This is a genomic window from Saccharospirillum alexandrii, assembly GCF_004000275.1.
Lineage (GTDB): Bacteria > Pseudomonadota > Gammaproteobacteria > Pseudomonadales > Natronospirillaceae > Saccharospirillum > Saccharospirillum alexandrii.
The window spans coordinates 461,372-519,042 of the sequence record NZ_RCIP01000001.1 but is presented as its reverse complement, the minus strand read 5'-3'; the positions used below and the strand labels follow the sequence as shown (position 1 = coordinate 519,042).

Annotated in this window: 52 protein-coding genes and 3 tRNA genes (2 of these 55 running past the window's edge); 20 read left to right on the top strand and 35 right to left on the bottom strand. The window is 56.9% G+C overall.

Going from position 1 to position 57,671, the window contains the following annotated elements; genetic code table 11:
* From fliF to pyrB, 9 genes are all read right to left on the bottom strand, one after another.
* On the bottom strand, window positions 1-688 hold the start of the coding sequence (fliF, locus tag EP166_RS02440) for a flagellar basal-body MS-ring/collar protein FliF (RefSeq protein WP_246026200.1). The gene continues 1,088 nt to the left of window position 1, outside the view; 688 of the gene's 1,776 nt are visible here — the first part of the coding sequence; its start codon is at window positions 686-688; its stop codon lies beyond the left edge, outside the window.
* A gap of 71 nt (window positions 689-759) precedes the next feature.
* A complete protein-coding gene (fliE, locus tag EP166_RS02435; RefSeq protein WP_127555216.1) occupies window positions 760-1,206 on the bottom strand; it encodes a flagellar hook-basal body complex protein FliE in 447 nt (148 codons plus the stop codon).
* Between the two features lie 750 nt (window positions 1,207-1,956).
* Window positions 1,957-2,033 (bottom strand) — tRNA-Pro (locus EP166_RS02430).
* Between the two features lie 53 nt (window positions 2,034-2,086).
* Window positions 2,087-2,449, bottom strand: a complete 363-nt coding sequence (locus EP166_RS02425; RefSeq protein ID WP_127555215.1) for a MerR family transcriptional regulator — start codon at window positions 2,447-2,449, stop codon at window positions 2,087-2,089.
* Entirely contained in the window at window positions 2,427-2,729 is a 303-nt protein-coding gene (gene ihfA / locus EP166_RS02420; protein WP_028671389.1) for an integration host factor subunit alpha, read from the bottom strand. Before ihfA ends, EP166_RS02425 begins: the two co-directional genes overlap by 23 nt.
* Before the next feature lie 2 nt (window positions 2,730-2,731).
* Window positions 2,732-5,107, bottom strand: coding sequence for a phenylalanine--tRNA ligase subunit beta (pheT, locus tag EP166_RS02415; protein ID WP_127555214.1), 2,376 nt, complete (start codon window positions 5,105-5,107; stop codon window positions 2,732-2,734).
* A 41-nt stretch (window positions 5,108-5,148) separates the two neighbouring features.
* Window positions 5,149-6,165: a phenylalanine--tRNA ligase subunit alpha gene (gene pheS, locus EP166_RS02410; RefSeq protein ID WP_127555213.1), complete on the bottom strand. Its 1,017-nt coding sequence runs from the start codon at window positions 6,163-6,165 to the stop codon at window positions 5,149-5,151.
* 145 nt (window positions 6,166-6,310) lie between these two features.
* On the bottom strand, window positions 6,311-6,787 hold the full coding sequence (pyrI, locus tag EP166_RS02405; protein ID WP_246026199.1) for an aspartate carbamoyltransferase regulatory subunit: 477 nt from the start codon (window positions 6,785-6,787) through the stop codon (window positions 6,311-6,313).
* 1 nt (window position 6,788) lies between these two features.
* Window positions 6,789-7,733: an aspartate carbamoyltransferase gene (gene pyrB / locus EP166_RS02400; RefSeq protein ID WP_127555212.1), complete on the bottom strand. Its 945-nt coding sequence runs from the start codon at window positions 7,731-7,733 to the stop codon at window positions 6,789-6,791.
* 290 nt (window positions 7,734-8,023) lie between these two features.
* Between pyrB and EP166_RS02395 the strand changes: the two genes are divergently transcribed.
* Window positions 8,024-8,341 carry a ComEA family DNA-binding protein gene (locus EP166_RS02395; protein WP_127555211.1) on the top strand — a complete coding sequence of 106 codons (318 nt, stop codon included), beginning with the start codon at window positions 8,024-8,026 and terminating at the stop codon, window positions 8,339-8,341.
* Between the two features lie 951 nt (window positions 8,342-9,292).
* Here EP166_RS02395 and EP166_RS02390 read toward each other — a convergent pair.
* The 11 genes from EP166_RS02390 to gyrA form a co-directional block, all read right to left on the bottom strand.
* Window positions 9,293-9,367 (bottom strand) — tRNA-Gly (locus EP166_RS02390).
* A 46-nt stretch (window positions 9,368-9,413) separates the two neighbouring features.
* Window positions 9,414-9,489, bottom strand: a tRNA-Glu gene (locus tag EP166_RS02385).
* Between the two features lie 99 nt (window positions 9,490-9,588).
* Window positions 9,589-10,704, bottom strand: coding sequence for a tetratricopeptide repeat protein (locus tag EP166_RS02380; protein WP_127555210.1), 1,116 nt, complete (start codon window positions 10,702-10,704; stop codon window positions 9,589-9,591).
* A gap of 3 nt (window positions 10,705-10,707) precedes the next feature.
* A complete protein-coding gene (locus EP166_RS02375; protein ID WP_127555209.1) occupies window positions 10,708-10,926 on the bottom strand; it encodes a lipopolysaccharide assembly protein LapA domain-containing protein in 219 nt (72 codons plus the stop codon).
* Between the two features lie 47 nt (window positions 10,927-10,973).
* Complete coding sequence (gene ihfB / locus EP166_RS02370) at window positions 10,974-11,267, bottom strand: integration host factor subunit beta (RefSeq protein WP_127555208.1); 294 nt, start codon at window positions 11,265-11,267, stop codon at window positions 10,974-10,976.
* Window positions 11,268-11,496: 229 nt separating this feature from the next.
* A complete protein-coding gene (rpsA, locus tag EP166_RS02365) occupies window positions 11,497-13,176 on the bottom strand; it encodes a 30S ribosomal protein S1 (RefSeq protein ID WP_127555207.1) in 1,680 nt (559 codons plus the stop codon).
* A gap of 319 nt (window positions 13,177-13,495) precedes the next feature.
* Window positions 13,496-14,185, bottom strand: a complete 690-nt coding sequence (cmk, locus tag EP166_RS02360; protein ID WP_127555206.1) for a (d)CMP kinase — start codon at window positions 14,183-14,185, stop codon at window positions 13,496-13,498.
* A gap of 2 nt (window positions 14,186-14,187) precedes the next feature.
* A complete protein-coding gene (gene aroA / locus EP166_RS02355) occupies window positions 14,188-16,404 on the bottom strand; it encodes a 3-phosphoshikimate 1-carboxyvinyltransferase (RefSeq protein WP_127555205.1) in 2,217 nt (738 codons plus the stop codon).
* Between the two features lie 111 nt (window positions 16,405-16,515).
* Complete coding sequence (pheA, locus tag EP166_RS02350; protein ID WP_127555204.1) at window positions 16,516-17,637, bottom strand: prephenate dehydratase; 1,122 nt, start codon at window positions 17,635-17,637, stop codon at window positions 16,516-16,518.
* Window positions 17,630-18,712, bottom strand: coding sequence for a 3-phosphoserine/phosphohydroxythreonine transaminase (gene serC, locus EP166_RS02345; RefSeq protein WP_127555203.1), 1,083 nt, complete (start codon window positions 18,710-18,712; stop codon window positions 17,630-17,632). The genes pheA and serC overlap by 8 nt, the downstream gene beginning before the upstream one ends.
* Window positions 18,713-18,768: 56 nt before the next feature.
* The gene (gene gyrA / locus EP166_RS02340; RefSeq protein ID WP_127555202.1) at window positions 18,769-21,435 is read right to left on the bottom strand and encodes a DNA gyrase subunit A; all 2,667 of its coding nucleotides are present in this window, start codon (window positions 21,433-21,435) and stop codon (window positions 18,769-18,771) included.
* Window positions 21,436-21,767: 332 nt separating this feature from the next.
* Between gyrA and EP166_RS02335 the strand changes: the two genes are divergently transcribed.
* The 5 genes from EP166_RS02335 (at window position 21,768) to EP166_RS02315 (ending at window position 26,531) form a co-directional block, all read left to right on the top strand.
* On the top strand, window positions 21,768-23,087 hold the full coding sequence (locus EP166_RS02335; protein ID WP_127555201.1) for a TRZ/ATZ family hydrolase: 1,320 nt from the start codon (window positions 21,768-21,770) through the stop codon (window positions 23,085-23,087).
* Between the two features lie 109 nt (window positions 23,088-23,196).
* Window positions 23,197-23,907: a bifunctional 2-polyprenyl-6-hydroxyphenol methylase/3-demethylubiquinol 3-O-methyltransferase UbiG gene (ubiG, locus tag EP166_RS02330; RefSeq protein ID WP_127555200.1), complete on the top strand. Its 711-nt coding sequence runs from the start codon at window positions 23,197-23,199 to the stop codon at window positions 23,905-23,907.
* Complete coding sequence (locus EP166_RS02325; protein ID WP_127555199.1) at window positions 23,904-24,572, top strand: HAD family hydrolase; 669 nt, start codon at window positions 23,904-23,906, stop codon at window positions 24,570-24,572. The genes ubiG and EP166_RS02325 overlap by 4 nt, the downstream gene beginning before the upstream one ends.
* Complete coding sequence (locus EP166_RS02320; protein WP_127555198.1) at window positions 24,569-25,378, top strand: YciK family oxidoreductase; 810 nt, start codon at window positions 24,569-24,571, stop codon at window positions 25,376-25,378. Before EP166_RS02325 ends, EP166_RS02320 begins: the two co-directional genes overlap by 4 nt.
* Window positions 25,379-25,580: 202 nt before the next feature.
* The gene (locus EP166_RS02315; protein ID WP_127555197.1) at window positions 25,581-26,531 is read left to right on the top strand and encodes a GGDEF domain-containing protein; all 951 of its coding nucleotides are present in this window, start codon (window positions 25,581-25,583) and stop codon (window positions 26,529-26,531) included.
* 19 nt (window positions 26,532-26,550) lie between these two features.
* Here the strand turns inward: EP166_RS02315 and rluB are convergent, their stop codons facing one another.
* The 5 genes from rluB to EP166_RS02290 all read right to left on the bottom strand — a co-directional run bounded on the left by rluB (window position 26,551) and on the right by EP166_RS02290 (window position 31,319).
* Window positions 26,551-27,414 (bottom strand): 23S rRNA pseudouridine(2605) synthase RluB, encoded by an 864-nt coding sequence (gene rluB, locus EP166_RS02310; RefSeq protein WP_127555196.1) that lies wholly within the window; start codon window positions 27,412-27,414, stop codon window positions 26,551-26,553.
* Entirely contained in the window at window positions 27,398-28,732 is a 1,335-nt protein-coding gene (gene scpB, locus EP166_RS02305; protein WP_127555195.1) for an SMC-Scp complex subunit ScpB, read from the bottom strand. The genes rluB and scpB overlap by 17 nt, the downstream gene beginning before the upstream one ends.
* The gene (locus tag EP166_RS02300; RefSeq protein ID WP_127555194.1) at window positions 28,729-29,685 is read right to left on the bottom strand and encodes a segregation/condensation protein A; all 957 of its coding nucleotides are present in this window, start codon (window positions 29,683-29,685) and stop codon (window positions 28,729-28,731) included. The genes scpB and EP166_RS02300 overlap by 4 nt, the downstream gene beginning before the upstream one ends.
* A gap of 45 nt (window positions 29,686-29,730) precedes the next feature.
* Window positions 29,731-30,354: an L-threonylcarbamoyladenylate synthase gene (locus EP166_RS02295; RefSeq protein WP_127555193.1), complete on the bottom strand. Its 624-nt coding sequence runs from the start codon at window positions 30,352-30,354 to the stop codon at window positions 29,731-29,733.
* A gap of 113 nt (window positions 30,355-30,467) precedes the next feature.
* Window positions 30,468-31,319, bottom strand: a complete 852-nt coding sequence (locus EP166_RS02290; protein WP_127555192.1) for a PHP domain-containing protein — start codon at window positions 31,317-31,319, stop codon at window positions 30,468-30,470.
* 92 nt (window positions 31,320-31,411) lie between these two features.
* Here EP166_RS02290 and EP166_RS02285 point away from each other — a divergent pair, with 92 nt between their 5' ends.
* The 5 genes from EP166_RS02285 to greB all read left to right on the top strand — a co-directional run bounded on the left by EP166_RS02285 (window position 31,412) and on the right by greB (window position 35,677).
* On the top strand, window positions 31,412-31,711 hold the full coding sequence (locus tag EP166_RS02285; protein WP_127555191.1) for a YciI family protein: 300 nt from the start codon (window positions 31,412-31,414) through the stop codon (window positions 31,709-31,711).
* 118 nt (window positions 31,712-31,829) lie between these two features.
* Entirely contained in the window at window positions 31,830-32,507 is a 678-nt protein-coding gene (locus EP166_RS02280; RefSeq protein WP_164743779.1) for a TIGR04211 family SH3 domain-containing protein, read from the top strand.
* A 255-nt stretch (window positions 32,508-32,762) separates the two neighbouring features.
* Window positions 32,763-33,113, top strand: coding sequence for a hypothetical protein (locus tag EP166_RS02275; RefSeq protein ID WP_127555189.1), 351 nt, complete (start codon window positions 32,763-32,765; stop codon window positions 33,111-33,113).
* Window positions 33,114-33,131: 18 nt separating this feature from the next.
* The gene (gene mnmC, locus EP166_RS02270; RefSeq protein WP_127555188.1) at window positions 33,132-35,162 is read left to right on the top strand and encodes a bifunctional tRNA (5-methylaminomethyl-2-thiouridine)(34)-methyltransferase MnmC2/FAD-dependent 5-carboxymethylaminomethyl-2-thiouridine(34) oxidoreductase MnmC1; all 2,031 of its coding nucleotides are present in this window, start codon (window positions 33,132-33,134) and stop codon (window positions 35,160-35,162) included.
* Entirely contained in the window at window positions 35,159-35,677 is a 519-nt protein-coding gene (gene greB, locus EP166_RS02265) for a transcription elongation factor GreB (protein WP_127555187.1), read from the top strand. Before mnmC ends, greB begins: the two co-directional genes overlap by 4 nt.
* Here the strand turns inward: greB and EP166_RS02260 are convergent.
* Window positions 35,643-35,831 carry a hypothetical protein gene (locus tag EP166_RS02260; protein WP_127555186.1) on the bottom strand — a complete coding sequence of 63 codons (189 nt, stop codon included), beginning with the start codon at window positions 35,829-35,831 and terminating at the stop codon, window positions 35,643-35,645. The two genes, greB and EP166_RS02260, sit on opposite strands and share 35 nt — an antisense overlap.
* 165 nt (window positions 35,832-35,996) lie before the next feature.
* Between EP166_RS02260 and EP166_RS02255 the strand changes: the two genes are divergently transcribed.
* The 4 genes from EP166_RS02255 (at window position 35,997) to EP166_RS02240 (ending at window position 38,866) form a co-directional block, all read left to right on the top strand.
* On the top strand, window positions 35,997-36,860 hold the full coding sequence (locus EP166_RS02255) for a 6-carboxytetrahydropterin synthase (protein ID WP_127555185.1): 864 nt from the start codon (window positions 35,997-35,999) through the stop codon (window positions 36,858-36,860).
* 78 nt (window positions 36,861-36,938) lie between these two features.
* Window positions 36,939-38,324: a cysteine--tRNA ligase gene (gene cysS / locus EP166_RS02250; RefSeq protein WP_127555184.1), complete on the top strand. Its 1,386-nt coding sequence runs from the start codon at window positions 36,939-36,941 to the stop codon at window positions 38,322-38,324.
* A gap of 22 nt (window positions 38,325-38,346) precedes the next feature.
* Entirely contained in the window at window positions 38,347-38,664 is a 318-nt protein-coding gene (gene yidD, locus EP166_RS02245; protein ID WP_127556220.1) for a membrane protein insertion efficiency factor YidD, read from the top strand.
* A complete protein-coding gene (locus tag EP166_RS02240) occupies window positions 38,654-38,866 on the top strand; it encodes a Trm112 family protein (RefSeq protein WP_425470007.1) in 213 nt (70 codons plus the stop codon). Before yidD ends, EP166_RS02240 begins: the two co-directional genes overlap by 11 nt.
* 200 nt (window positions 38,867-39,066) lie before the next feature.
* Here the strand turns inward: EP166_RS02240 and EP166_RS02235 are convergent, their stop codons facing one another.
* The 5 genes from EP166_RS02235 to fliS all read right to left on the bottom strand — a co-directional run bounded on the left by EP166_RS02235 (window position 39,067) and on the right by fliS (window position 44,426).
* The gene (locus EP166_RS02235) at window positions 39,067-40,488 is read right to left on the bottom strand and encodes a sigma-54-dependent transcriptional regulator (protein WP_127555183.1); all 1,422 of its coding nucleotides are present in this window, start codon (window positions 40,486-40,488) and stop codon (window positions 39,067-39,069) included.
* Between the two features lie 54 nt (window positions 40,489-40,542).
* On the bottom strand, window positions 40,543-41,745 hold the full coding sequence (locus EP166_RS02230; RefSeq protein ID WP_127555182.1) for a sensor histidine kinase: 1,203 nt from the start codon (window positions 41,743-41,745) through the stop codon (window positions 40,543-40,545).
* Window positions 41,746-41,869: 124 nt separating this feature from the next.
* The gene (locus EP166_RS02225) at window positions 41,870-43,318 is read right to left on the bottom strand and encodes a sigma-54 dependent transcriptional regulator (protein WP_127555181.1); all 1,449 of its coding nucleotides are present in this window, start codon (window positions 43,316-43,318) and stop codon (window positions 41,870-41,872) included.
* Between the two features lie 354 nt (window positions 43,319-43,672).
* On the bottom strand, window positions 43,673-44,020 hold the full coding sequence (locus EP166_RS02220; protein WP_127555180.1) for a hypothetical protein: 348 nt from the start codon (window positions 44,018-44,020) through the stop codon (window positions 43,673-43,675).
* Window position 44,021: 1 nt separating this feature from the next.
* On the bottom strand, window positions 44,022-44,426 hold the full coding sequence (fliS, locus tag EP166_RS02215; protein WP_127555179.1) for a flagellar export chaperone FliS: 405 nt from the start codon (window positions 44,424-44,426) through the stop codon (window positions 44,022-44,024).
* 384 nt (window positions 44,427-44,810) lie between these two features.
* Here fliS and EP166_RS02210 point away from each other — a divergent pair, with 384 nt between their 5' ends.
* Window positions 44,811-46,886 (top strand): class I SAM-dependent methyltransferase, encoded by a 2,076-nt coding sequence (locus tag EP166_RS02210; protein ID WP_127555178.1) that lies wholly within the window; start codon window positions 44,811-44,813, stop codon window positions 46,884-46,886.
* Between the two features lie 42 nt (window positions 46,887-46,928).
* Here the strand turns inward: EP166_RS02210 and EP166_RS02205 are convergent, their stop codons facing one another.
* Together EP166_RS02205 and EP166_RS02200 are read right to left on the bottom strand one after the other, a co-directional pair.
* On the bottom strand, window positions 46,929-48,050 hold the full coding sequence (locus EP166_RS02205) for a mechanosensitive ion channel family protein (protein WP_127555177.1): 1,122 nt from the start codon (window positions 48,048-48,050) through the stop codon (window positions 46,929-46,931).
* Window positions 48,051-48,191: 141 nt separating this feature from the next.
* Entirely contained in the window at window positions 48,192-48,476 is a 285-nt protein-coding gene (locus EP166_RS02200; protein WP_127555176.1) for a hypothetical protein, read from the bottom strand.
* 283 nt (window positions 48,477-48,759) lie between these two features.
* On the opposite strand from EP166_RS02200, the gene EP166_RS02195 reads away from it, so the two are divergent.
* Together EP166_RS02195 and EP166_RS02190 are read left to right on the top strand one after the other, a co-directional pair.
* The gene (locus tag EP166_RS02195) at window positions 48,760-50,181 is read left to right on the top strand and encodes an adenylate/guanylate cyclase domain-containing protein (RefSeq protein ID WP_127555175.1); all 1,422 of its coding nucleotides are present in this window, start codon (window positions 48,760-48,762) and stop codon (window positions 50,179-50,181) included.
* Window positions 50,178-51,215 (top strand): tetratricopeptide repeat protein, encoded by a 1,038-nt coding sequence (locus tag EP166_RS02190; protein ID WP_127555174.1) that lies wholly within the window; start codon window positions 50,178-50,180, stop codon window positions 51,213-51,215. The genes EP166_RS02195 and EP166_RS02190 overlap by 4 nt, the downstream gene beginning before the upstream one ends.
* A gap of 4 nt (window positions 51,216-51,219) precedes the next feature.
* Here the strand turns inward: EP166_RS02190 and EP166_RS02185 are convergent, their stop codons facing one another.
* Window positions 51,220-51,414: a hypothetical protein gene (locus EP166_RS02185; RefSeq protein ID WP_127555173.1), complete on the bottom strand. Its 195-nt coding sequence runs from the start codon at window positions 51,412-51,414 to the stop codon at window positions 51,220-51,222.
* Between the two features lie 101 nt (window positions 51,415-51,515).
* On the opposite strand from EP166_RS02185, the gene EP166_RS02180 reads away from it, so the two are divergent.
* Together EP166_RS02180 and acnB are read left to right on the top strand one after the other, a co-directional pair.
* Complete coding sequence (locus EP166_RS02180; protein ID WP_164743778.1) at window positions 51,516-53,462, top strand: ribonuclease R family protein; 1,947 nt, start codon at window positions 51,516-51,518, stop codon at window positions 53,460-53,462.
* Between the two features lie 330 nt (window positions 53,463-53,792).
* The gene (acnB, locus tag EP166_RS02175) at window positions 53,793-56,384 is read left to right on the top strand and encodes a bifunctional aconitate hydratase 2/2-methylisocitrate dehydratase (protein ID WP_127555171.1); all 2,592 of its coding nucleotides are present in this window, start codon (window positions 53,793-53,795) and stop codon (window positions 56,382-56,384) included.
* A 135-nt stretch (window positions 56,385-56,519) separates the two neighbouring features.
* On the opposite strand, the gene fliD is transcribed toward acnB, so the two are convergent.
* On the bottom strand, window positions 56,520-57,671 hold the 3' end of the coding sequence (gene fliD, locus EP166_RS02170) for a flagellar filament capping protein FliD (RefSeq protein ID WP_127555170.1). It continues 2,751 nt past the right edge of the window; 1,152 of the gene's 3,903 nt are visible here — the last part of the coding sequence; its start codon lies off the right edge, out of view; its stop codon occupies window positions 56,520-56,522.

The following is a 57,671-nucleotide window of genomic DNA, read 5'->3' as shown; positions in this document are numbered from 1 at the left end:
CAGCGCCGGCATAGAGGTCGGCAAAGACTGACGCGGTTGGTTGTCGCTGGTCGCGAACAAAGACAGAACGCTCTGGAATTGCCAGGTGAACCCGGGCGGTGCGAACCTGATTGATCGAGGAAATGGTGCGCGCCAGCTCGCCTTCCAGACTGCGCAGATAGCGAGTGTTTTCCATGAACTGACTGGTGCCGAGTGGCTGATCCTGATCGAGCAGCTCATACCCGACCGTCTGATCATCCGACAGCCCAGCCCCGGCTATTGCCAGGCGGGCCTGGTGCAAATCGCCCTGCCGAACCAGAATAACGCCGCTGGCCGGGTCGATGTCAAAATCCACTGCATTGGCCTGCAATACTTCAATCACATCGGCCGCGGCATAACTGTTGGTGCTGTTCATCAACGGTCGGTAGGTTTCTTTCTGCGACCAAAGCACGACGGCCAGACCCAAGGCAATGCTGGCCGCCAGCCCGATCAGCAAACCGAACTGACGCATCATGCCCAACTTATTGAAACCCTGCACCAGTGGATGCAACCGGCTGGTTGCTGAAGTGTCCGTTTCAACCATGTCCGAGCGTTCGGTCGCTGTCATACCGCGACCTTCGCCACGCGAGCGACTTGGCAAAGCACTGTCATCCTGTTGCGATTGGCCGCCCATGGCCGTTCCAGTGGCAGCGGGTACGTTTTCAGTCATGCTCTATCCTGTTGGTTAGCCTGACTCCAGTAACCGGAGTCCGTCATCATGCGTCCAGACAACAACGCGATTCAGATCGGCATGTTCATGATTTCTTTGTAGGCTTCGACCATCTTGTTACGTACTTCGGTCATCGCCTGAAAGGAAACACTGGATTTCTGTAAGGCGATCATCACCTCGGGCAGGTCGACCGACGGATCACCCATTTCGTATCGGGTTACAATGCCACTGGCCGCTTGCTGATTACCATTTACCGTATCAATAGCCGATTTGAACATGTCGCCAAAGGACGGCACATCCTCGGCTGGCGGTGTACTTTGCAACGCATTGATGCCTTGTGGTGCCAGGCTATCCTGCACCTGAGCGGTCGGGTTCGCCTGCTCACGAGCCTGCTGTAACTGGCTGGCAAAGCCCGGCCCGTCTGGCCGGTTGGCGGTATTGGCAGGCGGGTTCATCTGCTCGCGAATGGACCGCATCTGGCCCAGTACGTTCTGAATATCGAGACGATGATCGGACATCTGTATTCCCCTCAAACACTCCGGCCATCAGGAGCGTCAAAAAAACCGGTGATTCGGGTCGATTCGGGCTGGGGGCGACAAAATACAGTCGCTTTACGCTCGAAATGACCACTGACAAGGGAGACAGAGCAAAGGATGGGCCAATCTTTGCCGCTTGGGGCAGAAGACCGACAACACGTAACGATTACTCAGGTTTCGGAACTTACTAAGTGGCCCTGGCCCGCATCGGCCACCGGAGTTGCCCCTGCGGGGTCGGGCGGAATGCCACCCACTCAATCCGTCCATGGAGCCTCGACCGCATGTTATGAATCCCATCCATGGGATTCACCCTTTGGGCTCGCTGCGCTCAGCTAAAACGCTCCTGGCGTTTTAGTCCATGTTGCGGACTTCCCCGCGGAGGCAACACCGGCAGCCGACGCTCACAGCGTAACCCTCCCGAGAATTGAGTTTTTTAACCATCAGACACAAAAAAGCCGGCTTCTCAGCCGGCTCTTTTGTGGTGATTTTTGTCGGGCATGCAGGATTGGATCCGGCCGGCGTTCCGGCTACGGCTCGAGCCACCCCACGATTTTCCTTACCTGTAGGCACAAAAAAGCCGACTTCACAGCCGGCTCTTTTGTGGTGTTTTTGGTCGGATATGCAGGATTGGATCCGGCCGGCGTTCCGGCTACGGCTCGAGCCACCCCACGATTTTCCTTAACTGTAGGCACAAAAAAGCCGACTTCTCAGCCGGCTCTTTTGTGGTGTTTTTGGTCGGGCATGCAGGATTTGAACCTGCGACCCTCGCCACCCCATGACGATGCGCTACCAGACTGCGCTAATGCCCGAAAACGTCGCGAATAATACGCTAAGCAGTTGAAAAATCAAACCTTTTTGACGATTAATCGTCAGAAAGCAACTTTAATACAGCTTCGAGTTCGCGAATCATATCCTGTATCAGGGCTTGATGCTGATGCTGCATGACTTCGCCCTCTTCCGGATCGGACAGTTTTTGCCGGGCGCCACCAATGGTAAAGCCATCTTCATAGAGAAGGTGGCGAATCTGGCGGATCAGCACGACATCGTCTCGTTGGTAATAACGACGATTACCCCGACGCTTTACCGGACTGAGCTGCGGAAACTCCTGTTCCCAATAACGCAGGACATGTGGTTTGACGGCACACAGTTCACTGACCTCACCGATGGTGAAGTATCGCTTCCCTGGGATAGGAGGCAATTCATTATTCTGGCTCGGTTCCAGCATATGCCTCGACTTTTACCTTAAGCTTCTGACCGGGACGGAATGTCACAACCCTGCGCGCTGAAATCGGGATTTCCTCTCCCGTCTTCGGATTCCTGCCAGGGCGCTGACGCTTGTCTCGGAGATCAAAATTACCGAACCCCGAGAGCTTAACCTGTTCGTTATGCACTAACGAGTCGCGAATCTCCTCGAAGAAGATTTCGACCATTTCCTTTGCTTCACGTTTGTTAAGGCCAAGCTCTTCGTACAAGCGCTCTGCCATCTCAGCCTTGGTCAGGGCCATTCTCAGTTCCTCAGCGCAGCATCGAACCTCGTCTGCAAGGTGTTGATGATCGAATCCATCAAACTGTTTACTTCTTCATCAGTAAGAGTGCGCGAAGGATTCTGCCAGGTCAAGCCCAGAGCCACGCTTTTTCGTTGCGAATCAATGCCTTTGCCACGATAGATATCAAAGAGGGTCAAGCTTTCCAGGTCCTCTCCGGCCATTTCGCGAACACTGTTCATCAGGTCTGCAACCGGCGTTTCTTCATCAACAACGACGGCCAGGTCACGGGTACTGCCGGGGTAACGTGACAGGGCTGTAAAAGCAGGCAGTTGCGTTTTGACAATCCGGTCGAGCCGCAGCTCAAACAAAAAAGTCGGTTGCTTGATATCCAGTTGCCGGGCCAGGCTCGGGTGCAGGGCGCCAATGTAGCCGACCAGCTTGCCATTTCGCTCAATACGAGCGCTTTGGCCCGGGTGCAATGCCGTGTGGCGGCCTGGCAGAAAATCGAATTCTACCCCTTTCACCAGCGACAACACCTGCTCGACATCGCCTTTGACATCAAAAAAGTCGAGGGCTTCACCGTTTTCATACCAGGCTTCAGGCAACCGGCTGCCAGTCGCAATGCCAGATACCATCGCGATCTGCTCTGTCCCCTTCGAGGTTTCCCGGAACCGCAAGCCCGTTTCAAACAGGCGAACCCGGTCTTGCTGGCGTTTCAGGTTATGCGTCAGAGCGCGGGCCAGGCCGGGCCAAAGAGATACCCGCATCACAGCCATGTCGGCCGAAATGGGGTTGGCCAGTTCAATGGCCGCTTCTTTGGGAAACATGGCTTGCTGTAATGCTGGCTCGACAAAACTGTAGGTAATGGCCTCCTGGTAGCCCAACGCGGCCAACCGATCAGCGATCGCGGCGGTCGTAACGCGCTGTTCTGGCTTGCCCCGGGGTCCCAAAGCGGCTTTGGGCTGAGTTACCGGCAAGCGGTTGTAGCCGTATATTCGGGCAATTTCCTCGACCAGATCGGCCTCGATAGCCATATCAAAACGCCAGCTCGGCGCCACCACCTGCCATTCACCGGCGGCGGTTTCCTGAACGGCAAAGCCCAGCCCAGCCAATATGCGGCGAATCTCTTCACCGGCTATTTCCAGCCCCAGCGCTGATTTGACATAGTCAGCACGTAACGCAATGGTGGCGGGCACCGGAACATTGGCCTTTACTTCATGAATCTGAGTCGGGCCGGGTTCTGCGCCGCAGATGTCCACCAGCAAACGAGTGGCTCGCTCAACGGCGATCTCCTGTAAGGCCGGGTCTACGCCACGCTCGAAGCGGTGACTGGCATCCGTGTGCAGGCCAAAACCACGAGCCTTGCCGGCTATTTCAATGGGCGCAAAGAAGGCACTTTCCAAAAAGACCCGGCGGGTTTCCCGGGAGACACCGCTCTGCTCGCCGCCCATAACACCGGCCATTGCCAGGGGGCCCGCAGCATCCGCAATCATCAAAACATCATTACCAAGCGTCAGAGTCTGGCCATCCAGCAGCTCCAGGGTTTCCTGGTCCTGTGCCCGGCGCACCGTGATACCCTCTTTCAGCCGATCGAGGTCGAAACCATGCATTGGCTGACCCAATTCAAGCATCACGTAGTTAGTGACATCGACCACCGGGTCAATCGAGCGAATGCCCGAGCGGCGCAATCGCTCTACCATCCACAGTGGCGACGGGGCTGCGACGTTGACGTTATTCAGTACACGCCCAACGTACCGCGGACAACCTACCGGGTCTTCAAGGCTGACCGGGAAGGTATCCTGATGCGTGGCCGCGATCGGTTCAATCGCCGGGGCGGTTTGGGTCAGGTCATTCAATACCGCCACTTCGCGGGCCAGGCCCGCAATGCTCAGGCAGTCTGCCCGGTTCGGGGTCAGGTCGATTTCGATGCTCAGGTCATCCAGATTCAGCAGTTTGCGCACATCCTGCCCGACCGGAGCCGAATCAGCCAACTCAAGAATGCCGTCGTGGTCGTCTGACAAGCCAAGCTCTTTCTCGCTGCACAACATGCCCTGGCTTTCGACATCCCGAAGTTTGGCTTTTTTGATCTTGAAGTTGCCTGGCAACACAGCGCCGACTTGCGCCAGTGCGACCTTGATACCGGCGCGGGCATTGGGAGCCCCACAGACGATCTGTACCGATTCGGTGCCGGTATCAACGCGGCACACCTGCAGTTTATCGGCATTGGGGTGCGGCTCGCAGGCCGTAATATGGGCGACAATCACGCCGGAAAACGCTTCGGCGACTGGCTCAGCACCGTCGACTTCCAGACCGGCCATGGTGATTTGATCCATCAGTGCCTGTGCACTGAGATCGGGGTTCACCCATTCCCGTAACCACTGTTCGCTGATTTTCATAAACTGTTAACCATCCTGACTTTTTGACGGGCCACCGGGGTTCAGTTGAACTGGCGCAGAAATTTAAGGTCGTTCTCAAAGAACAGTCGCAGGTCGTTGACGCCGTAGCGCAACATCGCCAACCGCTCGACCCCCATGCCAAATGCAAACCCCTTGTAGGTGGTGCTGTCGATGTTCGAGGCGGCCAGCACATTCGGGTGTACCATGCCGCAGCCCATCACTTCCAGCCAACCGGTGTGGCTGCACACGCGGCAGCCCTGGCCCCGGCACATCACGCACTCGATATCGACTTCGGCCGATGGCTCTGTGAATGGGAAATAGGAGGGACGAAAACGAACCGCCAGTTCCTTTTCAAAAAATACCCGCAAAAACTCCTCCACCGTGCCTTTCAGATCGGCAAAGCTGACGTCGGTATCGATCATCAGCCCTTCCATCTGGTGGAACATGGGGGTGTGGGTCAAATCCGAGTCACAGCGGTAGACTCTGCCCGGGCATATCACCCGAAAAGGCGGCTCACCGGCTTCCATGGTCCGCACCTGCACCGGTGACGTGTGAGTACGCAGCAAGGTGGTGGCGTCGAAATAGAAGGTATCGTGCATGGCACGCGCCGGGTGGTGCGATGGAATATTGAGCGCTTCGAAATTGTGATAATCGTCTTCAATTTCCGGGCCGACGGCAACATCGTATCCAATGGCGGTGAAGAAGGACTCCATGCGACGCAGCGTCTGGGTGACTGGGTGCAATCCACCCTTGCCCTGGCGACGACCCGGCTGGGTTACATCCACCTTCTCTTCAGCCAGGCGCTGGCTCAGTGCAGCCTCTTCCAGTTCGGCCTTGCGCGCGGCAATGGCGTCTGCCACGGCCGTCTTGACCTCGTTGATTTTGGCACCGGCGGCCGGGCGCTCCTCGGCGGACAGGGCTCCCAAGCCTTTCAACTGGGCAGTAATTTCGCCTTTCTTACCCAAAAACCGGACCCTGAGGTCATCCAGTTCCTGAGTTTCCTTGGCATGGCGAACCGCGTCGAGCGCGCGGTCATGCAGTTGAGCTAGGGTTTCCATGGACTGTCTAGACTCCCGTCGGAAATAGGCTGTAAAAAGCCTTTACTATAAAGATGAGATTAAAATAAGCAACTGAAAAACAAGGCTTTTTAGACCTGAAGCTCAGATGTACCGGGGTATCTGAAGGCCGCCTCACGACCCCGATTCAGAGGCTGCCTTGCTCAATAAACAGGCTGTCAGCAAAGGCGCGCTCACAGTAGTGACACTTCAGTTTGACGGCATCATCGGCAACCAATACCCGGAAACGGCTATCGACCGGCTCATTATGGGTAATGCAATTGGTGTTGGGGCACGCAAAGACACCGACAAAGCGCTCTGGCAGGCCAATCGGAAATTTACGAACGACCCGATAATCCTCAATGATGTTAACCGTCGCCCGGGGGGCGAATAGAGCCATCTCGGCAGCATCGCTCTCGGTAAAGCGCCACTCATCGATCTTGATCAGGTCTTTCAGGCCACCCCCGTGGCTGGGCAGGTTCAGACCGACGGTCAGCCGAACCTCAGCGTTCTTCAGCTGCAGACGCCCAATAATCGTCAGCCCCTTTCCGGCCGGAATGTGATCGATCACCGTGCCGGACTGAATGGCCTCAACCAGCATTTTATCCCGGTTCATCGCAGACATCTCATCGACCTCCCGGAAATGGCAATTCAATGGCTTCGTTCATGACACCGGACAGCAGCGCCTGACGTGCATAGACGCCGTTTTCGGCTTGCTGGAAATAGTAGGCAAAGGGTGTCCGGTCGACACTCGGGTGTATTTCATCAACTCTGGGCAGAGGGTGCATGACCCGCAAGTTGGACCGTGCGTGGCTCAGCATATCGGCCTTGAGAATAAACTGAGAGGCAATATGAGTGTACTCGGTTGGATCCAGCCGTTCTTTTTGCACCCGAGTCATGTACAGCACATCCACCATGGGAATCACTTCTTCCAAAGATTCTACGCGGCTGAAGTGAATACCCATCGCGGTCAAATTGTCTTCAATGTACGCCGGCATCGCGAGCGCATCGGGAGATACGAAATAAAAGGTGGGGTTGAAATGCCCCAGCGCCTGAGCCAGTGAATGCACCGTTCGGCCGTACTTGAGGTCACCTACCAGGGCCACCGAGAGGCCATCGAGACGGCCCTGGCATTCTGCGATCGAGACCAGATCGAGCAAGGTTTGGGTTGGGTGCTGGTTTGCGCCGTCGCCCCCGTTGATGACCGGCACACCAGCCACTTCAGCCGCTAACCTGGCCGACCCTTCCTGAGGGTGCCGCATGATGATGGCATCGGCATAGGAAGCAATCATTTGAATGCTGTCGGAGAGGGTTTCGCCTTTTTTGGCTGAGGTATTGCCGCTGTCGGAAAAACCGATCAACGTGCCGCCCAAGCGCTGCACCGCCGTTTCAAATGACAGACGGGTACGGGTAGAGGCTTCAAAAAAACAGCTGGCGATCAGTCGGTCTTTCAACAGGGGCAACGGCCCGGAGTGTTTGAGCTCGGCCGAACGATTAACGATGAATTCAAGGTCGGTGCGCGACAGATCTCCAATGGAAATCACGTCTCGACGATACAGAGGGTTACTCATGAACCTGCCCAAGCAAGATTTGGCGCATTATAAAGCAAGGAAGCCTCTGAACAACTCCCGCACGCATGTTATTCAACATAACCCCTCCCCGAAACTCCTTGAAAACAGCCTGAGAAACCTTGTGATCGACTTCACAACAGCGTTCGAAAGGTGTTACCAGACGCCACCCGGGGTATACCCTAGATATACTTGAACGATGGTTGTTTTTTCCGATCGGATAGCTTGCTACTTTTTGTCTTGCCCGCTGTAACGGCACCACAAAAACGACCAACAACCGATAAGGAAAGACGATGTTGAAAAAAGGAATCATCACACTGGGACTGGCCTTTAGTTGCCTGCTGCCACTGGCACACGCCGAGGAAGCCCCCACCGAAACAGCAGCCGCAGAATCCGTAGTACTGTACGTTGACATCAACAATGACTCTGCCGAAAAACTGGCTGATCTGCTGGACGGTGTCGGCCTGGTAAGAGCCGAAGCCATTGTTGCCTACCGCGATGAGTTCGGCCCCTTTATTGCCCCTGAAGATCTGATGAACGTTCAGGGCATTGGACCGGCCACCCTCGAGAAAAACCGGGATCGCATTCAAGTAGGCATGACCGACGAATAACCACCGAATCAGGGATGGCAACACCGCCAGGGAACCGGCACAGACAGGCGTAGGGCCCGCAACACGCGGAACACAGGGAAGGCGGCAGGAAGCCGACACAGAGCAAGGAGGCAACGAACAGGGAGGTTCACAGGGAAGATTCTATCTGCACAGGGAACCAGGCTAAGTAAGATAAGCTGGCAAGGAAGCGAGCTCAGGGACGGCATGAGCCAGGGACGGATGAAGCAGGGAAGAAACGGTCAGGGACGGCATTATCAGGGAGGATCAGCAAGGATGGCCAAAACCGGTTACGGGAAGCGGTCGTCGTTATAGGACGGGAAACCTGAGGGAGCGAGGTTCACTTTGCCAGGGAATAGGTACACCAGGAAGGTGTGACCTGAGCGGCATTCCACAACAACCGGAACATCTGATCAATGTTCCGGTTTTTTTGTGCCTGGAAGTATGTATTTGATTGCCAGGAGGTGAAACCTCGGTTCCCCATAAACTGAAAAAGCAGCCCGTAGGCTGCTTTCGCTTTGAGTTGGGGCGGGAATAAACGCCGGGAGCGTTTAACGACGAGCTAGCGCCTTAAGGGGCCAACACAAGGATGTGATGGATCGCAACGAGATGGAATCTCGGTTCCCATAAACAGAAAAAGCAGCCATTAGGCTGCTTTAACAATAATTGGAGCGGGATTAAACGCCGGGAGCGTTTAACGACGCGCTAGCGCCTTAAGGGGCCAACACAAGGATGTGATGGATCGCAACGAGATGGAATCTCGGTTCCCATAAACAGAAAAAGCAGCCATTAGGCTGCTTTAACAATAATTGGAGCGGGATTAAACGCCGGGAGCGTTTAACGACGCGCTAGCGCCCGAAGGGGCCATCACAGGGACGTGATGGATCGCAACGAGATGGAATCTCGGTTCCCATAAACAGAAAAAGCAGCCTTTAGGCTGCTTTCGCTTTGATTTGGAGCGGGAAACGAGATTCGAACTCGCGACCCCAACCTTGGCAAGGTTGTGCTCTACCACTGAGCTATTCCCGCGCTTTTTTGTCTTAAGAACACCTATGCTCTCAAAACAGAAAATAGATGGTATCCCGTAGGGGACTCGAACCCCTGTTACCGCCGTGAAAGGGCGGTGTCCTAGGCCACTAGACGAACGGGACACAGGCACTCAGCTGGTTGCTGAAAGCGGGGCAAATAATACCAACTCATCATTTGAAATCAAGGATTTTCGGTTATAAATCAACGCCCTACCCCTGTGCTTAAGTATTACTTGCCTCAAACGTCTTCTGTTCATGACGCGAATACAGCGTCTCCCAGCGCTCGCATTGCGGGCAATACCACAACAGGGTGGTTGACTGGAAACCGCAGTGGGTACACTGGTATTGATCCGAGAGCCGCAGCTTGATCCGCTTCAGAGATTCAATCAGTACTGAGCGGGCGCGATCGCCGATGTCCTGACGTTGCTCGATCCAGCGCTGCATCAATTCAAAGGAGGCACCGGAGTGCACAATTTGCTCGAATTCGTTTTGCCATTGCAGGGCCCTGGGATCGTTCGGCCCAACCAGATCGAGCAATTCACTTAGAATGCGATGACTGGGGTGGCGCTGATACAGCGTTTCCAGATACTTGCGAAAATTCGCCTCGCCGCCGGTTAAACGGCTAAGTCGTTTTAACGCCGGGAGGATCACATCGATGCGTCGCACATCCCGGTCGAGACCATCACGCAACCACCGGATCGCCCGGTGATAGTTACCCTGAGTGGTATCCAGTTCGGCACTGACCAGGTAGGTTCTGGCACTGTCGGAAACCCGGCGAGCTTCTTTCAACGCCTGACGTGCCTCGGCCGTCTGACCTTCGTGGCTTAACTTGATCGCCAGTTCGCAATAGAAGTTTGCCAACCGGATGCTGCCGGACCCTGCCTGGCCGTATTTCTGCACCAGTTCGATCGCGCGCTCCCACTCCTGCTCGCGCTCCAGCACTGCAAGCCACAGGCGAAATGCCCGGGCTGAATCGAGCATACCATCGCCCACGATCATCGATTCGAGTATGGATTCAGCGTGACCGAGAAAGCCACCGGAGAAAAAATCCTGCGCCAGCTCTACCCTCACTCTGCTCGTATCCGATTCGGATAAATCGGCTTCAAGCATGGCCTCATGCACGCGAATGGCACGGTCGATCTGGCCTCGCTTTCGAAACAGCTCACCCAATGCCAGGTGGATCTCAAGGGTATCTTCGTCAACGGCCAGCCGTTCCAGCAACACATCGAGCTCACGATCCGGCTGAGCTGACAACGGCTCAAACGGATCCAGCTGAAAGCGGGGACCAGACATGGGGTTAACCAGGCGCTGAATGGCCTGTTTCAACAGGGATATCATGTTCTACTTCCGGGCTGCCTTGCGGCCAGCAAGACGTCCAAATACCAGACCGATCAGTATGCCCAGGAATACGGCCAGCACCAGCCAGACAAAGAGGGGCAGCGCGGGGGTCATCCAACCCAGGAATGTCAGGGCAACGCTTTGGTTGTTACCAAAGGCCAATAGCCAGGACATCACTAACAGAACCAGCAGAATAATGAGTCGGAGTGATCGGGCGATCATGGTTAACGCAAGCCTCCCGGCTTAGGGATGGGGTACAGGGTAATGGGTTAGTCGCTTTCGATGGCTATGTTGACCGATTCGCGCAATTCCTTACCCGGCTTGAAATGAGGCACGTATTTGCCTTCCAGAGTAACGGATTCGCCTGTTTTGGGATTGCGCCCTACGCGGGGTGACCGGTAATGCAGAGAAAAGCTTCCAAACCCGCGAATTTCAATGCGCTCCCCATCCGCCAGACTTTCAGCCATATGATCGAGCATTGTCTTGATGGCGAGCTCGACATCCTTGACTGACAGCTGATTCTGACGGTCGACGATGCGTTCAATTAACTCGGATTTGGTCATCTTCGAACCTCCCCGGTCGGGTCTTCCTTTACGGTCAATATTTAGACTAATTCACCCTTTGAGATAACACAAGTGTTTATTTTTTAACGTTTTTTTACGGCTCATCCTAATTCGAGCGGGCTCCCGGCAACCACGTCACCGGCTACGCCCTCCCTTTTTATTCAAACCTTCTTTTTCACAGGCACAAAAAAACCGGCACTGGGCCGGTTTTTTTAGACAGCGCGAGTTATTAGTCGCCCTGCTCCATTTTCTGCTTGATCAGATCACCAATGGTGGTCGGACCAGAGGCTTCAACGGTCTTCTCTTTCAGGTCGCGAACCGCAACTTTCTCGTCCTGGACGTCTTTCGACTTCACAGACAGAGTAATTGCACGGTTCTTGCGGTCAACGCTGATGATCTTGGCTTCAACTGAATCGCCTTCTTTCAGCACGTTGCGCGCGTCTTCAACCTTGTCACGCGAGATTTCGGAGGCTTTCAGGGTGCCTTCGACTTCGCCAGACAGGGTGATGATAGCGGCCTTGGCATCCACTTCCTTGACCGTACCGGTCACGATAGCGCCCTTGTCGTTTTCGCTGACGTATTCGGCAAACGGATCGCTGTCCAATTGCTTGATACCCAGAGAAATGCGCTCACGCTCAGGGTCGATCGACAGAATGGTGGTTTCCAGCTCGTCACCTTTCTTGTACTTGCGTACGGCATCTTCACCAGATTCGTTCCAGCTGATGTCAGACAGGTGAACCAGGCCGTCAATGCCGCCTTCCAGACCAATGAAGATACCGAAATCGGTGATCGACTTGATCTTGCCGGAGACTTTGTCGCCCTTGTTGTAGTTGTTGGAGAAGTCTTCCCATGGGTTTACAACCGTTTGCTTGATACCCAGAGAAATACGACGACGCTCTTCATCGATGTCGAGAATCATGACTTCGATGTCGTCACCAACAGAAACCACCTTGGACGGGTGAATGTTCTTGTTGGTCCAATCCATTTCAGAAACGTGTACCAGACCTTCAACGCCTTCTTCCAGCTCGGCAAAGCAGCCGTAGTCGGTCAGGTTGGTTACGCGTGCCTTAACAACAGACTCTTCCGGGTAACGGCCCTTGATGTCGACCCAGGGATCTTCACCCAGTTGCTTCAGACCCAGAGATACGCGGTTACGCTCACGGTCGAACTTCAGTACTTTAACGTCGATCTCGTCACCCACCTGAACGATCTCGCTCGGGTGCTTGATGCGCTTCCACGCCATATCGGTAATGTGCAGCAGGCCATCGACGCCGCCCAGATCTACGAAAGCACCGTAGTCGGTCAGGTTCTTGACGATACCCTTAACAACCTGGCCTTCCTGCAGGCTGGCCAGCAGTTCTTCACGCTCGGCGCTGTTGGAAGCTTCCAGTACGGCACGACGGGATACGACGACGTTGTTACGACGACGGTCCAGTTTGATAACTTTAAAGTCCAGCTCTTTGCCTTCCAGGTGAGCGGTATCGCGCACCGGACGGATGTCGACCAGTGAACCTGGCAGGAAAGCGCGTACAGAGCTGATATCGACGGTAAAGCCACCTTTGACCTTACCGTTGATGATACCTTTGACTACTTCTTCCGCTTCGTAAGCTTTTTCCAGCTCAGACCAGGCTTCTGAACGCTTGGCTTTCTCACGCGACAGGCGTGTGTCACCAAAACCGTCTTCTACCGCTTCCAGAGCAACTTTAACTTCGTCGCCCACGGCCACTTCCAGTTCACCTTCTTCGCTCAAAAACTGTGAGCGAGGGATAACACCTTCAGATTTCAGGCCAGCATGTACAGTCACCCAGTCAGAGTCGATGGCGACAACGACACCGGTAACAATGGAGCCTGGCTCCATTTCAATGGTCTTTAAGCTTTCTTCAAAAAGTTCGGCGAAAGATTCAGTCATTCGATTAAATGTCCCAATGATTAACGGCCTGAGGTGTGAGGAGTGCGACTCTCTCGTAAATACAGACCTTTCCGCACGCCAGCCCGCACGGGTCAACCCAACATATCCTGGAGCCGCTTTGCTGGAACTGCGGTCTGCCAGGGTCTTTGCTACGTCCAATTCCGGTTCAAAAACCAAGTTGAAAATAGCGGAAATCAGGAGCGCGTATTATACGGATTAAGCGCCCGGAACCAAGGGGTACAACCCTTTTTTTGGTCTGATCCGGGTTAAATTCGCCCTATTCCCTGTAAATTCTCGTTGATAAGCCGATTCTGCGGTCTCAAAGACTCACCAGACCGCGGTCTGCTGCCTGCTGCAGAACGCGTTCGAGGACCGCCTCAATACTCAGGCTAGTCGTGTCGATAACCAGAGCGTCTTCAGCTGGTTTCAGCGGGGCAACGGCGCGATTTCTGTCGCGCTCATCCCGCTCGTTGATGTCTTGCAAGACCTGATCGTACTCTACAACGCTTCCGCCCTGCTCCAACTGCAGCACCCGCCGACGGGCCCGTTCGTCGCTGGTGGCGGTGAGGTATACTTTGAGCGGTGCATCGGTAAAGACAACCGTGCCCATATCGCGGCCATCGGCGATTAGCCCGGGCTCGGTACGAAAGGCGCGCTGCCGGCGCAACAGCGCATCTCGGACCCTTGAAAAGGCAGCCACCCGGGAGGCATTTGAGCCCACTTCTTCGGTACGAATTTGCCGGGTCACGTCGTCACCTTCCAATAGAATTGTGACGGCGGCACCGTCTTCCTGCTGAAAACGAATGTCCAGGTGTTCGGCAATCACGGCCAGGGCGGATTCATTATCAAAATCAACCCCATGGTTCATCGCTGCCAAGGCAGCCAAACGGTACAGGGCACCTGAGTCCAGGTAGTGCCAGCCCAGGTGTTTGGCCAGAAGGCCGCTGACGGTGCCCTTTCCAACGCCACCAGGCCCATCCAGGGTGATGACGGGAGCTTTGGATAACATAATCAATCCTCTACGGTCACCGAATAGCCAAGTGCCAGTGCATGCTCGGCAAAATCCGGATAGGCGCCTAACACGCGCCCTGAATTTCGAATAATGATGGGTCGCAGCGCCGTCTGCGCAGCGACCACATAGGCCAGTGCCACTCGGTGGTCACCGCCGCAATCAACAATACCGCCGTCCAGAGGACGATCGCTCCGGCCCCGGATGATGACGGCATCTCCTTTCAATTCTATGTCGGCACCCAGGGTGGTCAGTCCTTCTACCATGGTTTTCAGCCGGTCGGTTTCTTTGTATCGCAATTCGCGAACACCGCTGAACCGTGAGATCCCTTCTGCCTGGGTCGCCAGAACAAAGAGCAACGGATACTCATCGATCAGTAACCCGGCAACGTCCGCTGCACCCTCGGTCGCGACAAGCGGCGCGTAGTTTACCTGAAGATCCGCCACAGGCTCACCCCCGAGGTCACGATAGTTGGTCAGTTCGATGCGGGCGCCCATGCGGCCCATCACGTCAAGCAACCCGACGCGACTCGGGTTGACACCGACCCCAGACATAGTGACTTCGGAACCGGGAACCAGGCTTGCCGCCGCCAGGTGCACGGCTGCCAGGGAAAAATCACCGGGGATGTCGCTCTGAAAACCAGCCCATTGACGCGCAGGCGCTAATTCAATGACCCCTGCCTCAGCGTGAATCGGACAACCCAGCCGAGCCAATAACACTTCGGTATGGTTCCGGCTGGGGCCTGCCTCCTGTAAACGCATCGAAACACCGGAACACAGCCCGGCAAACAGCAGCGCCGTTTTTACCTGGGCACTGGCCATCGGCAGTTGATAGTCGAGCGGTTTCAGCGCTTCGGCAGGATGAATAACAATGGGCGCCGTCTTTCGTGGCGACAGGTCAATGCGAGCACCCATCGACTGCAAAGGCTGTTGAATTCGATCCATCGGCCGGTGGCTCAGCGAGGCATCACCAATCAGTTCACTGCTGAACGACTGGGCACTGAGCACACCCGCCATCAGCCGCATCGAGGTGGCGGAATTCCCCATATACAAGGGGCTGTCCGCTGCTTTTAGCCCCTGTCGACCCACACCGGTCAACTGCACACAACCGGTATCGTCGGCCTCGATACCAACGCCCAGCTTGCGCAGGGCTTCGAGGGTAGTACGGTTGTCGTGGCCGTTCCCAAAGCCCCTGAGTTCACTCTGGCCTTCAGCTAAAGCAGCCAGAATGACAGCACGGTGGGAAATGGAGCGATCACCGGGCACGGCCACTGCACCGGCCAGACCCGCGCGAACCGGCGCCGCAATCAGATTCTTGCGAATGTCATCGGTATGGCGCTGACGGCTGCTGAGAATTTCAGTGAAATAGTCCCGGGCGGACTTGGCTCGACCGAACACCGATTTGAGCGTTGCGCCCTCACGGTGCTCGATGGCGTCGGCCAGAACAGTAAGATCGGATTGGAATCGACGCAGGATATTGAGCGTCGCCTCACGGTTTGCCAGGAACACGTCGTGCCACATAGTGGGATCCGAAGCGGCAATGCGAGTGAAGTCCCGAAAACCACCGGCGGCATACCGGAATATCTCCCGGTTTTCGGATTCCCGGGCCAGCGTATCGACCAGCGAAAACGCAAGCAGATGCGGCAGGTGGCTGGTAGCAGCCAGCACTTCATCGTGACGCGACACCGACATGGTCACCACATCCGCACCTACCGACTGCCACAGACGGGTCAATAACTGGACCGCCTCCGCTGACGAGGTTGGCAGGGGTGTCAGTATCAACAGATGATGGTCAAACAAGTCGGATTTGGCAGCGGCCAGGCCGGAACGTTCGGCCCCGGCAATGGGGTGGCCCGGCACGAACCCTGCGGGCAGCTGTCCCAGCGCGTCGCGGGCGGCATCAACGACGGCCCCCTTAACACTGCCGACATCAGAGATAACGGTATCGGCACTGAGCCAGGGTTTCAGTTGGGTCAGCACAGGCCCCATGGCCAGCACTGGCACAGCCAGAATCACGGCATCAAAGGTGGTATTCAAATCGGGAAAGGAAACAGCCTCATCCACAATGCCCATGGCCCTGGCTTTGTCGGCGACGCCCGGCTGGGCGTCCAGCCCAATCACCGTCGCCGCTTGCGACAGACAGAGGGCTTTGGCAAAGGAGGCGCCAATCATCCCCAGGCCAACCATCAGTACCCGAGGCTTCGCTGCGGGTGTCGTCATGGCGCTGCCCTCAGCCACAGACCACCTGTGCAGCTCATAGTGTCTCCTCTATTTCCCTGCAGAGCGACCAACACACGAACACCAGCCCACCGCTCAAACATTGCCAGTGAATTATAAAACCGCCTTGGGGTATGACCCGAGCACCTTGACTTCAACCGCCTTTTCACGAATCTCAGCCAGGGCCCGCTGAACGTTCTCGTTACCCAGGTGGCCGGAAAAATCGATAAAAAACACGTAGGTCCAATTACCCGAAGGCGATGGCCGGGTTTCCAGCCGGGTCATATCAACGTTGTGGTCATTAAAGGGCCGAAGCAAATGGTAGAGCGCCCCCGGCTCGTTACGCATAGAGACGACGATGGACGTTTTGTCTTCACCGGAAGTGCCTACGTCTTCGGTGCCAATGATCAGGAACCGGGTAGAGTTGTCGGGGGAGTCTTCAATCTTTTGCTCAATGATGTCCAGGTCGTAAAGACTGGCCGCCATTTCACCGGCAATGGCCGCCGAATTCCACTCGCCGTGCACTCGACGTGCGGCCTCGGCATTGCTGTTGACGGCGATGCGTTCGGCCATCGGCATGTGGGCATCAAGCCATTTGCGGCACTGCGCCAGTGATTGCTGGTGGCTGTATATGCGTGAAATTTTACCGCGCTGGGTATTGGGCCCAACCATCAGGTGATGATGAATGCGCAGCTCAACTTCACCGCAGATTTTCAGATTTGAGTTAATGAAGGTATCCAGGGTGTGGTTAACCACACCTTCCGTTGAGTTTTCGACCGGTACCACACCATACTTGCAGGCGCCGGCTTCGACTTCACGGAAAACCTCATCGATGGCAGGCATGGGCTTGGATTGCACCCACTGGCCAAAATGCTTCAGCGTTGCCTGCTGCGTGAAGGTGCCTTCCGGACCGAGGTAGGCCACTTCAAGCGGCTTCTCAAGCGCCAGGCACGCCGACATAATTTCGCGAAACAACCGCGCCATGTCTTCATTACCCAGCGGGCCCTGATTGCGCTCCATCACCCGGGTTAGCACCTGGGCTTCACGCTCGGGGCGATAAAAAACGGCATTGTCCGGATCGGCCTTGAGTTTCACATCGGCCACTTTTAACGCGCAATGCGCCCGGGCAGAAATCCGCTCCAGAATTTCCAGATCGAGACGGTCAATGACCTCGCGCAACTGCGCCAGATCGAGCGAATCGATTTCATCAGCTTGGGGGGGACGTTGCTCAGCCATGACGTTGCTCGAACTCCTTCATGTAAGAGACCAGCGCTTCAACGCCCGCCAGCGGCATGGCGTTGTAGATGCTGGCGCGCATACCACCCACACTGCGATGGCCCTGCAAATTGTAAAGCCCGGCTTCCTGAGCGCCCGCCAGGAAGGTGTCGTTCAATCGCTCATCCGCCAATATAAAGGGTACATTCATGCGCGAACGGTGTGGTGTCGATATCGGGTTGGAATAGAAACCGCTGTCATCGATGACCCGATACAGCAAGCCGGATTTCTCGGCATTCAATCGCTCAAATGCCTCGACGCCGCCCTGGCTCTCGAGCCATTCGAACACCAGATTCGCCAGGTAGATGGCGAAGGTCGGCGGTGTGTTAACCATCGACCCGTTCTCGGCCTGAGCCTGATAGTCGAGCAAGGAGGGGGTACCCGGCAACGCCTTGCCCAATAGCGAACGACGCACTATCACCAGTGTCAGACCGGCCGGGCCAATGTTCTTCTGGGCGCCAGCGTAAATCAGATCGAAGTCGTTAACGTCAATGGTTTTCGACAAAATGCAGGACGACATGTCCGCGACCAGCGGCACAGAACCCGAGTCCGGCACGTAATCGAACTCAACACCGCCAATGGTTTCATTGGGGGTGTAATGCAAATAGGCTGCATCGGGGCTTGCGTTGAATTCATCGGCGCGCACGGCCCGAAGATAGTTTTCGGTTTTTGTTGATGCCAGCACCCGGGCCTCACCGTAACGGGCGGCTTCCTTGATGGCTTTGACCGACCAGGTCCCGGTATCCAGAAATTCGGCTGCACCACCACGCCCCATCAGGTTCATGGGCACACAGGAAAACTGCAAGGTGGCACCACCTTGCACAAACAGCACGGCAAAGTCGTCGGATACGCCCAGCAAACGCCGCAAGCGGGCTTCAGCCGACGCTAGCACACCGACAAACTCGTCAGACCGGTGCGACAATTCCATCACCGACATGCCGGTGCCCTGCCACTCCATCAATTCCTGTTGCGCCCGCTGCATCACGGCATCGGGCAACATCGCAGGCCCAGAACAAAAATTGTATCCCCGGGTCATCGCTCGCGTTCCTGGTCTGATTAATCATGCCGCCTAACCGACGGCGTTATTCACTGTTACTGTGGATCTTCGGGATCCGCATCGTCCGCAATGTCTTCCGCATCATCCGGATCATTGCCAACCGGCTCGCCCGGCAAGGCGGCTACGATCTCTGAATCCGGCGTTTCGGCGACGTCGAGAACCGACTCGTCTTCAGCCGGCTCTTCAATACGTTCGATACTGACCAGATGCTCGTCATCGGCCAGACGAATCAGAGTAACGCCCTGGGTGTTACGGCTGAGTACGGAAATGCCTTCAACCGAGGTGCGCACCAGCGTGCCCTGGTCGCTGATCAACATGACTTCATCGCCATCAAAGACCTGCTTCGCGCCCACCAGTGCCCCATTGCGTTCGCTGGTAACCATGGCGATCACACCCTGGGTACCGCGGCCCTTGGTCGGGAATTCACTGATGTCCGTGCGCTTGCCATAACCACGCTCAGAAGCCGTGATGATGGTGCCACCCGCCTGTGGAATGATGAGTGAAATAACAGACTGGCCAGAACCCAAACGAATGCCGCGCACACCGCGCGCGGTGCGGCCCATGGCACGAACATGATCTTCACTGAAACGGACCACCTTGCCCGCATCCGACAACAGCATGACTTCTTTCTTGCCATCGGTCAGTGCGACCCCAACCAGGCGGTCACCCTCGTCCAGGGACAAAGCGATCAAACCGGCTGAGCGCGGCCGCGAGAACGCATCCAGTGTCGTCTTCTTAACGGTACCACTGGCGGTCGCCATGAAGATGAAGTGATCGGCATCGTAATTACGAATAGGCAGAATAGCCGTTACCCGCTCATCAGGCTCCAGCGGCAACAAATTCACCATCGGTCGGCCGCGAGCGTTGCGGCTGGCCTGCGGAATTTCAAAGACACGCAGCCAATACACCTTACCCCGGTTGCTGAAACACAACACGGTGTCGTGGGTGTTGGCGACCAGCAAATGCTCAATAAAGTCATCGTCTTTGAGGGCAGACGCCGAACGGCCTTTACCGCCACGACGCTGTGCTTCGTAATCCGTCAGTGGCTGCGTCTTGGCGTAACCGCCGTGGGAAATGGTGACCACCATGTCTTCTTCGGTGATCAGATCTTCCATCGACAAATCGAGCCGGCTGGCGATGATTTCGGATTTCCGCTCGTCACCGTACTGGGCTTTCACTTCCAGCAATTCTTCGTGAATGACTTCCATCAGGCGCTCGTAGCTGTCGAGAATGCGCAGCAGTTCGCCAATGGTGTCGATAATCTGCTTGTACTCGCCAATCAGCTTCTCGTGTTCCAGACCGGTCAGCTTCTGCAGACGCATGTCGAGAATCTGCTGAGCCTGTTCGGGCGACAAATGGTAGCGGTTGTCGTGCACACCGAATTGCTCGTCGAGGTCCTCAGGGCGGGAAATATCGGAACCGGCACGCTCCAGCATGGCCGATACCTCACCCAGTTCCCAACTTTGCGAGAGCATCCGTTCTTTGGCTTCCGCACCGGTGGCAGAACCGCGAATCAGTTCGATCATCCGGTCGATATTGGCCAGAGCAATCGCCAGACCTTCCAGAATATGACCACGTTGCCGGGCTTTGCGCAGTTCGAAAATGGTCCGGCGCGTCACCACTTCACGGCGGTGACGGATAAAGGCTTCCAGCAGCTCTTTCAGGTTCAGAATGCGCGGCTGGCCGTCGACCAGCGCCACGGTATTGATGCCAAATACAGTTTCCAGCTGGGTCTGGGCGTAAAGGTTGTTCAGCACCACATCGCCGGATTCGCCACGTTTCAGATCGATGGCGATGCGCAAGCCGTCTTTGTCGGACTCGTCGCGCAGTTCAGAAATGCCTTCAATCTTCTTCTCTTTTACCAGGTCGGCAATCTTCTCGATCAGCCGAGCCTTGTTCACCTGGTAGGGAATTTCATGAACGATGATGCTTTCGCGGCTGGTTTTCGGGTCAACAACGACTTCAGCGCGAGCCCGAATATAAATGCGCCCGCGACCGGTGCGGTAGGCTTCAACGATGCCCTTGCGACCGTTGATGATGGCGCCGGTCGGGAAATCCGGACCCGTGATGTATTCCATCAGGTCATCGACCGTCAGTTCCGGGTTTTCCATCAGCGCCAGGCAACCCGCAATCACTTCACTGATGTTGTGTGGCGGTATATTGGTCGCCATACCCACCGCGATGCCCGATGAACCGTTAATCAGCAGGTTCGGCACGCGGGTCGGCAGTACTTCGGGGATCAGTTCGGTGCCGTCGTAGTTTTCAACGAAATCGACGGTTTCTTTTTCCAGGTCGGCCAGTAAGTCGTGCGCCAGCCGCTCCATCCGGATTTCGGTGTAACGCATGGCGGCGGCCGAGTCGCCGTCGACCGAGCCAAAGTTTCCCTGGCCATCGACCAGGGTGTAGCGCATGGCAAAGTCCTGCGCCATCCGCACGATGGTGTCGTAGACAGCAGAGTCACCATGGGGGTGATACTTACCAATAACGTCACCGACCACACGGGCGGATTTTTTGTAGGGTTTGTTCCAGTCATTACCCAACACGCTCATGGCAAAGAGCACGCGGCGGTGCACTGGTTTCAGGCCATCACGTACATCGGGCAATGCCCGCCCGACAATCACGCTCATCGCGTAGTCGAGGTAAGACTGTTTCAGTTCCTCTTCGATATTAACGTTGAGGATTTCTTTGGCTAGCTCACCCATGCGGTACCGTATCCTTTATGTTCAGTCAGTCGCTCTGCTGCGGCCTGAAGCCGGTGCCTGAGCGGCGTAAAACAGGGCGAAATCATACCACAAATCAATGAGATAGATAGCCATCCACCGGGCAGAGAGGCTGGTGGCCAGCCGCTGTGCAGGCTCGGATTCTGGCCACCTACCAGCCGCCCACTGGTGATCGAACGCCCAAGCCACTAGAATGCCGCCTTAATCTGACTCATCAGACAGGTCCCGGTCGTTGTCGATAGCACGCAACCACACAGGCAACCGGGTCACCCGAGTCGAAAACACATCGAACATCGCTAAACAGGCAGGCCCTCATGCAAACAGTCGACACCCTCATCCACGCCCGCTGGATCATTCCCGTTAACCCGGCCCGCGACGTTCTGGTCGATCACAGCCTGGCGGTCAAAGACGGCAAGATCGCCGCCATACTCCCCACCGCAGACGCCAACGCCCAGTACCAGGCAACCGACACGCTGGACTTGGGTGAGCAGGCGCTGATACCCGGTTTTATCAATGCCCACGGCCACGCCGCCATGTCGCTGTTTCGAGGCCTCGGCGACGACCTGGAGTTGATGACCTGGCTCAACGACCACATCTGGCCAGCGGAAGGCGCCTGGGTGGGTGAAGACTTCGTGGGTGACGGCACCGAACTGGCGATCGCCGAGATGATTCGCTCCGGCACCACCACCTTTGCTGACAACTACTTCTTTCCGGATTCGGCCGCACAGCGCGTCGAAAAAGCCGGGGTGCGCGCCCAGTTCTCGTTCTCTGTGATCGACTTCCCGACCAACTGGGCCAAGACACCGGATGAGCACATCGATCTGGGCATGGAGCTGGTTTCCAAATATAAGGACAGCAAACTGGTCAAAATGATGTTCGGCCCGCACGCGCCCTACACCTGCTCCGATGAGCCATTGACCCGCATTCGTGATCTGGCAAAAGAACACCAGCTAATGATTCAGATGCACGTGCACGAAACCCAGACTGAAGTCGACGGCGAAATAGAAAAACGCGGCAACCGCCCGGTACGTCGTCTACGCGAACTCGGCCTACTGACCGATCAGTTCCAGGCCGTCCACATGACCGCCCTTAATGAAGACGACATTACCGACATCGCTGAGACCGGCGCACACATCATTCACTGCCCCGAATCCAACCTGAAGCTCGCCAGTGGTTTCTGCCCGGTCGATGCGCTGCAGAAACGCGGCGTGAACGTGGCGCTGGGCACCGATGGCGCGGCCAGCAACAACGACCTCGACATGATGAGCGAGATGCGCACTGCCGCCATTCTGGCCAAGGCCGTCAGCCAGAGCGCTACCGCCCTGCCCGCCTATGAGGCGCTGGCCATGGCTACGCTGAACGGCGCCAAAGCCATGGGCTGGGATCAGGACATCGGCAGCCTGGAAGTTGGCAAAGAAGCTGACATCACCGCCATTCGTCTCGATGATCTGGAAAGCCAGCCCATTTACGACCCGGTCTCACACATCGTGTATGCCTCCAGCCGCGATCAGGTCACCAATGTCTGGGTCAGTGGCAAGCGCCTGCTCAACGATCGCGTGCTGACGACGCTCGACAAGGACGCTATCATGGCCAACGCTCGTCAATGGCGTGATCGCATCGCTGCCGGCAAATAAACACGCCAGCGGCCTCGCTCCGTGCTGCGCCTTTCCAGGTTCAGCAGCACGGAAGGACGCTCGCGATCACCCCGCCGGATGGCTCCAGAAACCTGATGCAGGAAACACCGTGACGCACAACGTTGACCCGTCTGAAATCGCCAAATTCGAATCCCTGGCCAGTCGCTGGTGGGATCCGGACTCTGAATTCAAGCCACTGCACGCCATGAACCCGGTGCGCGCCGGCTACATCGACGAATACCTGAACATTGCCGACAAAACCGTCCTGGACATCGGCTGCGGTGGCGGCATTTTGACTGAAGCGCTGGCTCAGCGCGGCGCCCGGGTTACTGGCATCGACATGACCGACGCACCCTTGAAAGTCGCGCGCTTACACGCACTCGACAGCGGCCTTGAAGGTATCGACTACCGGCAAATAACCGCCGAAGCCCTGGCCGAGGAAGCCCCGGGCCAGTTCGACGTCATCACCTGCATGGAAATGCTGGAACACGTGCCCGACCCGACTTCGATCATGGCGGCCATTCAACGCCTGCTCAGGCCAGGCGGTTATGCGTTTTTCTCAACCATCAACCGCAACCCGAAAGCCTGGGTAATGGCGATAGTGGGTGCCGAATACGTGCTGCGACTGCTGCCCAAAGGCACTCATGACTATAAAAAACTGATTCGCCCCTCGGAATTGAAGCGCTGGGCGGAACAGCACGAATTGAAAGCGCTCGATCTGCGCGGCATCCACTACAACCCGCTTAGCAATCGTTTCAGCCTGAACACCGATGTGTCCGTCAATTACCTGATGGCCTGCCGCAAAACGGAAGCCTCATGACGGCTCGCAAAGGCCTACTGTTTGATCTCGACGGCACCCTGCTCGATTCCGCACCGGCCTTTATGGCGGCTATGGATGCCTATGCGGATCAGGTCGGGTTACCACGGCTGACCGAACACCGCGAGCATTTCGCCTCGGCCGGTGCCCGGGCAGCTATTCGCGAGATTCATCAGATGACGCCCGAGCACCCTCAGTTCAATCAGCGGCGGGCTGACTTTCTGGCCCTGTTTCTGGACACACCGGTTACCCTGAACAGCTGGTACCCGGGCATCCGCGACTGGCTGCTGGAGCTCGACCGCGAAGGCATTCCCTGGGGCATCGTGACCAATAAACCACGGCCCCATACCGAAAAGGTTCTGGCGGAACTGCTCGAACTGGAACCACCTGCCCTGGTGTGCCAGGGCGATCTGCCGACCATCAAGCCCGACCCGGCCATGCTCTGGGCCGCCAGCGACCAGCTCGGACTGGCACCGGAGCACTGCCTCTATGCCGGTGATCATGAGCGCGATGTTCAGGCTGGTCAGGCCGCCAGAATGCACACCCTGGCCTGCACCTTTGGCTATCTGCACGAGGAGGACCAGCCAGATCGCTGGGGTGCTCACGGCCTGGTGCACACCCCGCTTGAACTAAAACACACAGCAACCCAATGGCTGACACAGACATGACGCAACCGGAACCCGGCACACCGCTCTCTCGCACCGACCTCACTCTGGATCTCTTGCACCAGGCCCAAACCAGCGATGCGCTGGCCGGCCAGGTGATCGTTGTCACCGGGGCCGGTGACGGCATAGGCAAGGCCGCTGCCCTGGATTTTGCACGGGCCGGCGCCCAGGTGGTGCTGATTGGCCGCACCCAGGAAAAACTCGAAGCGGTGTACGATCAGATTGAAGCCACGACCCCGACCGAACCGATCATCCTGCCGCTCGACCTGAATGAACTGACCACCGAGTCGGCACAGGAATTGGCCCACGGCATTGAACAAACTTACGGCCGGCTCGATGGCCTGCTGCTCAACGCTTCGTTGCTCGGCGATAAAATGTCCATCACCCAGTACCCGCCCAAAGTCTGGAACTCGGTGATGAACGTTAATCTCAACAGCGCCTTCCATATGACACAGGCGCTGTTACCGTTGCTCGAAGCCGGTCCGAACGGCCGCATTATCTACACCACGTCGAGTGTGGGTCGTGAAGGCCGAGCTTATTGGGGTGCCTACGCCGTATCCAAATTCGCCACCGAAGGGCTGATGCAAACTCTGGCGGATGAACTGCAGAACACGTCCCGCGTGCGAGTGCACTGCATCAACCCAGGCGGCACGCGCACCGACATGCGTGCCAAGGCCTACCCCGGCGAAGACCCCCAAACCGTGCCGGCACCGGAGGTGCACATGCCGCTGTACCGTTACTTGCTCAGCCCGCTCAGCCAGCCTTTCAATGGCATATCCTGGGACGCCCGGGATTTTCTGACTCAATAATTGGCTTAACGCGTCTGGTAGGCCGGGGCCTACCAGACGCGACAAAATCCCGCCGCTGCCGCTAATCCAAATAGCGGCAACTCTTGTCCGATCCGCCAACGTACTGACGCGACCCACCTCAACCCCTTGTTTTATAAAGGTTTTTAAACTTGGCACACTAATCGCTTACCTAGCGTTAACTCCTGTAACCGGCAACGACATCATGCCCAGCAGCTTCAGCCAAACGCCAACCTGGCAAGAACGCAAGACCGTCAAATCAACAAAAGCCGGTTTGTCAGCGATCGATACGCCAACCGCGGACCAGCTCAAGGATTTCCGGCTGCATTTGATGATGCACCTGCAAACCTCACTGGATACCGAGCAGTTGTTGCGTACCTTCTTCACCGAAGTTCAACATCTGATTCCGCTGACCGGTTGCGACTACCTCAACGGCGATGCCGGTCTTTCCCTGCATATGGGCACACCGGGTCGACACCGATGCAACTACCAGCTCAGCCTGAATGACGAGCAATACGGCGAGATCACCTTTACGCACCGACTGCGCCTGGCCGAGCAAGACCTGGCCTTGCTTGAATCGATCATGGACACCCTGATCTACCCATTGCGCAACAGCCTAACGCACCGCAAGGCCATTGCCACCGCCATGATCGACCCGCTGACCGGGCTCAGTAATCGCGGTGCCATGGCCATCACTCTGAACCGTGAGATCGATCGCAGCCGCCGCCTGGAGCAAGACATGAGCGTGCTGATGATTGACATCGACCACTTCAAACAGCTGAACGACCGCTATGGTCACCTGGCTGGCGATGATGTGCTACGCAACGTCGCCCGGGCACTGGAAGACTGCGTTCGCGCCTGCGATGCCTGTTTCCGGTTTGGAGGGGAAGAGTTTCTGGTGCTGCTGTCGAATTCCAACCTGCCGCTGGCGCGTCAGGTCGCCGAGCGTATCCGGCAAACGATTCAGACCGTCTGCCGCTCGCCGGATCCGAAAAAGCCAATCACCGTCAGTGTTGGTCTGGCGCACTATGAAAACGAGAACGACTGGCCCGAGCTGGTCACCCGGGCCGACAAGGCCCTGTATCAGGCCAAGGCCGCTGGCCGTAACCGGGTAGTCGCCAGCTACGTGCGCAACCATGAGGGCGAGTGGGTCTGAGACCCTCTTTTAAGCCGTTTTATTTACGGCGAATGGCCCCACTCTTGCGCCGCGGCGCTGTGACTGAGCGGCGCGTCCGCTGATTGGCGACTTTACGTCGGTTAGGATCGTTCTTGCCCTGGACAATTGATTTCCAGGGGGCCGGCTCCAGCTCCACCAACCTGGCCAACTTATCGATCTCACTTTTTGGCAACTCTTTCCAGGTACCGGCCCGTACGTCGGAATCCAGAAACACCGAGCCGTAACGAACCCGCTTCAAACGCGACACTTTCAGGTCCTGACTTTCCCAGAGCCGGCGAACTTCGCGATTGCGACCTTCCATGATCACCACATGAAACCAGGTATTGGCGCCACTGCCCCCAAACTCCTGAATGTCCGTAAATCGCGCCGGGCCATCTTCCAGCTCAACGCCTTCGTGCATGCGTTGGACGTGCTCGGGCTTTACCTCACCCAGCACCCGCACGGCATATTCACGGTCGATCTGACTGGAGGGATGCATCAGGCGGTTGGCCAGCTCACCATCGTTGGTGAACAGCAACAGACCGGAGGTGTTCAAATCGAGACGTCCGACCACGATCCAGCGCTCACCGGGCAGCTCCGGCAGACGGTCGAACACCGTAGGGCGGCCGTCCGGGTCGCGGCGGGTACAAACCTCGCCCTCTGGTTTGTTGTAGACCAGTACTCGCCGGGCCCGGAGATCTTCGACCTTTACCGGCCGACCGTCCAGTTCCAGGGTGTCGTTCAGTCCTACCCGGTCGCCCAGGGATACTGCTTCACCATTCACTTTCACCCGGCCTTCCTCTATGGCTTTTTCCATATCGCGGCGAGATCCCTTGCCCGCCTTGGCCAGTACTTTCTGAATGCGTTCAGTGCTCATGATCATCGTCTCCGCCCGGCTGGTCGCTCTCACGACCGTCCAGCAAGGCTTGTTGTTGTGCCAGTTTTTCCTGAATGATGCGCCATTGCTCTGCTTCGCTCAGCGCCTCTTCGTCCTGTCGTGCTTGTGTCTGTGGTGCTTGTTCCTGAGCTGATTGGTCGGGGCCCGGTGCTTCAGACTCAGGCCTGTCGCTTACCTGATCGTCAGCCCCGGCTTCACTGACTGCCTCCGGTTGCCCCTCTGGCGATGCCTCATCAGCATCGCTCAGATCCAGATCCGGATGGTCGTGCCCCGCACGCTGGGCTTCGAACGCCTGCTCAATGGCATCGTTGACGGCATCCATTTCCGACAGCTCATCGTCGAGCTGTTCGTCAATGAAGGTATTGCCGGTCTTACCGCTGCGCTCGCCCTCACGCAGCTTGTCGACCATGGTGCTGAAACTGATTTCTGCCTGGTCGTCCACGGCACCAACCGAGCGGTCGTCATCCCCTTCCAGACCCAATTGCGGATTAATGTCATCAAGGTCCCGAATCTCACCCAGACTAGGCAACTGATCCAGACTGGTCAGCCCGAAATGGTCAAGGAACTGACGGGTGGTGGCGTACATGGCGGGCCGTCCAGGCACATCACGGTGCCCGACCACGCGCACCCATTCACGCTCCAGCAGAGTTCTTACAATCTGCGTGCTGACTGACACGCCGCGCACGTCCTCGATCTCGCCGCGGGTAATCGGCTGGCGATAGGCGATCAGCGCAATGGTCTCCAGCAACGCTCGCGAGTACCGCTGTGGCCGCTCTTCCCACAAGCGGCTGACCCAGGGTCCGACCGAATGGCGCGTTTGAAACCGGAAGCCGCTGGCGACTTCGACCAGCTCGACACCACCACCTTGATAGTCGGCCATCAACTCCGCCATCAGGGAGCGCAGGCTGCTGCGGTGCGGCCGTTCATAGGGTTCAAACAGAGCGGCTAGTTGCGCAATGGACAAGGCCGTGCCAGCGGCAAACAAGGCCCCTTCGATGATCTGTTTGACTTCCTCGGGCGCATGACCGCCGTAGGGGTCACCCGACTCCAGCTCCGGGTCGGTGTCATCGTCTTCGTCTTCGTCGACGAATTCCGCCCCTGGCAGTGCCGGATCATCCAGTTGCTGGTCATCATGCGCCGCAGGGTCTGAATCCGGCTGACTGGTTGTTTCATCAGACGCCGCTGCGGGTTCCGTACCCTGGTCGTCCGCCGCCTGCAGGGTGTTTGCGGAACCGTCGGCCCCATCGGTATGGGCCCCGGTGGACACCTCGGGTCCGGTGTGATCGTTATGTTCGTCCGTCATTCACTGCGAGCCTTGATGTGGATAGGCGCAAAGGCCTCGTTCTGAACCAGGTCGATCAGGGATTCCTTGGTCAGTTCCATAATCGCCAGAAATGTCACCACCACGCCCAAGCGACCTTCGGCCGCGTCAAACAGGGTGATGAACGGTACGAAGGCAGTGCCGTTCAGTTTTTCCAGCACATCTGCCATGCGTTGCCGGGTAGACAACGTTTCACGCTGAATCTCATGCTCCTCGAACATGTCGGCCCGCGCCAGCACGTCCTTAAGCGCCAGCAATATCTCGCGCATATCAACATCCGGGTGAATGCGCGGTCGCTGGTATTCGGGCTGGTGTTCGTCGGTCGTGTAGATATCGCGTCCGACCCGGGGCAGTTCGTCTAGGTTTTCCGCCGCCGTTTTAAACTGTTCGTATTCCTGCAAGCGGCGAATCAGCTCGGCCCGGGGGTCCTCTTCCTCCTCGTCATCGGCATCGCTGGAGCGCGGTAGCAGCATCCGGCTTTTGATTTCGGCCAGCATGGCGGCCATCACCAGGTACTCGGCGGCCAGTTCAAGCTGCATGCTATGCATCAGCTCAACGTATTGCATGTACTGCTCGGTGATCTGAAATACGTTGATGTTGAGAATATCGAGGTTTTGCTTTTTGATCAGGTACAGCAACAAATCCAGCGGGCCTTCAAAGGCATCCAGAAAGACTTCCAACGCATCGGGCGGAATGTACAAATCCATGGGGATTTGCGTCATCGCCTCGCCATCGATAATGGCAAACGGCATTTCCGACTGTTCTGACTGGGCGCGCTCGCGCAAGCGCTGCAATGCCCGTTCTTTGGGCGTTGCGCCAACCTCGACCACCGGGGCTTCCGAGGGCGTGAACAGTGCGCCAGGCGCAATCGGCCCAGCTATACTGCTGTCATCCCCGGCGGTGTTCAGTTCGCCGTTGTCGTTCGGACTAGCCATTGCGCCTTGCCATCCTGAGTCGGAGGTTAACCGGTCTGGTCATGGTCAGACCCGGAAGGGTTCCACATCGCCCGCCCCTTCGCGCACGATGGTGACGGTATCTTCCAGAAAGCTGATGATGCTGGATTCCTCGAAGCCGCAAAACCCACCGTCAATCACCAGGTCCAGCTCGTGCTGAAGAATATCGCGGATTTCATAGGGGTCGCTCTGGGGCTCATCTTCGCCGGGCAGAATCAGCGTTGTACTCATCATCGGCTCACCCAGTTCCTCCAGCAACGCAGCGGCAATGCGGTTTCCCAGCACCCGCAGGCCAATGGTACGACGCTTCGGGTGCATCATTCTGCGCGGGACTTCACGGGTAGCGTCAAGCAAGAAGGTAATCGGGCCTGGCGTATTGTTCTTGATCAGCCGGAAAGCGACATTATCGACTTTGGCAAAGGTGGAGAGTTCGGAAAGATCGCGACACACCAGCGTCATGGGGTGAGAGTCGTCAATACGACGTATCCGGCGAATGGTATCCAGCGCCTTTTTGTCTTCCATATGACAGCCGAGTGCGTAGGCACTGTCGGTCGGATAGGCAATCACCCCGCCCTCACGAACTATGGCCGCAGCCTGCTTTATCAGCCGTGGCTGGGGGTTTTCCGGATGTATTGCAAAAAACTGGCTCATATTGGCTCCCGCCAAGAGGGATTGTCAGAAGTTTGTACAACAGGCGCACTTTAGCACTAATGCGGGTCGATGCGGAACCGTTTGCAGGGTCAAACGGAAAGACACACCATCACCTAGCTGTTCAACAGGCTGTCCACCAATTTTGGCCCCAAAGACGGCCATTGCGGGTAGAAACCCAGCCTTGCCCAGGGCACCTCGGGCTGATGAAAATCGCTACCACCACCGATCAGGATATCGCGTTCACAGCAATGGTCGACCAACCGTTGGCGCATAGCCGGCGGCATCGCCGGGCAGCTGACTTCCACAGCCTGTCCGCCGGCGGCGGTAAAGTCATCCAGCAACTGCTCCAGCTTACGCCAGGTCAGCTTGTACCGGTGAGGGTGAGCCAGCACCGCCCAACCACCGTTATCAACGATATCTGCCACGGCCTGCTCCAGCTCCGGCCAGGACTGCTTTACATCGCCCACTTTGCCGTTCCCCAACCAACGCTTGAAGGCCTGGGCACTGTCTTTTGCCTGGCCGGTATCGACCAGATAACGCGCTATGTGCGGGCGACCCAGGGTGGCGCCATCGGCCTGGGCGCGAATGGCAGCTTCATCGAGCGTCAGCCCTTCACGCCGCAACACAAACAACAACCGTTCAAACCGGGATTCGCGAGCCTGGTCATAGCGGGCCTCAACGGTTTGCCAGGCGGGTGACATCACATCCATACCAATGCCAACGATATGCACAGACCGCTTCATCCAGACAGTCGACAGTTCAGCCCCGGACCAGAGTCGTAGCGTGTCAGACAAGGTGCCGTGCTCGCGCAGCCAGCGGTAGCCGGCGGCGGTGTCGTGGTCGGTCAACACCAGGTGTTCCAACTGGCGCTCCAGCGCAAGGTCATAGACGCCCTGAGCCGACAGGGTTCCATCCGAAAAGGTGCTGTGGCAGTGCATTTCCCAGGTGTGGGCAATGTTGGTCATAGTATCCTTAATTGTCAGGATTCAGGCTGGTGCCGTATGATGCCTGATTTGTGGACGTTTGTCGGCCACCCCCTGTCTGAGGAGAATGAACCATGTGGTTTTCCATCGTCTGTGAAGACGTTCCCGATAGCCTGGCACGCCGCCAGAGTGTGCGTGCCGAGCACCTCAAGCGGCTCGAGTCACTGAAGGACTCGGGGCGATTGCTCATTGCCGGTCCCAATCCTGCCGTTGAGGCGAACGATCCGGGTGACGCTGGCTTCACCGGCTCGCTGATCATTGCCGAGTTTGATTCGCTGGCCGATGCCCGTGCCTGGGCCGAAGCCGACCCTTATGTCGACGCTGGTGTTTATGCCGAAGTCAGCATCAAACCGTTTAAAAAAGTATTACCTTAACGCAACGTAAGGGGCCTGTTTTGTAATGGCCCTCCGGGTGTAAACTGTTCCGACAGTATATCCATCTGTTTATTAGCCATTTTTATTAACCAACTTCGATATCATGGGAACTGAATTAATGACTGTGCTCTCCAAAACCCGCCTGATCCTCGGTCTGACTCTGGTGCTGATGTTCAGTGGTACTGCCAGTAGCGCTACCTTGTGGCTTATCGATGAGCTTTGGGTCAATGTCCGAACGGGAGCCGGCGATCAGTTCCGAATTTTGAAGACCATTCCATCGGGCACCCGAATGGAAACCCTGCAGGACGAGCCGCAAAATGGCTATTACAACGTGCGCACCGAAGAAGGTATTGAAGGCTGGATTCCGGAGCGTTTTGTGCAGGAAGAACCGACCGCTGAGCTTCAACTGGAAGCTCTGGTGGCAGAGCGAGACCGTTTGCAGGAACAGGTCACAGAGCTCGACGAGCGCTACACCAGTCTGCTGGCCGACCGGGGCGATGTCACCGGTGAGCTGGACACGCTGCGCTCGGAAAACCAGCGTCTGACGACCGAACTGCGCGAGATCACCCAAATCAGCGAAGATGCCATTAACCTCGACCAGCGTAATCAGCAGCTTTCGGAGGAAAACGCCAGCCTGCGCAATGAACTCGATGTCGCCCGGCAAAACCTGGCTAACACCCGCGAAACCCGGGAAAGCCGCATGCTGATCGCCGGCGGCAGCCTGATCGTCATTGGCCTGATCATGGGCGTACTGCTACCGAAAGTTCGCAGCAAGCGCCGCGATAGCTGGGCTTGAGATAAAGTCAACTGAGTGGCACTGGCCCGGATCGGCAACCGGGTGTGCCTCTGTGGGGTCGGCGTAGATCCATCCTGGCGGTCCGACGACTCGGGCCTAGACCGCAGAGGCACACCCGGCCACCGATGCTAGTCGCTTTTGTTTACTCTAAAAATGATGAGCCTTAAGCCAGAGATCTGATCTACCCCAAACGCTGTCACCTTATGTAAATTCGGGCGGACTGATACACTGAAACAAATTCGAACGAGTGGTCCCATGGCCTGGTCCAGCACCCCTATTACCAAACCCCATACCCTGTCCAACCTGGCCGATTTGCTGAGCCAGGGGTTGCTCGGGTCTATGTCCCGCTTCAGTCATTTCCAGATTGTAGAGTGGTGCTCGCGCTTTGGTGACGATTTCGATCACCAGACTGACGATCAGATACCAGCCACCCCGGAGCTTGCGCTGGATATCGCCGACGATGTTGTGGTTCAGTGGGAGCTGCATCTGGCAACCCAGTATACGCTGGAAGATCTGCAACGCTTTTCGATGGACGACGTGGTACTGCCCAAGCAGTATTTCGAGAACTGGCTGAACCAACTGCTGGATTTGCCAGTATCGCACTGACCACCGGGGACAACCGAAATGAATAACCTCAGCGCTGACCCGGACGCTGGCGCAGACGACACAGAGCAAGCCGCCATGCAACGCCCTGACCTGGTGTTCACAGACGCTGGTTCTCCGCGCTCAACTTACTTCGACGACTTCTATTTCTCGACCGACAACGGTTACGCCGAGACCGATTACGTCTTTCTGCAAGGCAACAACCTGGCACAGCGTTTTGCCCAACTGGCTGAGCACAGTCACTTTACCGTCGCTGAAACGGGCTTCGGCACCGGACTGAGTGCTCTGGCTACCTGGGATTTGTTTGAACAAGCCGCTCCTGCCAGTGCCCGATTAACCTTTATCAGTACCGAACGCTACCCCTTGTCGAAACACCAGATTCAGCAGGCCTTGCAGGCCTGGCCTACGCTGTCGGCAAGGGTCGAGCGCCTGGTTGCTGAATACCCGCCCCGCTTGCCGGGTTTTCATGCCGTGGAGTTGAGCGATCGGGTCGGTTTATTGCTGCTATTTGGCGACGCCCAGGACACCCTGAACGATCTGAATGCCCGGGTAGACGCCTGGTTTCTCGATGGCTTCACACCCAGCCGCAACCCGGACATGTGGCAACCGCCCCTCTTTCAATCAATGGCCCGGTTAAGCCATACCGACACGTCCTTTGCGACGTTCACCTCGGCCAGCCAGGTCCGCAACGGTCTTAGGGGTGCCGGTTTCACCGTTTCCCGGCGGCCAGGGTTCGGCAAGAAGCGTGAAATGCTGCAGGGTCGTTTTGCCGGTATTGTGGGGCCGCCTAAGCCGGGCCTGTGGCCGCAAAACGAATGGCATTGGCCCGCTGCCCCGGCATACGCCAGCAATCGCACGGCCATTGTAGTCGGCGCCGGGCTGGCCGGTGCCCATACCGCCCGGGAGCTGGCCTGTCGTGGTTGGCAGGTGACGGTACTGGAACAGGCGGGTGAGGTAGCTTCGGGTGCATCGGGCAACCAGCAGGGCGCTATTTATGCCCGGCTGTCTCACGACGACACGCCGGTGAACCGTTTTTATACCACGGCCCTGCATCTGGCGCAGCGACGCCTGGCGGCCTTGCCAGCGAGCGTGCCGCACCAGCCATGCGGCCTGCTGCAATTGAACCAGGGCAGCAAGGAGGCCCGGCGCTTCAATCACCTGCACCAGCGAAACCCCTTTGCCGGGGAGTTGGCGGAGTGTGTCAGCCAGCCTTTAGCCAGTGAACTGGCGGGCGCAGCCCTGCCCTGCGAGGCGCTGTATTTTCCGGGTGGTGGCTGGGTTCAGCCGCCAGCGCTGGTGCAACACCGGTTGGATCACCCGCTTATTCAGGTACGTACCCATCATCGAGTCACCGCGTTGCACCAGGGTGAAGACGGCCACTGGCAGGTTCATTGCGAGACCGTCGGCGGCGAGCAAACCCTGGTCGCCTCCCAGGTCATTCTGTGCAACGCCTTTCACGCGCAGTCACTGGCACAGAGCCAGTATTTGCCACTGAAACCCATTGGCGGCCAGGTGACTCGCATTGAATCGACCCCGGCCCTTGCGGGACTGAAAGCGGTGATCTGCTCAGACCGCTATCTGGTACCAGCCTATGATGGAGCCCACAGTCTGGGCGCCAGCTTCCACGTCGGTCAAACCGGGCCAGCCCTGAGTCAGCAGGACGATATCGACAATCTGAACAACGCCCACCAACGATTGCCGGGTCTGATCAGTGGCCGAGAAGCGATTCGTGATGCCCGCGCCGGCCAACGCTGCGCCTCACCCGACTACTTTCCGCAAGTAGGCCCCCTGGTCGATGCCGAAGGCTTTACCCTGGCCTACCAAACCGGCCTGACCAAACGGCTGACCCACCGTTTGCCGGAGCCGCCATACTACCAGGGCTTGTGGGCCAACCTTGCCCATGGTTCCAAAGGCCTGTGCTCGATACCACTGGCGTCGCGCGCTCTGGCTGCCTGGATCAACGGCGAGCCCCTGCCTGTCGCCCAGAGCGTGGCCAATCACCTAAACCCGAACCGCTTTATCATTCGCCGACTGATACGAGGACAACGATGAGCCGCTACCGACCGCCGCGTCCGCGCAGCAGCCCTTACACAACGCCCGAAGGTGAAGCCAGAATGCGCGCCGAGCTTCATGAACTGTGGCATGTGGAGCGCCCGCTGGTAACACAGGAGGTGTCAGACGCGGCCAAACAAGGGGATCGATCTGAAAACGCCGAATACATTTACGGCAAAAAGCGATTGCGACAGATCGACAGCCGGGTGCGCTTTTTAACCAAGCGGCTGGAATCGTTGCAGGTGGTGGCCACGCTGCCCGATGACCAGAGCCGTATCTACTTTGGTGCCTGGGTACGGGTGGTCGATGACGATGAGGTCCCCAGGGTAATGCGCTTGGTTGGCCCGGATGAGTTCGATCTTGACCCACGCTACATCAGCATCGACTCACCGATGGCACGGGCCCTGCTGAAAAAAACCATTGACGATGAAATTCGGGTGCAAACACCAGCCGGTGAGACCGAATACTGGGTGACGCACGTCAGCTATCTGGCTCCTCCTCAAGGGGAGGCTTAGGCAGCGCCTTGCTGCTGTCGGGCAGTGGCAGGGCTTCGCGCAAGGCACGCATGCTGCGGATAATCTCATCAGCGGCCAGGTAGGAATAACCCAGGCTTTTGCGCATTTCCCGCGCTTTCAGCCCAGCTTCAAGCCAGGGGTCGACTTTTTTCACGTCAGGTTTCCCAGAATGTTTGAGGAAAGTTTAGCCAACAATAGCCACGGTTGCGAAGTTTTACAGAGACCGCCTTCCACCTGGGACGCTATACATTCAGACCGCCCTCCCCTCTAGCGTGGCAAGCTGCTAAAATACGCGACCCTTTTCGCGACCGGACCCATAATGAGCCGCCTTTTTGTAGACAACCTCACCGTACTCGATTTCAGCTATTTTCACCCAACCCGGGGTGTGGTGGGCGAAAGCTGGATTGTTGACGTCGAGCTGGTGGGCGATCTCAACGACGAGGGCATGGTATTCGATTTTGGCCACGTCAAAAAACTGCTCAAGGCCGCGCTTGATTCGGGCATGGACCACACCCTGGTGCTGCCAGCAAAACTGCCCGGGTTGACGCTGCAGGAAACCCAAAACGGCGAACGCATTCAGGCCGAATTTCGTAACGCCCGGGGCGCATGCCGGTTTCACTATGAATCGCCGCGCGAAGCGGTTTATCTGGTCGAAACCGACGACATCAGCATCGACTCCGTGCGGCCGACGCTGGAAGCGCACCTCAATACCCTGGTGCCCGATAATGTCTCTCAGGTCGTGTTGCGCCTGCGCAGCGAACTGATCGACGGCCCCTTTTATCACTATTCGCACGGCCTGAAAAAACACCAGGGTGACTGTCAGCGTATCTGCCACGGGCACCGGTCGCGCATCGAAATTTTTCGCAATGGTCAGCGTGATACCGAAGTCGAGCGAGACTGGGCGGAACGCTTTCAGGATATCTATCTGATCACCGAAGAAGATATCGTGCACAGCCAGCCCGTTGAGTCGGACCTGGTCCATATCGGTTACGACGCCGAGCAGGGCCGATTTGATGTCTGGTTACCAGAGGCAAGCACCGAAATCCTCAAAACCGACACCACGGTTGAGCTGATCGCCGCGCACCTGGCTAACAGCCTGGCGGCGGAATACCCGCGCGACCGGTGGCGCGTGCGCGCCTTTGAAGGCGTGATGAAGGGCGCTATCGCCGAATCCGGCTCATGACCCCATGACGCCGCGGTGTTACACTGGCGCCACGGCTATCCATTCAATGATTCACTCAAGAGAGCTTCGGAACCGCAGATGACGCTGACTGTTTACAACACCCTGTCCGGCAAGAAAGAACCCTTTGTACCGCTCGACCCGAACAGAGTGACGTTTTACGCCTGCGGCCCTACCGTCTACAACTACATTCACGTTGGCAATGGCCGTTCGGCCGTCGTGTTCGACTTGCTGTACCGGCTACTGAAAACCCAGTTTTCGAACGTCATTTTCGCCCGTAACCTGACGGACATTGACGACAAGATCAACGCCAGCGCCAAAGCCGAAGGCGTCGATATCAAGGCCTTTGCTGACACGTACGCCACGGCCTATCAGGAAGACATGGCAGCACTGGGCAATCTCGACCCCACGCTGCAACCGCGCGCGACTGAACACATCCCGCAGATCATCGACATCATTGAGCGACTGATCGACCGCGATCATGCCTACGCGGCCGAAGGCCATGTTTTGTTCGCCGTCGACTCCATGAAAGACTACGGACAGCTGTCGCGTCGCAACATCGACGACATGCTGGCTGGCGCCCGGGTCGACGTCGCCACCTACAAGCGCCACCCAATGGATTTCGTGCTGTGGAAGCCCTCCAGTGACGACCTGCCGGGTTGGGACAGCCCCTGGGGTCGGGGTCGCCCCGGCTGGCACATTGAATGCACGGCCATGATCATGGCGCATCTGGGCGATACCATCGATATACACGGCGGTGGCAGCGATCTGATTTTCCCGCACCACGAGAATGAAATGGCCCAGGGTCTGTGCTGCGTGCCGGACAGCCAGGGCTATGCCCGTTATTGGGTGCACAATGCGATGCTCGACGTCGAAGGCGAGAAGATGTCCAAATCGCTGGGCAATTTCACGGTGTTGCGAGACGTACTGAACGAGCACCCCGGTGAAGTGGTTCGACTGACACTGTTGTCGGCACATTATCGTTCGAACCTGAATTGGTCGGAACAATTACTGAGCCAGAGCCGCCAAACGCTGGATCGGCTCTACACGGTGTTGCGCGACAGTCAGGATATCGCGGCAGTTGAGCCTGCCGACCTGTCCTCACTGGAAGCGGTTCAGGCGCTGCTGGATGACCTGAACACGCCCAGGGCCATTGCTGCGCTTTATGAATTGACCGGTCAGTTCTTCAAGACGACCGACAACGCCGAGCGCGCCCGGCTGAAAGGCGAGTTAATCGCCATTACCGGCATTCTGGGTATTGCCCAGCAAGACCCCATGACCTGGTTTCATGGCCAGCAGCAAGACGGCCTGCAACCCGAGGCGATTGAAGCTTTGATTCAGCAACGGCAGGACGCCAAAAAGGCCAAAGACTTCGCCCGGGCCGATGCCATCAGAGAGGAATTGAAGCAGGCGGGCATTCTCATTCAGGACACCCGTGAAGGCACACAATGGTCTCGCGAGGCCTGAGCCCGGCGGAGCCTGCATCGTGCTGAAATGGCCGCTGATCGCTCTGGTGAAATTCTACCGACTGGCCATCAGTCCCCTCCTCGGGCCACGTTGCCGGTATTACCCGACCTGCTCCGAATACGCCCTGATCGCTTTGCAGCACCACGGCGCGTTGAAAGGCAGTTGGCTGGCCGTAAAACGCATTGCCCGCTGCCACCCGGGGTGTGAAGGCGGCATCGACCCGGTACCGGGCGTGCCATTACCAGACTATGATGAGCCGCCAGCGGATGATACCCGTCCGCAAGATACCAAACAGAAAACGGACTGCAGCCACGAGGGCCACCGCAATGATGATCGATAAACAAATGCTGAATATTCTGGTCTGCCCGGTCACCAAGGCGCCGCTGCAAATAGACCGGGAAAAGGAAGAGCTGATTTCAACCGCCGCCAAACTCGCCTACCCCATTCGCGACGGCATTCCTGTCATGCTGGAAGACGAAGCCCGGGCGTTGAATCAGGAAGAGTATGAACATTGGTTGTCTAAGAAGAGTTCTTTGGCATAGTTGGCAGTGAGCATTCCCGGAGGCTTACTTTATGCGGCCTCCTTTACTACAGAGGCGAACCGGACTGCCTGGCACATTTACTGAAGGCACGCCGTGATCTCTTCCCCGGGGGCTCGGAGACCACATCCATGCGGTCAAACGGCCCTCAGTAGATGCACCAGGCATTCCTTGGAAAACTCGTGGTTGCATCAAAAGACTAGCTAGCGAATACCCGCAATAGCCCCATCCACATCCATGCCAATTTCCCGCATCCTGGCCAGCTTGTAACGCAAGGTCCTGGCTGAAATGCCCAACTTGTCCGCCGCCCGGTTTTTACGCCCCTGCGTGACCCGCAACGCGTCCAGAATAATCTCGAACTCACGATGCTTCAGGTCAACCTGCATGGATTCATGCACAGCCGCTTCCGGTTCATCAGACTCACCGGCGTGCTCGGCGATGCTAGTCGACATTGCCTCTGATTGATGCGCCATGGCCTGCTGCCGGGCCGGTTCAAAATCGATCAGGTGTTCGCCTTCCAATCCGAGGTCCTGAGCGGTCACCCATTGGCCGGACTGCAAAATCAACGCTCGCTGCAAGGCGTTATCGAGCTCACGAATATTGCCGGGCCAGTCGTAAGCCAGTATGCGGGCTCGGGCAGAATCGTCGAGCATGACACGTGGTTTGTGCATTTTTTTGGCGTGCTTGGTGAGCAGGTGGTTGGCCAGCGGTATCAGATCGCCCCGCCGTGCGCGCAATGGCTGCCACTGCAGCGGGAAGACGTTTAACCGGTAGTAGAGGTCTTCGCGGAATCGACCGGCCTGCACTTCGCGCATCAGGTCGCGGTTGGTGGTCGCCAGTACCCGAACATCGAGCTCAACCACTTTGCGACCACCGATGCGTTCGACTTCGCGCTCCTGCAATACGCGCAACAGTTTCGCCTGCAAGCCCATGTCCATTTCGGAAATTTCGTCCAGCAACAGCGTGCCACCGTTAGCTTGTTCAAACTTGCCGGGCTGGCTGGCAATGGCCCCGGTAAAAGCGCCTTTTTCATGCCCAAACAATGTCGCTTCCAGCATGTTTTCCGGAATGGCGGCGCAGTTGATGGCAACAAACGGTTGCAGCGCCCGGGGCGAGTGCTGGTGAATGTACCGGGCCAGCACCTCCTTGCCCGTCCCGCTTTCGCCGCTTATCAGGGTGGTGCTGTCCGTTACCGCCACTTTACGCGCGAGCATCAGCACCTGCTGGCTTGAGGTTTCATTGGCGATGGGCTCATCGATGGCGGTATTGGGCTGGCTGCCATGGCGCTCCAGCAGTTCAATCAATTGCTCGGGCTGAAAAGGTTTGACCAAGTAATCAACGGCCCCCGCATGCAAGGCAGACACCGCTTTTTCGACCGTGGCGTAGGCGGTCACCAGCAGAAACGGAATCTGGGGCTGGTGTTGGCGCACGTAGGCCAGCAATTCATGGCCATCCATGCCCGGCATGTTTACGTCGCTGACAATGAAGTCGACCTGGTTTTCGTTGAGCCGTACGATGGCCGCTTCACCACAGTCGGCCTCAATGACCTCGTAATCAGACAACTTCAGTGTATCGCTGACCGCCTCTCTCAAACTGGCATCGTCTTCAACAATGAGTACTCGCATGCATTTCTCCTCATATCTGACGGCGATTTGCCGCGCGCCAGGTCACGCTGGCGATTAGCCTTTAACCGGAAAAGTCAGGGCAACCTGTGTGCCCTCTCCCGGCCGACTGTTGATGTGGAACTCACCCTGGTGTGCCCGGGTGACGGCCATGACCACCGGCAAACCCAGGCCAGTACCATGGCTTTTCGTTGTGAAAAACGGTTCGGTGACCTGGTTAAGGGTCGCCTCATCCATGCCCGGACCGTTGTCCGAAATGGTCAGTAACAGTCGGCCAGCTTCCTCGCGGGCAGTGATGGAAATAGCAGGGTTGGACCGTATCGCTTCGAAGGCGTTGGTGACCAGGTTACTCAAGGCACTGACCAGCGCATCTTTCTGGCATTGCAGCTCGGCACCATGGCTCAGGTCTCGCCACTCCAGGGCGTCCGGGTGCTGCCGAATCAGCACCGAGAGGTTGTCCTGCATGGCCAAATACAAGTCGGCTACGGTGACTTTATGAATCAGCTTGCACTCGCCCTTCACGAATACCAGCATATCCTGCACCTGCTGTTCGAGGTGGTGTAACCGGCCTAGCAATTTATCGACAAACTGCTCGCGCACCGGCTGACTCACCCGGGGATTCTTGAGGTTCGAGGCATATAACATGGCGGCTGACAGCGGAGTGCGAATCTGATGCGCGAGTGAGGCGACCATGCGCCCCATCGCCGACAGTCGTTCGTGGCGCGACAGCTGCGCCTGCAGGGCACGGGTTTCCGTCTGGTCGGTGAGCAGTATCAGTTGGCCGGCGTTATCGAGCGCACAGGTTTCAATGCTGACCAGGCGTCCGTCGACCAGTGAAATCTCATGGCCGTCGTCCTGGCGGGGTTTGAAGGCGTTACGGATGATGCGAACCCAGGGCTCGCCGATCAATCGGGGGTTGGCTTCGTTGCGCAACAACGCCTCGGCAGCCGGGTTGATCCGGCCAATACGACCGGTATTGTCGATAACAATTACCCCGGCCGGCAGCAGATTCAGCAAACTTTCCAACTGATCGGCCAGGCGCTCTTTTTCCGACAGCTCCTGCATGCGTTGTTCACTGACGGTCGCCAGCTCACCACTGAGCTCGACAACACGGCTTTCCAGCATCTGGTAGCTTTCGGTCAGTTGCTCGGAAACCTGGTTAAAGGTTGCAAACGCCTGCTTTAGATCAGCAAGCGATTGCTCGGACATGTCGGCCGAGCCTTGCTGCTGATTCAGATTGTCAAATTGTGGCACACCCATGCCGTCTCCCAGTGACCATTTATTGGCGCTTTATAGGGGTTTAGCAAGAGGGGTGCCAATTTGAGCTGCGAGCTACGAGCTGTTAGCTGTTAGCTGTTAGCTGTTAACTCGAAGCTCAAAAACTCTAAACTGATTCACGCTTGTTGATTTTGTATTTGCGCATCTTTTCGACCAGGGTGGTTCGGCGAATGTGGAGCTTTTCAGCCGCGCGCGCCACCACGCCCTGAGCGTCATCGAGTGCCTGCTGGATCAGGTTGCGCTCAAGCTCAGTCAGGTACTCTTTCAGGTCCAGCCCATTTACCGGCAGCAATGCAGCCTGCTCGGAATGGGAGATACTGAACGATTCCGACTCTGGCAAAGCCGGCAATGGCAGAACCGACTCGTCATCATCGTCAACATGCCGGTATTTCAGGGGGAGCTCCTGAACCCCCACCACACCGTAGGGGTGCATGATTGCGAGCCGTTCAACCAGATTTGCCATCTCACGAACGTTGCCGGGCCAGTCATGTCGTACCAGCGACATCACCGCCGCGGAGTTAAAGCGAATCGAGCCTCGTTTCTCGTTCTCCAGCCGGGCAATCAACTCGTTGAGCAAGACAGGAACATCTTCGGAACGTTCGCGCAGTGGTGGCATTTCGATCGGGAAAACATTCAGCCGGTAATAGAGGTCTTCCCGAAAGGTATTCTCCTCAATCATCTGCTCAAGGTTACGGTGCGTCGCCGCTATGACCCGAATATCGCAGTTAAACGTCTTGTTGCCACCGACCCGTTCAAAGGTTCGCTCCTGCAACACCCGCAGCAGCTTCACCTGCATGTTCAACGGCAAGTCCCCAATTTCATCGAGAAACAGAGTGCCGCCCTCGGCCATTTCAAAGCGGCCGGCCCGGGAAGTAATGGCCCCGGTAAAAGCGCCCTTTTCGTGACCAAACAGTTCGCTTTCAATCAACTCAGCCGGAATGGCCCCGCAGTTGACCGGTACGAAAGGCTTGTGACGACGGTGGGAGTTGTAATGCAGGTTACGCGCAACCACTTCTTTACCGGTGCCGCTTTCCCCCTGAATCATGACCGTAACTTCTTTGTCAGCCACCTGAGTCATCATTTCGCGAACTTGCTGCACGCCTCGGCTCGTGCCGACCAGCGAGCGGAACAAATTCACTTCCCGACGCTGGCCCCGGCCACGCGTCAGATCAAACTGCTCGCGGTACATCTGGGCGCGGTGCAGGGTATCGAGCAATTTGTTGTAAGTCGGAGGCATCGACAGCCGGGCAATAACCCGGTGACGCAAGCTGTCGTCGAGCAATTCAAACTCTGGGTGTTCAGACATCAGAATGACGGGCAAGCCTTCATCCCAATCCGCAACAGCCTGAACCATTCGAGCCAGCGACAGCTGGGTTGAACCCACCACGACTGCCACCAGTTCATCGGTTCCACCCAATTCAGCAACAGCCTGCTCCTGCCAGTTGTCGCTGCCCAGGGTAACGTTAACCTCACCCAAAAAATCCAGAATAACCTTAATGTCCCGACGACGTTGATCATCATCGTCTACTACCAGGAGCTTAATTTCACGCCACATTGGGAACATTTCCTCACATCAAAACAGCTGAGATGGCACCAGGCCCGACATTCCACGTCAGGAATTTGACTGTATTGAAACAGTAAAGACCGAGACTCACGCCCTGTCAAACTCACGGCGGTTCCGGAGAAAACGCGCCAAAAACCCGATAATGCCTTTATTTTCAGTGGCTTACCATAGAAAAACACTGAGTTCCATGCAGCAGCACACAGAATGTAACAGAGGATTACCGAATTCAGGATGGAAACCGACAGGAACACGCGTCTATAAGCGCTCAAGAGTGGCCAACGCCCCGCAGCCGGGACCGATGACCTTTGGTAATTTCAGTATTAACCCGACAGGGCCATGGCAACCCTAGCCGGAGGCAGGGCCGGCAATTATCCGGCGTTGTTGCCGCAATTCTGTCGCCTGAGCGGTACGGCTTTGCTGCAGCTCCGACAGGCTTGCCAGCACAGACACATAGAGTTCGAGCAGACATTCGATGCGACGCTTCAGAGCAGAACTTGCCAGGCCGGCGTTCAGTACCTGATCATTGATAATCGTCAGGATATCGTTGACGGCATCGTCCCAGCGCTCCAGTTCATCCAGCGATTGCATGTCCTGCAGCTCAAAGCCCTGAACAATCAGATCATTGGTCTGAGCCAGCAGGGTATCTTCCGACACCCTGAAGGGCCGATTGGATGTGGTTTGCACCATCGCCATGTTATTCACCTGGCCGGTTCTGAGCCAGGGTTTCATCGCGTATGGCATCCCATGACGATTTGATCTGCGACAGTAATCCGGCTACTTCGTCCAGAATCGCCTCATCATTGCGCGCATTGGCTTCAAACAGGCGACGCAACATGTAGTCGTACAACCGCTCAAGGTTCAGCGCCAACTCGCCGGTATCGGTGTTCAGGCTGTCCTGCAGTCCACCAACAATGTCGATCGCAGAGTTAATCATTCTGGATTTCTTGTCGTACTCCTTACGAGCCATATGCCCCTTGGCGGTGGATATCCGGGCAAGCGCACCTTCGAAAAGCAGTTGAATCAGCTTATGGGGGTCGGCGTCCATGATGGAGGTTTCAGTACTGACCGACTGATACTGCTTAATCCCCTGTGCGTACATAGCGTTTCCTCTCAGACCACTGGATGTTTTTTTCACCACAGCCTCCCCGGTAAACATTGATCTGCCTTGCCCCGGGAGAGCATCTGGATACTCCCCACGTGGCTCCGCGCGCATCACTGATCGCCGAACAAGCTTAATCCATGTAGCGGCACTGTGCTGGAATTGTTGAGTGTTTTTTTGAGACGCGACACCGGCTATCGAGCAGCGGCGGATTACGGTCAGTGTAAAACTGGCACAGCCTTGGCAATACCTCTGTCAATGAACGAAAAAACGGCCAGTCTCTCGCCAAACCGGAGAGTCATTGCCGCTTTTTCACGACCGGCGGCCACATTTTGACCGCCAGACACTGGCAGCGGCCTGGCCGCTCACCCATAAAGGTGCGTTATGAGACACTCATCGCAGGCGCTGGCGACACCGGGGCAGACATCGGCTCTGTCGACGGCGACACCAACCGACACCCTGGCTGAACTGGATCAACAGGCGCGGCACTATTACGAGCTGAGCCTAAGCGACCGGGTGAGCAATGAGCACACGGCCCAGTACCGAGGTCAGGCTCGGGCGATCGCCCAACAGTTGCTTGACCGTCAGTCCAATTATTCGCCGGCACTCAACCTGCTGGGACGTATTGCCCTGGACGAGGGCTTTTACGAACGGGCCGAGCACTACCTGCAATTTGCCCTGAACCAAACGCCGAACGATGCCGGCTGCTGGTATTCTCTGGGTCACGTAAAGCTGGCTACGGGTCACTACGACGACGCTCTCGCCCATTTTAGCCGCAGTCTGGAGCTGGCGCCCGGAGAAACCCGGGCAGCCACCTCACTGGTATACACCTTTGCGCGTCAGGGCAACGTGGTGCAGGCGTTTAACGGCTACCGCCAACTGTTTCAGCTACACCCCAACGACGCGCACATCCGCGCCAAGCTGTTTGAAGTGTCCCGACATATTCAGGCCGACAGCTACCAGCCTGCGTTGGCAGACGACGTCGTTCGCTGGCTGAAACTCGACAAAGTCGATCACGATGGCCTGGCACCGCTCACCGCCTCGCTGCTGCGGCACAAGTATCAGCTTGACGACCCCAATGCCGTCGTAGACCTGCAGGATCTTGCCCGGGACGATATGCTCGGTCTCGCACTGAATACGCTGTACTTCAGCCAGGCAGAGCTGGAGGACTTTCTGATTCAGGTACGCAAGCAGGTATTGCTCAATTGCCTTGCCCAGCAATTCTCTGACCCGGCGCTGTTGCGCCTGGCTGCGGCGTTTGTGGTGCAGGGCATCCACAATGAACACGTTTGGGCGCAGGATGACGAGGAGCAATCTCTGCTTAACGCCTTGCGGGAGTTACTGGATACCGCACTGTCTACCCCCGAGCCACAACCAGCCGACCTGACCAGCGCCTTGCTGATGTATGGCATGTACGAGCCACTGCACCAGGTAGCACACAGTGAACAGCTCGCTCGCATAGCCTTGAACCGCTGGCCAAGTTATGTCCGGCCAATCATTCGCCGCTGCGTTATTGAACTGCAAGATGAACTGACACTGGCCAAAGACATTGAACAGTTGACGCCGATCCGAGATAGCATTTCTCGCGAAGTGCGTCAGCAATATGAAGAAAACCCCTACCCGCGCTGGCTGCATTTAGGCTACAACACCCCAACCAATTACGGTCGAGCGCTTGAAGCTGAACTGGAAGGCTTCAGGGCGCCGCAGTTCTTCAACATGGGGACGATAAAAATCCTGGTGGCCGGCTCAGGAACGGGCCGGCATGCCCTGCATGTAGCCCGCTATTTTCGCAACGTAGAAGTAACCGCCGTTGATCTCAGCGCGCGCAGCCTGGCCTACTCAAAGCGTATGGCCGAGCGCTATGGCATCCACAATGTTCGCTTTCTGCAAGCCGACATTCTTGAACTGGACCAGCTAGACGAGCGCTTTCATGTGATTGAATGTTCTGGCGTACTGCACCACATGAGCGAGCCGGAACAAGGGCTAAAAGCACTGCAACGCCGGCTGGAAGCCAATGGCCTGTTGAAAATCGGACTCTACAGTGAACGCGCCCGAAGAATCGTCAGCCAGGCTCAGGGGCAGATAGCGCGTCTGGGGTATACCGCCCGTCAGGCAGACATCCGACGCTTTCGCGAGCACCTGCTGCAAAAACGGTTGGAGGGAGACTACAGCGCCCTGCTAAAAAGCCGCGATTTTTACTCCACCAGCGGCTGCCGGGATCTGCTGTTTCACGTTCAAGAGCATTGCTACTCGCCCGCCCGTATCAAAAGCCTGCTCGATCAGAATGCGCTCAAATTTCTGGGGTTTGTGTTGTCGCCCGAGGCCCGACGGACGTTCCTGGCCAGCGTGAACAACCAGCGCCCTGCCCTGACCAACCTGAACGACTGGGAGGCGTTTGAGAAATCCCATCCGGACACCTTCGCCAGTATGTTGCAATTTTATGTGCAGGCGCAGGATTGAGAATCAGCAGCCCGCACGGATGCGGGCTCGCTGCAACGGCCATCAATTACTTTGCTGAGGTTCCGGGCTTGCTTCCGGCTCGGCTTCGGCCATGTGAATGGTGTGAGTCGGAAAGGCAAATTCGGCCCCATGGCCTTCAACAATATCGATGATTTTCAGCAGGATATCCTGTTTGATTTCATGAAATTCTTTCCACACCACCGTCTTGGTAAAGGTGTAGATGAAGAACTCAATCGATGAAGCGGCAAACTTATTCAGGTGCACCATCAGCAACTGATCCTGATCAATCGCTTCGTGCTCTTTCAACATGGCTTCCACGTCGGCAACAATGGCAGCCACTTTTCCAGCGTCGCAATAACGTACCCCAATGTTCTCGTTGATCCGGCGATTGAACATCCGCGACGGGTTCTCAACCGTGATGTTGGCAAAGGTGGCATTGGGCACATAAATGGGTCGCTTGTCGAAGGTTCTGATGCGAGTCAGACGCCAGCCGATATTCTCAACGGTCCCCTCAATCTCCTGGTCCGGCGACCGGACCCAGTCGCCTACCCGAAAAGGCTGATCCAGGTAGATCATCAGGCCACCAAAGAAGTTGGCCAGTAAATCCTTGGCGGCAAAACCCACAGCGATACCGCCAATACCGCCAAACGCCAGCACACCGGATACGCTGAACCCGAGACTCTGCAGTACTACCAGTGCTGAGGTGATCAGCACAGAAAGCCGCATCAGTTTGCCAAGTGCAGAGGCCGTCGTGGCATCCATGGGCTTTGAAGCGTGGTTCGGGTCCTGAACCATTTCTTCGCCCTTGCGGATGAAACTGACCATAAACCAGGCAAACACCAGCACAAAAGTCACCGACCGTACCGGGTCGACAAAATCGAAAATGGGCTCGTTAGAGACTCGACGAACCACATCCGTCGCCAGCAACAGGCCATTCAACCAGATGAAAAGCCTAACCGGCTTGCGCGCCGCGCCAATCAGCAGATCATCCCAAAAGGTGTTTGTCCTCTTTGCCGATTTTTCCAGCTTGTCGAACACCTTCTTGGTAGCATAACTGACCAGTGTGGTCAGTAACACAATCACAAATACCTGAATGATCCAGGTATGCTCTTTACCGATATTCAACGCGCTGGTCACCCAACTGACCAGTGTTTCCATGTCCATCTGACGTCAGACCTCTAAACCGAATATTGATTAAAACCGGCCCGATAAGACGAGCCCGCCACAGGCATCGCAATGTACCGGCTAAACGTATAAAAGTGTAGGTTGGGATAAAATGGGACGTGCCCGGCGTCCGACAGGCCCCTAGGCGGCGGCTTTGCGAACCGTTGGCAGCCAGCCTGTCATCAGCTTGATCCAGGCATAGGCTGAAATTGAGCCGAACAAAATGACGGTGGACATCTCGAAACCGGAGTCAACCAGCAAAACGATCAGCCCCAACTGAACGGCATACCCGCTGAGCAGGGCGCACCAGCGGCAAAATACGGAGGAACGCGACCATTCGTACCAGCAGACCAGTGGCACAAACAGAAAGGCGACGCCCCATTGGCAAGCCTGAAAGAAAGAGACTAGTGAGAAAGATTCAATCATATGGGCATTCTAACGCCTTTAGGCCCGCCATTACAGGCCTCCAGACGATCTTTAACGTTAACTGACGCACAGTTCAGCCATTAACAGGGCCTATTGACTCATTGGCACTTCCAAATTGTGACGAAAGTCACCATTAGAATCTCCCGGCTCAGCAGTCGGATAAGTACCAGTCAATGACCGGGTGAGTGCAGGCTCACCAGAACCGCCGAGGCATGATAATATTGCCGGAAACAGACATGAGCGCTGCAAAGCGGATTCAACCGGCAAATTACGTGAGCCTCTGATGAAATGGCATTTTGGACACAAGCTCGCCCTGATCATGACCATGCTGGTCTTACTGGCGTCGTGCATTCTTGGCTATACGCTGGTGTACCGACAATTTTCAATGATGCAGACTCAGTTTGTAGACACCGGGAACAGCCTGTCATCGCAGCTGGCGGCCGCCTCGGTTGAGCTTGTGTTCACTGAAGACCAGCTCAGCCTCGCCAGCCTGGTATTTTCACTCAGCGACCAACCCTCTGTCGTCGCCGCCAGCGTGGTAAACCGGGATGGCGACGTGCTGGCAGAAGCCGGATCTTCACTGCCTGCCGTGAATGCAGACCAGGCTTATCGCAGCCAGGGTCAGGTTGAAACCAACGAAGAAACGGTGTGGTTCTATTCTCCTGTTGTGTTCCGGGGTGTCAGCGGCGGTGCTGCCTGGGTAGGTCTCGACCGGTCCGAGATGATTGCCGGTCAGCGTTCAATTGTTCGTTCCGGTATCGTCGTCGTCATTCTGCTGGTGTTATCCATTACGCTTATCGCGATTCGTCTGGGCCAATCGCTGGCCAAGCCGGTACGCGACCTGATAGAGGGGACACGCGCCATCGAGTCTGGCCACTATGGCTTTCGAATTCGTGGCCAGCACCAGGGAGAATTCAGCGACCTGACCCAATCGTTTAACCACATGTCAGCCGAACTGGAACAGAAACAACGGGTTGAACAGTTGTTCTCCCGCTTTGTCAGCGACCCGGTCGCTGCCCGCTACATGGCTCAGGATAATGTCGAACTGGCCCGGGAAGGCAAACGCGTCGATGCCAGCATTCTCTTTGTCGACCTGGTGGGTTATACCGCGTTCAGCGAGGGGCGCCACCCGGAGGAGACCGCCGAAGTGCTCAATCTCTACTTCACCGAGTTCGCCAACACCTGCCACGAATTCCACGGCAACGTCGATAAATACATCGGCGATTGCGCAATGCTCGTGTTTGGCTGCCCGCAATCGGACCCCGAACATCGCTTCCACGCCATGGAGTGCGCCCTGCAAATTCGCGATCGAATCACGGCCATGAACCAGCAGCGCGCTCAGGCCAATCAACCCTGCCTTACGATTCGCGTCGGGGTGAGCGGCGGCACGGTACTGGCGGGTTTGCTCGGCTCTCATGAACGAATGCAATATACGGTCATTGGTGAGCCCGCTAATCTGGCTTCCCGCCTCTGTGACCTGGCAGATTCAGGCCAGGTGGTTACCGACGGAAATTTCTATTCGATGCTCAATCAACGGCATCCCTTGCTTACCCATTCCAATGAATGGCACCAGATCAAGGGTTTGCAAAGCAGTGTGAACGTGTTGACCGTTGATGCCTGGGCCGACGATCCAGCCAAAATAGCCCGCGATGATGCCGGAGCAGATTCTGTTGCCGAGCCAAGTACCGGGGAGTCACAGTCATGATCCGCCTGTTTCTGATGGTAAGCGTCGCCCTGCTGCTGGCCGGCTGCGCGCAGTTTTACGCACAGCAAAGCAATGTCAACGAACAAGTCGATGCCTGGGTTGAAAACCACCAGTACGATAAAGCCCTGGCGACCATTAATGCCATGGACCCCGATCACGAGACGTACCAAGAACTGCGCCAGCGTTCGAGCGTTATTGAACAAAGACGATCCGACTACATCGACGAACAGCTCGACAGCGCCAGCCGCCACGAAGCCGATAACGACTGGGCAGGTGCTATTGCGGTACTGGACGCGGCCCTGGCCAATCTGCCGGAAGCGCCGGAATTACTGTCTCAGCGCCGCGAATACGATCAACGTCGTCTGAACAGCATCAACCGCAGTGAAAATGCCATTCTGCTGGCCCGGGCCCGTTACTTGCTGGCCATTCGCGACAGCGAAGAGAACCTGCTGAAAGCAACGCCCAATAACTTTTTTACCCAGCAACGCTACCGAACCTTTCAACAAGAGCTGAAAACCACTTCACGGCAACTCTATGCCTCCGGCCGGCAAGCGCTGTATGAAAACGACTCGTTTCGTGCGGTGCAGGCGTTAAGCCTGTCGAACCGGCTGTCGCCCAATGAGTTGAGCCAGGAATTACTGAACAGCATTCAGCAGGCCCAGCAGACGGAACGCCAGGAAGCCAGAACCCAGGAGGCGGCTGTCGCTGAACAGCAGTGGCCGCAACTGGAAGAAGCCTTTGCGTTGAGCCTGTCCCTGAACGACCTGACGGGCGCAAGACGCTTGCTCAATGAAATGACGGAACTCGACCCTGAAAAATCGGAGCCGATGCGTGACGAGCTGAATACCCGCCTGGCCAGCGAATCCGCCCTGCTCAAGGAACGGGGTGAATTACTCTACAGCCAGGGTTTTCTGGGCGAGGCGCTGGATGTATGGGAAGAAGCCCTGACTCTGACGCCCAATGACACCGAGCTGCAAGCCAATGCCGAGCGGGCCAGAACCTTCCTGACGAATTTGGATCGCTGGTCAAACTAGTGGCTCAACGGGCTTTAACCTGAACCTCCCCACAACGACTGCACCGTAACCGTGTGACCAGTTTTCCAGCTTTCACATCGAACTGAGGCTGATTATCGACCTCCCAGCGGTGATGGCCATGCCTGCACAGGGTAATAGCTTTGGCTTTTTTCTTTCGCGCCTGCTTGCGAGCGGCGTCCAGCGAGCGAATATCGGCCATGACTGGCTCCTCGAATTTTACCCGCCCAGCTTATCAAAAAGCCGGCCGTTTCCGGTATACTGCGCGCCCACAACGAAATGCGAACCCGATTCAGGTCCTCTATGCTCGATGCCAAAGCCCTCGCCCAGCTTCAATCTCTAAAAAGTGACATCAAGTCCACTACGCCCGAACCTCTGGTCATGCGCGGCACTATTAAGGGGACCGGCCGCAGTTTCGGCTTCGTGATCGCTGCCGACGCCACCGAATATTTTCTACCGCCCGATACCATGGCCAAAGTGTTCCCGGGCGATGAAGTCGAGTTCACTGTTGCGGAAACCACTGAAGGCAAGGTCATTGCCGACCTGGTCACGCTGGTGTCGTCACCACTGACCGAGTTTATGGGCCGCTATGTCGTACGCGGCAAAGCCCAGGGTGTTGAACCCGAAGTCATCGGCCATGCCAAATGGCTATTTGTACCACCCAAAAAGACCGCCGACGCCGCCAATGGCCAATGGGTAAAAGCCAGGGTAACCCGCCACCCCTGGGAAACCGGCAAAGCCCAGGCTGAAGTGATCAATGTCATCGGCAGTGAAGAAGAGCCCGGTACCTGGCACGCCATTGCCATTGAAAAACACCAGTTACCCGGCGACTTCTCAGCCGAAGCACTGGCGGCTGCAGAGGCGCTTGATGAAAGCCTCATCGATGCAGTCAGGGAGGGTCGAAGCGACTTGCGCGACATTCCCTTTGTCACCATCGACAATGCCTCCACCAAAGACATGGATGATGCCCTCTACGCCGAAGAAACCGACGATGGCTGGCTATTACGCGTTGCCATTGCCGATCCGGCAGCGTGGTTCGCGACAGAGTCTCCCCTTGAGACCGAAGCCCGGCAGCGCCTAACCACCACCTACCTGCCTGGCCGCCCGATCAGCATGCTGCCCGAACGCCTGGCCAACGATCTGTGTTCACTGACCCCCAATGCGGACCGGTTGGCACTGGTGTTTCACATCCGCGTCGCCACCGATGGCAGCCTCAGCAAACTGGCCATCACCCCGTCGGTGATACGCAGCAGTGCCAAACTGAGCTATCAGGAAGTCAGCGAATGGCTCGACGGCGCCGCCCCAATTCCGGCTGCTCACTGGCACCTGGAAACGCTCAAACAATGCTGCAAAGCCCTGTTCGACTGGCGCAAGAGCAACGCCCTGATCATGCAGGAACGGCCCGACTACCGGGTTAAAGTCGATGAGCAATTGAACGTCACCAGCGTGGTCAAAGAAGAACGCAACACCGCCAACAGCCTCGTCGAAGAGAGCATGCTCGCGGTCAATCGCATTGCCGCCGCCTGGCTGTCCGAAGACAGCGCCCTGTTTATGACCCACGCCGGTTTTCGGCCTGACCGAGAAGAAGAACTCAAGGGCCTGTTGCGGGAGTTCGCCAACGACGTCGCCGATACCGATGGCCATGAGCCGGAAGGCTTCAAGTCTATTTTGCGCGCTGCTCGCACGGTCGAAAACTTCCCGTTGCTGAGCGTACTGCTAAAGCGACTGGAGCGCGGAGCCTGGTCCAACACCACAGCGCCCCACTTTGGCCTCGGTTTCGACCACTACACCACCGTCACCAGCCCAATCCGCAAATATACGGACCTCGTCCTGCATCGGCTGATTCACGCCAAATTGGCGGGCCAGCCTTTCACTCTGCCCGCCGGGCTGACCGACGACCTCAACGAGCGTCTCGGCAACAGCCGCAAAGCCGCCAACGAAGTTGAAAACCGCCTGCGTCTGGACTGGCTTAGCCAGCAACCTGAGCAGACCTGGCAAGCCACCGTTGTCCATATCAACTCAGGCGGCATCATCGCCCAACTCGACGACAACGGAGCTGCCGGCTTTATCGACCTGCGCGGACAAAAGAAAAAACTGAGCTATGACCCGTTGCGCATGATGATGAAGGGTGAAGACAAGAGCTTTATGCTGAACCAGCCGCTGGCAGTAACCATCGCCAAAATTGAGGGTGATAAGCTCGAATTGAGTCTGGTGGAAGAAAGCCAGCCAGACCCTGGCGTCTCGAATTAACACCAATCAACCCTTGCCGTCGGCAATTCATGGTATTCGACCGCTGAGATAACCAAAGGAGTGCCAGGTACGCCTGGCACCGGGGTAGTGACGATCGACGCGCGCGATTACACAATGGATTTCGGACTCAGGCCAGCCACCCTACTATTCACCTCATGAATACAGGGTATAAGGTACCATTACTTAACTTTTGTGCTGTTTTTCACTAAACTGCGCCTCGCTTATGCTCAGCCAGTCCCGGTTGTTGACGCATGCGTCCGGTGTTTCAGGCAACCCGTTGCCCTGCCGGCTCAGCCGCGCCGCAACCCCTTCACTGTTGGAGAATTAACCGTGCTAGAAGCCTATCGTAAACATGTCGAAGAGCGTGCCGCTCTTGGCATCCCCGCCAAGCCGCTGACCGCCGACCAGGTAACCGCGCTGGTGGAGCTGCTGAAAAATCCGCCTGCGGGCGAAGAAGCCTTCATCAAAGATCTCATCGTCAACCGGGTACCACCCGGCGTTGACGAAGCGGCCTATGTAAAAGCCGCTTTTCTCTCGGCCATCGCCAAAGGCGAAGCCGAGTGCCCGCTGATCGACGCCGCAGAAGCCGTGCAACTGCTCGGCACCATGCAGGGTGGTTACAACATCGAAACCCTGGTTGGCCTGCTGACTGACGACAAACTGGCTGAAGCCGCCGCTGAAGAGCTGAAACACACCCTGCTGGTGTTCGATGCCTTCCACGATGTCGACGAGCTGGCCAAAGCCGGTAACGCCGCTGCCAAGAGCGTCATGCAATCCTGGGCTGATGCCGAGTGGTTCCTGAACAAGCCCGACGTCCCTGAGAAACTGACTCTGACCGTGTTCAAAGTCACCGGTGAAACCAACACCGATGACCTGTCACCGGCGCAGGACGCCTGGTCACGCCCGGATATCCCGCTGCACGCCCTGGCCATGTACAAAATGAGCCGCGACGGCCTGACCCCCGACAAAGAAGGCGAAATCGGCCCAATTCAGCAAATCGAAAAGCTGAAAGAAAAAGGCCACTCCATTGCTCTGGTGGGCGATGTGGTCGGTACCGGTTCCTCGCGTAAGTCGGCCACCAACTCGGTGCTGTGGCACACCGGTGAAGACATGCCGTTCGTGCCGAACAAGCGCACCGGTGGTTTCGTGCTGGGCAACAAGATCGCTCCCATCTTCTTCAACACCATGGAAGACTCCGGCGCCCTGCCAATTGAAGTGGACGTCAACGAGCTGAACATGGGCGACGTGATCGACGTCTACCCTTTCGCCGGCAAAGTTGAGCGAGATGGCAACGTCATCGCCGAATTCCAACTGAACACCCAGGTGCTGCTCGATGAAGTACGCGCCGGTGGCCGTATTCCGCTGATCATCGGCCGTGGTCTGACCGACCGTGCCCGTGAAGCCATGGGTCTGGAACCCAGCACTGTCTTCCGTCGCCCGGGCGCGGTAGCCGACAGCAAAGCCGGTTACACCCTGGCCCAGAAGATGGTCGGCAAGGCCTGTGGTTTGGAAGGCGTTCGCCCGAACCAGTACTGCGAACCCAAGATGACCACCGTTGGCTCACAGGACACCACCGGCCCGATGACCCGCGATGAGCTGAAAGACCTGGCGTGCCTGGGCTTCTCGTCCGACCTGGTGATGCAGTCGTTCTGCCACACAGCGGCCTACCCAAAACCGGTCGACATCGAGACCCAGCACACCCTGCCCGACTTCATTAAGAACCGTGGCGGTGTCTCCCTGCGTCCGGGTGACGGCATTATCCACTCCTGGCTGAACCGCATGTTGCTGCCCGATACCGTCGGTACCGGTGGCGACTCCCACACCCGCTTCCCGATGGGCATCTCCTTCCCGGCCGGTTCTGGCCTGGTTGCGTTTGCTGCGGCCACTGGCGTTATGCCGCTGGACATGCCGGAATCGGTTCTGGTGCGCTTCAAAGGCAAGCGCCAGCCTGGCATCACCCTGCGCGACCTGGTGCACGCCATTCCTTACGCCGCCATCAAAGAAGGCCACCTGACCGTTGAGAAGAAAGGCAAAAAGAACGTCTTCTCCGGCCGGATTCTGGAAATTGAAGGCCTGGAAGAACTGACCGTTGAGCAGGCATTTGAGCTGTCTGACGCTTCAGCAGAACGCTCCGCCGCCGGTTGCACCATCACCCTGGGTGAAGACTCGGTTGCGGAATACCTGCGTTCCAACGTCGTTATGTTGCGCTGGATGATCTCCAACGGCTACGGCGATGCCCGTACCCTGGAGCGTCGCGCCAAGGCGATGGAAGAGTGGCTGGCCAACCCGAGTCTGATGCGTGCCGACAAAGATGCCGAATATCACACTGTCATCGAAATCGACATGGATGAAATCAAAGAGCCGATTCTCTGCGCCCCGAACGATCCGGACGATGCCCGGACCCTGTCTGACGTCGCTGGCGAGAAAATCGATGAAGTGTTTATAGGCTCGTGCATGACCAACATCGGTCACTTCCGCGCCGCCGGCAAGCTGCTCGACGCCCACAACGCGCCGATCGCCACTCGTCTGTGGGTTTCCCCGCCGACGAAGATGGACCAGGCCCAGTTGATGGAAGAAGGCTACTACAACATCTTCGGCCGCGCCGGTGCCCGCACCGAAATGCCGGGTTGTTCACTGTGCATGGGTAACCAGGCACGGGTAGCGGCCAAGTCAACCGTGGTTTCCACTTCAACGCGGAACTTTCCGAACCGCCTGGGCGATGGTGCCAATGTGTACTTGGCCTCTGCCGAACTGGCCGCCATTGCCGCCCTGAACGGCAAACTGCCAACACCAGCCGAGTACCTGGAAATCGCCAACAAGATCGACAGCATGTCAGCGGATATTTACCGCTACCTGAACTTCGACAAGATGGAAGATTTCATCAAAGCTGCCGATTCGGTGATTGCTACTTCAGCGGCTTAATTGGCCGAGTGAAACGAAAAAACCCGCCTCGGCGGGTTTTTTTATGGCTAAGATTCAGAGGTCTGATTCCAGCACTGCCCTTTCCACCCTTCTCTCAACCATCGAGGGTCTACGTTAGGGCGAAAACGGCAGCGGTTACTGCTTACCAGTAATACCCGCCGCCAAAATCTCAAACTGCTGACTTAAGAAATCCTCAGTTGTTTTTAACTGGGCCACGATCTGGTCGTTGAACAAAAATTTGGCTTTCAGGCGCTTCTCCTGGGCTTCCAAACGCGCATCGAGACGCTCTCTGTCTTCGGTGATCCCTTCCATATCCCGCTCCAGAGCTTTCTCGCGACCAGTAATCAGCCCACTGCTGTCCAGAAAACTTTTCATGGTTTTATCCAAGCGGGCGAAAATGCCTTCGATCAGCGACACACTGCCACGGTCGCCGGTGCCTGAGCCTTCGACCCGGAGTACAAGGCCTGCTGCAGGGTCTTTGGTTCCAACTGCGTCTTTACCCTTAACACCCTGGGTAGAAGTGGTAAAACCAAAGACATCGATTGCCCCTGCGTCTATTTCAGAGACGCGAACCGTCGACTCAGCACCTTTGCTAACTGAGAAAATACCGAATGTTGAGGTGTCCGGATCATACTGAACGTCGACAGCCTTATTGTTACCCGCCAGTGTTGCGTCTGCGTTAATCGCTCGTTTCAGCTCAGCGGCCAGAGCATTGCCAGTCGTATACACACCGCTATTCAGGGTGATTTCACCCGATGTCTGACCGTCGATAACCACTTTTAGGTTGTCATTCGTCCCATCGATCGTCACCGGACTCGTGAAATCAGCGCCGGTGCCACCCAACAAATACCCATTGGTGGCGCCTTCATTGCCCTCACGGGCAGTCAGCAGCTGACCCCTACCCGTTGCTTCGACTCCATTGATGGTGCCCTTCACATCCTGGCCACGCGCGGGTTCTGATTCATTACCGGTATTCAATGAAAACCCCAACTGAGCCGCCGCTGTCAGATTGACGGCATCAAACTGAACCTGGGTATCGTTGCCAAAACTGACGACAAAACGACCATTTCCGTCGTCGTTCTGCTCGTAACTGACGTTGGCCTGGCTATCAAACCCCTGGTAATTCCCAACAGCCAGGCCAAAGCCATCGGCACCGTTGATCAATGGTCCCTGATCGGACAGCCCCAGCGAACCAGCACCCGCAGTCTCGGAAAGCTCAATCATGGCACTGGCACCGTAGGTGGCCAGCGTCGGCTCTCCGTTTTTGGACAACGTCTCAAAATAGAG

Bases quoted from the DNA above. Each gene is read 5' to 3' on its own strand.
- EP166_RS02290 (WP_127555192.1), bottom strand. From the start codon at position 31,319: ATGACCAACATTGCCCACACCTGGGAAATGCACTGCCACAGCACCTTT.
- serC (WP_127555203.1), bottom strand. From the start codon at position 18,712: ATGACCCGGGGATACAATTTTTGTTCTGGGCCTGCGATGTTGCCCGAT.
- EP166_RS02200 (WP_127555176.1), bottom strand. From the start codon at position 48,476: ATGATTGAATCTTTCTCACTAGTCTCTTTCTTTCAGGCTTGCCAATGG.
- rluB (WP_127555196.1), bottom strand. From the start codon at position 27,414: ATGATCATGAGCACTGAACGCATTCAGAAAGTACTGGCCAAGGCGGGC.
- EP166_RS02225 (WP_127555181.1), bottom strand. From the start codon at position 43,318: ATGTGGCGTGAAATTAAGCTCCTGGTAGTAGACGATGATGATCAACGT.
- ihfB (WP_127555208.1), bottom strand. From the start codon at position 11,267: ATGACCAAATCCGAGTTAATTGAACGCATCGTCGACCGTCAGAATCAG.
- EP166_RS02375 (WP_127555209.1), bottom strand. From the start codon at position 10,926: ATGATCGCCCGATCACTCCGACTCATTATTCTGCTGGTTCTGTTAGTG.
- EP166_RS02255 (WP_127555185.1), top strand. From the start codon at position 35,997: ATGAGCCGCCTTTTTGTAGACAACCTCACCGTACTCGATTTCAGCTAT.
- ihfA (WP_028671389.1), bottom strand. From the start codon at position 2,729: ATGGCCCTGACCAAGGCTGAGATGGCAGAGCGCTTGTACGAAGAGCTT.
- EP166_RS02380 (WP_127555210.1), bottom strand. From the start codon at position 10,704: ATGATATCCCTGTTGAAACAGGCCATTCAGCGCCTGGTTAACCCCATG.
- pheA (WP_127555204.1), bottom strand. From the start codon at position 17,637: ATGGCTGAGCAACGTCCCCCCCAAGCTGATGAAATCGATTCGCTCGAT.
- aroA (WP_127555205.1), bottom strand. From the start codon at position 16,404: ATGACGACACCCGCAGCGAAGCCTCGGGTACTGATGGTTGGCCTGGGG.
- EP166_RS02185 (WP_127555173.1), bottom strand. From the start codon at position 51,414: ATGGCCGATATTCGCTCGCTGGACGCCGCTCGCAAGCAGGCGCGAAAG.
- EP166_RS02190 (WP_127555174.1), top strand. From the start codon at position 50,178: ATGATCCGCCTGTTTCTGATGGTAAGCGTCGCCCTGCTGCTGGCCGGC.
- pheT (WP_127555214.1), bottom strand. From the start codon at position 5,107: ATGAAAATCAGCGAACAGTGGTTACGGGAATGGGTGAACCCCGATCTC.
- EP166_RS02320 (WP_127555198.1), top strand. From the start codon at position 24,569: ATGACGCAACCGGAACCCGGCACACCGCTCTCTCGCACCGACCTCACT.
- scpB (WP_127555195.1), bottom strand. From the start codon at position 28,732: ATGACGGACGAACATAACGATCACACCGGACCCGAGGTGTCCACCGGG.
- greB (WP_127555187.1), top strand. From the start codon at position 35,159: ATGAGCCGCTACCGACCGCCGCGTCCGCGCAGCAGCCCTTACACAACG.
- EP166_RS02315 (WP_127555197.1), top strand. From the start codon at position 25,581: ATGCCCAGCAGCTTCAGCCAAACGCCAACCTGGCAAGAACGCAAGACC.
- fliE (WP_127555216.1), bottom strand. From the start codon at position 1,206: ATGTCCGATCATCGTCTCGATATTCAGAACGTACTGGGCCAGATGCGG.
- EP166_RS02275 (WP_127555189.1), top strand. From the start codon at position 32,763: ATGGCCTGGTCCAGCACCCCTATTACCAAACCCCATACCCTGTCCAAC.
- EP166_RS02230 (WP_127555182.1), bottom strand. From the start codon at position 41,745: ATGGGTGTGCCACAATTTGACAATCTGAATCAGCAGCAAGGCTCGGCC.
- rpsA (WP_127555207.1), bottom strand. From the start codon at position 13,176: ATGACTGAATCTTTCGCCGAACTTTTTGAAGAAAGCTTAAAGACCATT.
- EP166_RS02325 (WP_127555199.1), top strand. From the start codon at position 23,904: ATGACGGCTCGCAAAGGCCTACTGTTTGATCTCGACGGCACCCTGCTC.
- fliS (WP_127555179.1), bottom strand. From the start codon at position 44,426: ATGTACGCACAGGGGATTAAGCAGTATCAGTCGGTCAGTACTGAAACC.
- pyrI (WP_246026199.1), bottom strand. From the start codon at position 6,787: ATGTCTGCGATGAACCGGGATAAAATGCTGGTTGAGGCCATTCAGTCC.
- EP166_RS02300 (WP_127555194.1), bottom strand. From the start codon at position 29,685: ATGGCTAGTCCGAACGACAACGGCGAACTGAACACCGCCGGGGATGAC.
- EP166_RS02240 (WP_425470007.1), top strand. From the start codon at position 38,654: ATGATCGATAAACAAATGCTGAATATTCTGGTCTGCCCGGTCACCAAG.
- EP166_RS02235 (WP_127555183.1), bottom strand. From the start codon at position 40,488: ATGCGAGTACTCATTGTTGAAGACGATGCCAGTTTGAGAGAGGCGGTC.
- EP166_RS02205 (WP_127555177.1), bottom strand. From the start codon at position 48,050: ATGGACATGGAAACACTGGTCAGTTGGGTGACCAGCGCGTTGAATATC.
- cysS (WP_127555184.1), top strand. From the start codon at position 36,939: ATGACGCTGACTGTTTACAACACCCTGTCCGGCAAGAAAGAACCCTTT.
- pheS (WP_127555213.1), bottom strand. From the start codon at position 6,165: ATGGAAACCCTAGCTCAACTGCATGACCGCGCGCTCGACGCGGTTCGC.
- EP166_RS02210 (WP_127555178.1), top strand. From the start codon at position 44,811: ATGAGACACTCATCGCAGGCGCTGGCGACACCGGGGCAGACATCGGCT.
- mnmC (WP_127555188.1), top strand. From the start codon at position 33,132: ATGAATAACCTCAGCGCTGACCCGGACGCTGGCGCAGACGACACAGAG.
- EP166_RS02280 (WP_164743779.1), top strand. From the start codon at position 31,830: ATGACTGTGCTCTCCAAAACCCGCCTGATCCTCGGTCTGACTCTGGTG.
- EP166_RS02195 (WP_127555175.1), top strand. From the start codon at position 48,760: ATGAAATGGCATTTTGGACACAAGCTCGCCCTGATCATGACCATGCTG.
- EP166_RS02220 (WP_127555180.1), bottom strand. From the start codon at position 44,020: ATGGCGATGGTGCAAACCACATCCAATCGGCCCTTCAGGGTGTCGGAA.
- EP166_RS02180 (WP_164743778.1), top strand. From the start codon at position 51,516: ATGCTCGATGCCAAAGCCCTCGCCCAGCTTCAATCTCTAAAAAGTGAC.
- EP166_RS02425 (WP_127555215.1), bottom strand. From the start codon at position 2,449: ATGCTGGAACCGAGCCAGAATAATGAATTGCCTCCTATCCCAGGGAAG.
- gyrA (WP_127555202.1), bottom strand. From the start codon at position 21,435: ATGGGTGAGCTAGCCAAAGAAATCCTCAACGTTAATATCGAAGAGGAA.
- cmk (WP_127555206.1), bottom strand. From the start codon at position 14,185: ATGTTATCCAAAGCTCCCGTCATCACCCTGGATGGGCCTGGTGGCGTT.
- EP166_RS02335 (WP_127555201.1), top strand. From the start codon at position 21,768: ATGCAAACAGTCGACACCCTCATCCACGCCCGCTGGATCATTCCCGTT.
- EP166_RS02295 (WP_127555193.1), bottom strand. From the start codon at position 30,354: ATGAGCCAGTTTTTTGCAATACATCCGGAAAACCCCCAGCCACGGCTG.
- pyrB (WP_127555212.1), bottom strand. From the start codon at position 7,733: ATGAGTAACCCTCTGTATCGTCGAGACGTGATTTCCATTGGAGATCTG.
- EP166_RS02395 (WP_127555211.1), top strand. From the start codon at position 8,024: ATGTTGAAAAAAGGAATCATCACACTGGGACTGGCCTTTAGTTGCCTG.
- EP166_RS02285 (WP_127555191.1), top strand. From the start codon at position 31,412: ATGTGGTTTTCCATCGTCTGTGAAGACGTTCCCGATAGCCTGGCACGC.